We start from the raw sequence: 57,671 nt of genomic DNA, 5'->3' as shown, positions 1-57,671 counted from the left end.
TTGACGTATCCGGTTGGTCGCGGCGGAATGGGCCAGGTCTGGGCCGGCTTCGACGAACGACTCGACCGGCCCGTGGCGATCAAGTTCCTTCGGCAGGTGGAGGTGCCGGAGGACGAGCGGGAAACGGCCGGCAAGCGCTTCCGGCGGGAGGCGAGAGCGACCGCGAGACTCGATCACCCCGGCGTGCCGGCCGTCCACGACCTGGGCGTGCATGGTGAAGACCTTTTCCTCGTCATGCAGCTCGTGCCGGGGATGGTCCTCGCCGACCACATCGCCGAGCAGGAACGACTGCCGGTCGGCGAGGCGGCTTCCATCGCCGCGCAAGTCTGCTCGGTGCTCGTCGCCGCCCACGCCGCCTCCCTCGTACACCGAGACCTGAAGCCACAGAACCTCATGATCACCCCAACCGGGGTGGTCAAGGTGCTCGACTTCGGTGTGGCGGCGCTGCTCGGCCCGGCCGAAGCGTCCCGCCTCACCGCGACCGGACGTACGCTCGGCACCCCCGCCTACATCGCACCCGAGCAGGCCCAGGGCGGCCCTGTCGGGCCTGCCGCCGACCTGTACGCCTTGGGCTGCATTCTCTTCGAGATGCTCGCCGGGCACCCTCCCTACGAGGCAGCGAACGCTCCGGACATGATGCGCCGCCACCTGCATTCGCCGATCCCCATCATTGGTGAGTACCGCTCGGACGTGCCCGACGACCTGGCGCACCTCCTGTACTGCCTGCTGGCCAAGGATCCAGCGGAACGGCCAGCGTCGGCGGGCGAGGTTCGTCAGATCCTTACGCCGTTCCTCGAAAACGGTGAATCACCGGGGCTCGTTGTCGCACGAACTGACGACAAGGGTCCCGGCCCTGCCCCCGTCTCGGTTCCGCCGCAGAGGGCCCAGAGCGAGCTGGTGGAGTTGCGGGCGCAGGCGAGGGAACTGGCCGAGAACGAGCGTTTCGTGCAGGCCGCCGAGGTGTTGCAGCGGGCTCTTCGCTCGGTGCCGCAAGGCGATGAGCGGCTTGCCGCTGAGACTGTGGCGCTACGAGTTGATATCGCGAACCTCTTGATGCTCGCGGGCGACTTCCGGAAGGCACGTCGCGCCTTCGAGTCTCTGGCACGAGACCTGGAGCAGTCGGGCGGGGAGCAAGACCTTGTCGAGGAGTGTCGACAGCAGGCGGTGGCCTGCCAGCTTGAACTGGGCGAGTGCGCTGACGCCACCGCCCGGTAACTCGGGCACTTCGGCGCCTGCCGACGCTGATGGGCAGCGCAGATAACAGAAACTTTCCCGATTTCACCCGGTTGGCCAGGCGATCGATCCGACCGGGTTGATGATCTTCGCGCCAGTATTGTTGCTGGTCGGAGCCGTTGACGTGTCTTCAAGGTTGGCCGATGGTGTTGACCGTCGCTGCGACGCCATTTGCCCAGGAGGCACCTTAGTGTTTGACGTACGAGTTCGTGGATGGCGCCCTCTGGCCCTGTCCGTCACCGTCACGGCGGTCACCGTGCTGTTGGCCGGCTGCGGCCCGAATGCGCCTGCCACCGCTCTGCCGACGACGCCGGCCCAGTCCGACACGTCGGGTTTCGGTCAGTCCTCGGCCCCGGGCCAGGCGCCGACCTCGTCAGCCGTGCCGAGCGGCGCCCCGAGTGTGGATCCATCGGGTGCGCCGTCGGGTGCGCCGTCGGGTGCGCCGTCGGGTGCGCCGTCGTCCACGACGCCGGCTGCGCAGGGGGCCTGGATCAAGGCCGCCAACCCGGTCACCAACGTCAAGCCGTCGCACGCGGTCCCGCCGAACAAGGGCGGTTTCCACGAGTTCCAGGCGAACTGCTCGGTGAGCCGGACGAACATCGGTGACGACCCGATCGTCTTCCCGAAGCTGCCGGGTGCCTCGCACTCCCACACGTTCATGGGTAACACCACCACGAACGCGGCCTCGACGGTGACGTCGCTGAGCGCTGGCGCGACCACCTGCAAGGCCAAGGGTGACCGCTCCGCGTACTGGATGCCGACGTTGTTCAACGGCGACAAGGCCGTCAACCCGGAGGGTCTGCAGACCATCTACTACAAGGCCGGCGTGACCGACTACCGGAGCGTCCGGCCGTTCCCGAAGGGCCTGCGGTACGTCGTCGGCAGCGCCAAGAACACCGACGCGGACAAGTTCCTCGACGCCACCGAAGAGGGCTTCGAGTGCGGAGACAGCTACAAGAACAAGAACATCCCGTTGACCTGCCCGGCTGAGCGCAGCGTGAAGCTGAACATTCGCTACCAGGCGCCCAGTTGCTGGGATGGCCTGCACCTGGACTCGCCCGACCACCAGCGTCACATGGCGTACCCCGTCGACACGCACACCGCCTCTGGTTGGGTCTGCCCGGACTCCCACCCGGTGGCGGTGCCGAAGCTTGAGTTCAAGATGGCCTGGCCGGTGAACGGCAACATGTCGAAGGTGCGTTTCGCCAGTGGCGCCGGCCCGACGTTCCACTACGACTTCTTCAACGCGTGGGACGACCGGACCTTGGCTGCGATGGTCAAGGGTTGCATCGTCGCGGCCCGGCAGTGCGATGCCCAGGGCCACGACGGCCGGGACGACCAACAGCCCGCGCCGTACGTCCTGAACTCGGACTACGTGCTGCCCTGACGTATCACGTCCGTATGCACAAGGGGTGAGGCGAAAGCCTCACCCCTTGTTGTTGTGGGGACATCGGACGTAGTCGACCTGGTGGCGAAGGCTGCTCGGGTTCGGTTCGCCAAGCCGGCTTCCTTGCTGCTCGTGATCTTGGAGGGATGGGGGACGTGATCACGGCCGTCCGGGGGTTCCCGCCGACCGATCGTCTGGCTAGCTTTGGGCCTGCTCTGGGTTCCGGCTGCTGAGCGTCGACCAGTACGGGGGCTGGGGAGTAAATGGTGTCACCGGTGATGCCGCCGAATCTCACAGCGGCGAATGATCTGCTGCTGCAACGAGGTCCACTGCCGCTCGAGGAGGTTTCCACGCTTCTGCGAGCCGGCGGAATCGTCCTGACCGTAGCCCGGTTGGCCAAGCTGCCCGAACGATTTCCGCATGCGTTCGTCCTCGACCAGCAGGGCCGTCTTGCTGTCCCGTCGCAGGCCGTCGAGGCTCCAACGAAGCAGCCGCAGCAACCGGGTCAACCGCTGCGTCCGGGGCTGCCGGCGTGGCGGCGGACGACGCTTTCGCCGACCGTTTCGCTTGCTGACTGCCTCGTCATCGCCGTCGGCTCCTCCGACGGGGATGTGGCAGCTCTACGAACAAGTGATGGGCAGTGTCGACTCGTCCGGGCCGGCGCGGACTGGAGAGCCGAACTAACGGACTTCGCCGCGGGTGCCGCCTGTGTCGTGGGCCACGGCATCGACTGGTCGCAGTTGCCGCAGGGCGTCGTCGAATGCCTGCCGGATCTGAGGGTCGAGCTCGGCGTGCTCGCGCTGCTCCAGGACCCCACCCGACCCAGCGTCCGGCTTCCCGAGTTGTGCGGGGCGCTGGGCTTGCCGCCGGGCGACGGTGACGCCCTCAGCGAGGCACGGTCAACGGCGGACGCTCTGCGCGCGATCCTCGAACAGGTCGACGGGGGAGACCCCTCCTGGCAGCTCGCCCGGGCATGTCTCGCCGCGGCGGGCTCCGCGGTGGCCAACCTACTGCCGGACGGCCCACTGCCCGAGCGCGTCCGCGACGGCGTGCGGTGTGCCCAGGATCCGCTGCTGCAACCGTTGGACGATGGATACCGGTCAGCGGGCGAAGCGGTTCGTAACGTATTCAGGCAGCTCACCGACCGTGGCTACGCCTCGCGGCCGTCCCAGCACGAGATGTCGCAGGCGGTCGCCCAGGTTCTCGACCACGGCGGGCTGCTCGCCGTCGAGGCACCCACTGGCACCGGGAAGTCCCTCGCGTACCTGACGCCGGCCGCCGGCCGCGCCAGCGGTGAGCGTCGGCCCGTTGTGGTGGCCACCGCGACGAAGCTCCTGCAGCAGCAGCTGCGCCGTGACGTATCCCGACTGAGGGAGCAGGGGCTCTTCTCCGCTCCGCTACGCCAGATCTTCGGCGTCGCCAACTACATCTGCCCCCGGGAAATTGGCGCGGCGCTCGACGAATCGGGCGACGAGGCAGACCCGGAGCACTGGCTGGCGGTGGCGGTAGCCATCCGGGGCCTCGCGGTCAGCGAAACCGGCGTGTGGGATGACATTTCCGACACCGAGCTGGGCCTCCGGCCGGCCTACCGGGCGACGCGCGACACGCTACGAACGGACGCCCGCTCCTGCGAACGGCAACAGTGCGCCTGGCTTGCGAGCTGTCCGCTGTTCCAGCGGCTCGCCGGGTTGCAGGAACGCCCCGGTGTGCTGGCCGTCAACCACGCGCTGATCGCCACCTGGGCGCAGCTCGCCCAGCAGGGCGTGCGGAGCCCCGGTGATGTGCTCGCGGAGGGCGCCAGTGACCTGGTGTTCGACGAAGCTCACGACCTTGAGGATTCACTGACGAACGCGTGGACCGAGGCCGCCGGGCGGCGGGCACTGCTCGGGTTGGCCGCGGCGCTGGACGGGCGAACCGGACTCGACCGGCAGCTACGCCGCCTGCGCGCAACCGGTAGCGATCTGGGCAGCGGACGTCAGCTACCGGCGATCGCCCGGCAACTGCGCCGCGACTGCGAAAGCCTCACCACCGCCGTGCTGCGCTACCTGCACGAGTACGGCGGCGCGGCTCGCTCGACGGTGCCCAACAGCGGTGTCGTGCACGGCCGCATCGAATACCGGCAGCTCGTCGAGCAGGTCCGTCACTCCGTTCGCCTGCTGGGGGACCTGGCCGGCGAACTGGCCGCAGTGGAAACTGCGGCTCGCGCGCGCCTCGCGGAGACGGACGGTACCTCACATCCGCTGCTCCGCAGCGTGGTGTCCCGCCTCCTCGGGTTGACCCACTCCGCCACCGACCTCGCGCAGGTACTGGGGCGGCTGCGAGATCTGCCCGACGAACATCTTTGGGTGTACCGGCTCTCCGCCGAGGTCCCCACTGGCGACCCGTCGGTGGCGGGTGCCGACGTCCAGCCCGACTGGACGTTCGAGTGCATTCCCATCGATGTGGGTCCTGCCTTCGTTGGTGCGGTCGTGCGTCCGGCGCGAAGCGTGACCCTGACCAGCGCCACCCTGACAACCGGCGGCACCTTCGACTACGTCGCCGCTCGCCTGGGCATCCGCGTGGAGCCGGGCAGCAGCGCACCCGGCGTGTTCGACGGGCGTCAGCTGCGTAGCCCCTTCGACTACGCGGCGCAGTCCGCGGTGGTGCTGACCAGTCACCTCCCGGTTCCCGTGCCGACGCAGGAGCGGGAGTTCGTGGAGGAGTTCGCCCGCGACCAGGTGGGACTGCTGTCGCTGACCGGCGGCAGATCCATGACGTTGTTCGCCGCCCGGCGACGGATGGAAGCGGTGGCGCAGCTGGTGCGACAGCACGATGACGCCCTCGCCGATCGGAATGTGCGGTTACTGGTCCAGGGTGAGGCTGGCCGAACCGAGATCGCCGAGCAGTTCCGGACCGACCCCGGCAGTGTGGTGTACGGGCTGCGTTCCTACTGGCAGGGGTTCGACGCACCCGGGGACACCCTGAGCTACCTGGTCATCGAGAAACCGCCCTATCCGCACCCCGACGACGCCGTGGTCGGCGCTCGAATCCGCGCCATCGCCGACCGCGGCGGAGACCCCTTCCTCGATTATGTGGTGCCCAAGACGGCGGTGCTGCTGGCCCAGGGCTTCGGCCGGTTGATCCGCAGTGAAACCGACCGCGGCGTCGCGCTGATCGCCGATCGGCGCATGCAGTCCCCGAGCAGCGCGAACCGGCTGCTGTTGTCGACGCTGCCGGGGCCGGGGGTGCATCACGCCGCCGATCGGGACGACGCCTGGCGCTACGCGCTGCGCTTCGTCACCGGCGAGGAGCCGGATCTGAGCGCGGCGTTGGCCTTGGCGGGCAATGAGGTGGACGAGATTGTGCAGCGGCTGCGGCTGGTGCCCGGGGAGGACCCGGAGGCAAAGCTGCGCGAAGGTGCCCGGCTGCTGTTCGGGGTGCAGGAGTTGCGGGAGACCCAGCTGCAGCTGATGCTCGCGCACCTTGCCGGCACCGACACCGTCGGAGTCCTGCCCACCGGCACCGGCAAGTCGCTCTGTTTCCAACTGCCAGCCCTGCTCCGCGCGCAAGACCGCGCGACGGTCGTCGTCAGCCCCCTCATCGCGCTCATCAAGGACCAGGTGGACGACCTGCGCGGACTTCGCGGCCTGCGCGGTGTGCACGGCATCACCGGCAGCACCCCGGCCACCGTGCGCACCGAGATCCTGCGGGATCTGGCCGCCGGCAAGGTACGGCTGCTGTATGTGTCGCCGGAGCGGCTGGTCCGGGATCCGGTGCTGCGGGTGGCGCTGGAACGCCAGGACCTCGCCGGCCTCGTGGTCGACGAGGCACACTGCGTCAGCGCCTGGGGGCACGACTTCCGGCCCGAGTTCCGACAGGTGTCGCGGGCTGTGGCCCACCTCGACCGGGCGCCACGCATGGCGCTGACCGCGACCGCGACCCCGCCAGTGGTACAGGACATCATCGGCACTCTGGAACTGCGTCAGCCGGTGACGGTCAGTCGGCCGTCCGACCGTCCGAATCTCCGGTTCCAGGTCACCAAGGTTGCCGACGAGCGGCAACGCGCCCGGGAACTGCTCCGCATCGCCACCGCGATGGGTTCCACGCCGGGCATCATCTACACATCGAGGCGGGCCGCCGCCGAGGAGGTCGCCGCTCTGCTGCGACGGGCGGGGCTGGCCGCTCGCCACTATCACGCCGGCATGGTGCCCGAGCAGCGTGAGGCGGTCCAGGACGACTTCCTCGCCGGCACAACGCAGATCATCGTGGCGACCAAGGCCTTCGGCATGGGCGTCAACAAGCCCGACGTCGGCTGGGTGGTGCACTACGACCTGCCGGAGTCGTTGGACGCGTACGTGCAGGAGGCCGGGCGCGCCGCGCGCACGCCGCAGCTGCGTGGTGAGTGCGTGCTGCTGTACAGCGGCGGGGACATCGCCCGCCGGCGCGCGCAGGTGGCTGATGGCACGAACGTCGACCGGTACGCGCAGGCGCAGCGGGTGCTGCGCCTCCTCGGCGAGCAGCGCAGGCGCGGCGGCGACGTGGTGTTCGACCAGGAGGAGTTGGCCGAGGCCGCCGGCGTCGATCCGGACGAACTCAACGTGCTGCTGGGCTGGTTGGAGCGCGCCGGCGCGGTGGAGCAACTTCCGGACTGCTCGTCGCGCGGCACGGTGCATGTCGGCCTTCGGGAACCAGCGGACCAGCAGCAGCGGCGGCGGTTTCGGGAAATGTCGGTGCTGCTGCGCATGCGCCCGCAGGTCGGCAGCCGGATCGACTTCGACCGGCTCGAACAGGAGCACGGCATCGACCCCGATGAGCTGGAGCGCGATCTGGTCGCGTGGTCCCTCGACCGGTGGGTCACCTTCTCGTCGTCGCAGCGGTACCGCCGGCTGCGGCTGCGTGCCCGGCAGGTCGACGCGGAGCTGTTGGGGCGGGAGGTTCGACGGTGGAGCGCCTGGCAGCGCGAGCAACTCGACGCGGTCATCTCCTACGTCGGGCAGCCAGGGTGCCGCCGTGCCGCCATCGTCAGCTACTTCGGCTTTCCCGCCTATACCTGCGGCGAGCATCGGGAGGCGTGCGATTCGTGCGGCGGTAGACCGACGTGGCATGACCTTCCCGCCTCGGCGGTCCCAGACCCGGAACACCTGGTCAATGTGGATCTGACGGTCCTGCAGGCGGTGGCCTGGGCGTCAACGTTGCAGACCGGTCGCTACGGGGCGGTCGGCCTCAAAGCGGCCGTACTGGGAGCGGAAGTGCTGGCCGGCGGCCGTGCCATCGGTGCTGGCCTCCGTCGCTGTCCGCAGTTCGGCGCACTGCGGCACGTACGCGCGGCGGATCGGCGCTGGGACGAGGCAGCCGCCCGTCTTGTCGCCGAAGGCCTGCTCGCGCGTGACGAGGTCAGCCGGGACAACAGGAATTACCTGAGCCTGGCGATAACGGATGCTGGGCGGGAACGGTTGGGGGGCCGTCGTGGGTGAACTGGTCAGTGTGGAGCGCGTCATCACGGCACAGCTCCTCGAGGAGGGCATGATCTCCCTTGGGCCGATGGAACAGGCCCGGATCAGGCTGCCCACCCACTCCGCCGATCTCACTCTCGTGGCCGACGGCGAGTCGCTCCCGGTCGCCTGGATCGCCGGTCGGCGCTGCTTGCACAGTGAGGCGCTCGCCGACTACCTGCAGGACACCGCCCGGGTAGGGGGCCTGCTGCGGTTGGAGCGCCGCGGCGGCGACGCGTTGCGGTTGATCGTCTCCGCGCCGGGAGCACGGCTGTCGTCCGCTCCCCGGCTGCCGGGCGTGGCGATCACCGGCCCCCGCACCCCCACCGCGAGCGGCGCGGCCGCACGCTCTGCCGGGCCGGCGCAACGGCGAGCCAGCACCGGCGGTCGCTATCGCCTGCGCCAGCGTGACGAGTACGGCTGGCAAGGAAAGATCGGCTTTCTGAAGAGTGCCCGCAAGCATGTCATCGGTGCGCTGAAGAGCCGCGGCTGGGACCCGGCCGAGGCGGTGGAGATGCGGCTGGCGGGGGAGCGCCTGGCGACCCTGGACCAATTCGACGAACTGCTGGCTGTCGACGCGGCGCACATTGAGCACATGCCGCACCAGGAGGCGGCGGCCCGGACGGTGCTGGCGCGGATGGGCGGTCGAGGCATCCTCGCCGATGAGGTCGGCCTGGGCAAGACCGTCGAAGCAGGCCTGGTGATCAAGGAACTGATGCTGCGCGGTCTTGCGCAACGGATCCTCATCATCTGCCCCGCCCCGCTGCGCGACCAGTGGCGCGACGAGCTGCGTGACAAGTTCGACGAGGACTTCGCCGTGGTGGCCAGCGGCCAGGACACCAAGGCCTTCGAGCAGGACCGGGTCATCATGACCTTGCAACTGGTGCTGCGTAACGCAGAACGGCTCGGCCGGCGGTTCGACCTCGTCGTCGTCGACGAGGCCCACCGGCTCTCCGGCGCGGGTGCGAAACGCACTCGTGAAGTTGTCGGCGAAGTCGTCGCCGCGGCGCCGCGTGCCCTGTTCCTGTCCGCCACTCCGGTACAGAACAATCTGCTGGAGCTCTACCGCCTGGTCGAACTCCTGCGCCCCGGCACCTTCGAATCAGAGTCCGACTTCGCCTACCGTTTCGTCGACCGCGGCGATCCGCGCCGGCCGGTCAACGCCGTCGAGCTCCGCAAGCTGATCAGCAGCGTGGTGGTGCGCACCACCCGCCAGCAAGCGGGAGTCGACCGGGTGCACCGGATGCCGCCGCAGGACCACGGCGTCGTGCTCACCCCTCCGGAGCGTCAGCTGTACGACCTCCTGCTGCACACGCTGCGGCACCGGATGACCGGCCCGGCCGACACCATGCGTCGCCGGCAGCTCGCGCTACGGCTGACGGCCTCCCCGCAGGCGGTGTCGCGCAGCGCGCTGCGCATGGCCGAGCGCGAACCCGACCGGCAGTTGCAGCAGGTCCTCAGCGAGATCGGCCACCTCGCCGGGGATATCAGGCATACCTCCCGCGAGCAGACCGCGCTGAACGTCGTCGAACGCTGGCTCGATGAGCATGGACGGGTGCTCCTGTTCACCCAACACACCGACACCCTCACCGGAATCCTCCGCCTGCTCGACGGCGCGGGCATCAGCGCCGCACCGTTCCATGGCGGCATGACCCACGCCGCCCGCAGCTCTTCGGTGGCTGACTTCCGCGCCGGCCGCGCACGGGTGCTGGTCTCCACGGACGCCGGCGCCGAGGGGCAGAACCTCCAGGTGAGCAACTGCGTACTGAACTACGACCTGCCATGGAACCCGATGCGGGTCGAACAACGCATCGGACGCGTCCACCGACTCACCCAGACCCGGGACGTGCATATCGCGAACCTCTTCGCCCGGAACACCCTCGACGAGGCGGTCTACCGACTGCTGCACGACAAGCTGGCCATGTTCGAGCTGCTCTTCGGTCAGGTGGTGACGGTGCTCGGCGAGTTGGAGGGCACCCAGGACGCCAGCATGGAAAGCCGCGTTCTGGACGCCCTCTACGCCAAGAGTGACGCCACCATGCAGCACCGACTGGACGAGCTGGGCGTGCAGCTCGAGGACGCGCGCAGCCGAGCAATGACCATGATGACCGCGGACGCTGGGCTCAGCGACTGGCTCGCCCAACGGAAAGAGGAACGGCGAGAGCGTGCCGCGCAGCCGGAGGCCCGGGAACTCCTGCCGCAGCAGTCCAACCGACCACGCCGCAGGCAGCAGGACCTCCAACAGTTCGTCAGTCGATTCCTGACATCGGCGGGAGCGACGCTGACGCAGCCCGCCGAGGGGCTGATCGTGGCGACCCTGCCCGAGGACCTCGCCTCAGCGATGGGTGACCGTCGAGAGCTCTTTCTCGCCTTCACCAACGCCGCGCTGGATCACCACCCGGAGGCGCAGCTCTGCGTTGTGGGATCTGAACTCTTCGATGAGTTGCTGGAGGTGCTGCGCGAACGCGGAGACCTGGCCGGCACGGTGGCCGCGATTCCCGACCTGCACCAGAAGCCGGTGCTCGCGCACAGCCTGGACGTCCAGTTGGTCAAGCGTCACGCGGAGCCGGTGGACGAATGGGCCGCGCGGGCCACGTACCGCGTGCAGGAGGGAGCCACCAGCGGTAACCAACAGCTGGTGACCGTCTCCGTCGGGCCGGCCGTCGACCTCAGCCAGGGCCGGGTGGCTCTGCCCGACGGTGCCCTGATGCCGTCGACGTTGTCAGAGAAGGCTGTCCTTGACGTCGTCGACCGAGAGGCGGCAGTGCAGCTGGAGCAGAACCTGCGGAAGGCTCGCGAAGCCGAGCAGCACCGCCAACAGCAGGCGCAGCAGGCCCTTGTCGCCAACCTCGAAGCGCAGCTCGCATCCGTGCAGAACAACTGGCAGAAGCGGCGCAACACCGAAGCGTACATAGAGCTGTGGGAGCGCGAGCGTCAGCTGACCCGAGCCATCGAGGCAGCCCGGCGCCCCGCCAGCGAACGGGTGGACGCCGAGCTGCGCGCCGAACTGCTCGCCCTCGAGATGCACGGCTCGGGCGAGCTTGTCGTGGTAGAGCGCTGGGAGCACCGCGGTGGTGTCGTCCGGGAAGTGCGGTACCCGTGGACCGGCGACCTCGCCCGGCACGGGCTGACCTGCGAGGCGACCGGCAAGCCACTCAAGACGCTGAGCCTGTGCGGCAGCGGCCACGTCATCGATCAATCCGCGCTCTCAGCCTGCCAGACCTGCGAAACCGCCTGGTGCGAGGCCTGCGGCCCAGACCGGGCCGTGCGCGCCTGCCGAGGCTGCGGCCGGGCGGCCTGCGCCACCTGCCGCGCCGATGGACCGCTCTGCTCCGGCTGCGCCCGGCCCGAGCGCGCGCCGGAGCTGGACGCGGACTGGGAGATCGGCTGGCGCTTGGGCGGCCGGGCGCACCTGCTGGTCGGTGAACGCCATGCGGTGCTGGTCAACGCAGACGGTGAACGGCACACGCTGGTGCCGGCGCCCGATGTCAAGGAGCCGGCTCGGACGCGAGTGCGAGCGCTGGCGCACCGACTCGGGCTGCCCGCCGGCGCGGGCCTGACCGCGGCGGCGCCTCAGGTCGCGCCGGCCGACCTGACCGTCGGCAGCGTGTGGGCCACTGTGTCGTCGTCAGCCTGGTGGACCTGGCAGCCCGACAACGGGGCAACCATCGACCCGGACCTCGTCGAGACGCTGCCGGAGATCGCCGGCCCGCCGGTCACCGCGGAAAACGAGGCCGGCTTCGGTGCGCTCCTGCCCGACCTGCGTCGCCGCCACCCGGCTCCGCCGGCCCCAGCCGTCGCCGTGATGCCGTTCGCGATCGTGCGACGCGTCGACATCCACGACGGGCAGTTCGTCTACCGCGAGATGTGGCACGACGGCGACCGGGCACCCCAGCTCGCGCGGGCCGATCGCGAGCCGCTGGTGGCCAGCCAGCACGAGGCGGCGCCATTCTGCCGGCCGGTCGCCGAGACCGTCGTCGGCCCGGTCAGTGTCGAGGTCGACGCGCTGCACCGCTCATACCTCTGCCTACTCACCGACGGGTCGGTCAGCCGGACCGTCTTCGTGCCGGGACTTCCCGGCGCGACCGTGCAGGCGGAGGAGCACCTGGCGCGAGCGGTCCATGCCGCCGGCCTGCCGGCGAATCGAGTGGTCGTCCGACACCCCTGGACGGCGCCACCGGCGGCGGGGCTGCGCTACAGCGCGGCTGCGCCGGGGGTCGTGGTGAAGCGGAAGGTGGAAACCCTCCGTAGGCTGATGGAAGCGACGACCGGTGAGCCGGAGACGGGATTCCTCTTCTCCGACAAGACCCGCGGTGAGTTCGCGACCGCTTCGCCCACCGATGACGAGGCTCTGCGTACCGTGCTCAATGCGCTCACGGAGCCGGCCACGTCGGTCTCCGTCGGCGACTGCATCACGGTCGACGAGAACTGGCGCTCCCCGCACGGCAACGCGGTTCGGCGATATGTGATCGCCCCTGCCCCACCACTGGCCACGGGCCTGCGTAACGAGCGGACGTTGATCAACCCGGGCGAGACGATCGCGGCCACGCTCGCCGACGGGCACCGGGCGCTCGGTGCCGTGTACGTCGACAGCGGCGGCCACCTCGTCGATCAGGAACAGGTAGCTGGCTGTCCGGTCTGCGCGCGGGCCTATGGGCCCTGCTGCGGTGAGAGCGGCGCCATCGCCGGCTGCTCGTCCTGCGACCGAGCCGCGTGCGGCAGTTGCCGGTCAAACGACCCGTCAACAGTCGTGGAGAGCCGGTGTGAGCGTTGCGGGGACCACTCGTGCGGCGAGTGCTCGCGCCGCCTTCCCGTGCACGCCTGCCACCTCTGTGGTCGAGATGTATGCCGATCCTGCGCTCCTGGCCCCGTCTGCGGTACCTGTCGCCAACTGGCCTCGGCACGTCGCGAGCAGATCGCGGCTCTCCCGTCGGACCTGTGCGCCGACGGTCTGACCGTACTCATCGGTGAGGACGACGGCGGGGTCGTCGCAGTGCTGCACGGCGCAACTCGGACGGAGATCGCCGTCATCTCGTCATCCACCGTGCAGCGGTGGGAGACTCTTGCCAGCGACGAGGAGAACCTCCTTCGCGTACGACTGGGTGTGGCCCGTCTCGCGGGCAACGGCGACGTCGCGCTACGGGCCATCGCCGGGGAGAATCCTGCCCTGGACGCCGATTGGCTGGTGCTCGCCCGCAGCCACAGCACCACCTTCCACTGGCAGGTGGACGGCGCCGAGGGCCGGCAAGCCGGCAGTGCCGCCGAGTTGAGCCACCTGCTGAGCACGGGCGACCTGAACGACGACCTTGTCGCTGCCTTCGACGAGGCGCTGCACGCCCATTCGGCGCTGCCCGTGCCGGCACCGGTCCCCGCACCTGCGGCGCGGCGTCAGGCGGTGCAGCGGCTCACCGCGAAACTCAACGTGCCCAAGCCCCGTGCCGTCGCCCACGCCTGTCGGCAGCACACCGACGTCACGCTCGCCCTGACGCCGAACGGTTTGACGCGCCGCCGAGCCGACGGTGGTGCGGTGCACGAGGAGCGAGCCGACTGGCATGCACCCGACAACGTGCCGGCCTGGGCCGGCAGCGGCTGGCACCCCGAGCCGGAGATTGTCGCTGCCGCTGTCCTGGACGATTGGACCGCCGTCGTCGCCGCGGTCGGCGGTCACGCTCTGCTCGGCCTCAAGCAGGATGGCGCGACACCGATCTGGCACCAGCTCAGCGATGGCAGCGAGGCGGACCTCAGTCGAGCGGCACTGGGCCGGGAACTGCTCGGTGAGCGGGCGCTCGTCTCGGTTGTCGCGCACACCCCGAAAGAGCAGATCCACGGTCCCGTGATCACTCAAGGCCGACTGCTCGCCCGTCGTACCACCCCAAGGGTGACCCGGCAGCCGGCGCAACCTCGGCAGCCGGCGGTGCTTGCCCCCGCGGCGGCCGTGGCCGCGATCATTCCGCACACCAGGCCGAGCGCCCCCCTGGGGGCCACCGGCCTGCCGCAAAAGATCGCGCGGGCACTGCGAGCCCGAGTCGTGGCCCACCTCGCTGCTGAGGTCGATGTCACGGTCGGGCTGGCAGTCGAGGAGCATTGGAGTCTGCCCACCGGCGCGACGATCACGGTCGTCTACGAGGTGCCGGCTGGACAAACTGTCGGCTATCTGGTGGACGCAGCCACGGGTGAACCCCTGCAGGAGGCAGCAGCGTGCCGGCGCCACCACCTCGCCAAGCGGCTGGAGGTGTGCAGCACCTGTCTGACCGCGACGTGCGCCGCGTGCACCGATGCCGTTCGTCCCTGTGCGCTGTGCCGGGGACGGCTCTGCGGTAGCTGCCCGGCGACCCCGGACGGCCGTTGCCCAGCCTGTCGCGACCTCAAGAAGGCGGGTTTGCTGGAGCGCCGGAAGCTCGGCGTTTCACTCCGAGGAGCGGCCTGGCACAGCGAGGCGACGCACGCGCGGATCATCGTCCGCCGGGACAAGGAGCAGTGGACGCTGGAGCGGTGGGACAAGGACGGACAGTGGGCGGACACTCTGAAGGGCGAAGCCCTGCCAGCCGTGATGCGCATGCTCGGTGAGGGCGAATGACCGACGATGTCCAACCCTGAGGCGCCCCGGGGCGCCTCCACGACCTGCGCCGCTAGCCCTCGACGCACGCAGTGGCGAGACATCCCGTCCGGCCGATCGCGGCGTCCGGGGCAACGATTTGCGCTTGCAGACTGTAAGGTGCCCGGCATCTGTCCTACTAGGACACCGAGATGAGGGGGCGTTTATGAAGCGAAGAGCCATGGTCCTATTGGCGGCCCTGCTGCCGGGCATGCTCTCACTAATCGCGTTATCACCGTCGCCGGCAACTGCGGCGCCATGCTGGACGTCGTTCAACCCGCCAGCTCCACAAGGTGGGCCAATGGTCCAATACTATCGGAATTGCTCGCCGGTTGTCGTCACCGTGACGCCCTACTACAAGCCGAGCTGGGGAGGCATAAGCGTCTTCACAGACGAATGCCAGATCGCCGACCCCAACGAGACGGTTCTATGGAATTACCCATCGACGATAGAGAACGCTATGTACAGTACGGCTGTCTGTGCCGGTGGGCCAGGCTCCGTCGGTAAGTATGAGGTCTCCGCAGCCACCCCTTGCTACACCTCGTTCATGCCGGCGGCACCTCGTGGTGGCCCGATGACCCAGTCCTACACGTACTGCGGCAACGCATTCGAAGTGGTTACTTCTGCGTGGACAGACAACGGCAGTCTCTACGTTGGTACTTGGGCGTGCCAACACCTATTCTCGGGAGGCACTTCCTTCAAAGAGCAGGCGCGCTTTAATTATTGGAGCACGGTTCCTACCGCGAACTACACGACTGTGCGTTGCGACATGTCTCTCTGACCCGTCATCCTGATGCATGAAGGCCTGCCTCCTGGCTCCTCGTGAACTGGGAGGCGGCCGGGTGAATCCGAACTGTGCGGATGCTGTCGGGGACAACGACCACCACGACGTCGCGACCGCTATGACTGGCGTGCCTCCGATGTCGACCTGGCGGCGAAGCCGCTGCAGTCGGGGCAGGTCGACACCACCGGGTGGGCGCAGGCGAGTACGTGGTCAAGGAACTCCTGCGCGGCCTGCAATCGGCGCATCTGGTCGACGATCCGGTTCCGCCGGTCCCGTACCAACGCGGCGCGGCGCTGACCGTCGCCGCGGTATAGGTCTCCGATCTCGGCCAGTGACATGCCGGCCCGCTGGCAGAGCCGGATCAGACGCGCCCGCGTGATCGTCTCGTCGTCGTAGATCCGGTGTCCGTTGGCGCGCCGGGCCGGTTCGAGCACCCCGACGTCCTCCCAGTGCCGCAGCACATGCGTCGGGACGCCGACCAGCGCCGCCGCGTCTCCGATTCGCCACGTCGTCACGCAGGCTCCTTAAACATTGACTTCAGGTCGACCTGAACTTCTACGGTGCTCCCCCTGGCGCGTGGTGCGCCAGGGCAGGGGAGAAGATCATGATCGACGGGGTACGTCAGGCCGCGGTGGCGGCCGGTGCGTTGGCTGCGGTGCCGTACCGCATGATTCGGCCGCGCCCGATCGACCGGCACTTCCTGGCCGGGCTGTCCGACGCCGGTATCCCGCGCGGGGATGTCGAGGTCGAGCTGATCACATTGGACCAGACGGTGCGGTCGGTGCCGACGCCACTGATCGCCGAGGCCGTCCGGAAACCGCGCCGGGTCGGCAACGCCCTGACCACGTACGTGATCCGGCATCCGGAGGTCACCGTACTGCTCGACCCGTCGGTCTGTGTCGACGTCAACGACCGGGTGATCGGCGAACTGCCGTGGACGTTGCGGCCGGCGGTCCGGCCCCGCTCTCAGGTGTTGCCGACCACGACGGCGCTGGAACGGGCCGGCATTCCGGCCGACACGATCACCTTCGCGCTCCCCACCCATCTGCACTGGGACCACGTCTGCGGACTGCTCGACCTTCCCGGCCTGCCGGTCCTGGTGCGCGAGCGGGAACGGGACTGGATGATGTCCGGCGACGCCGCACCAGCGGGCGGCGTCCGCGCCGCACTGCGGGGCCGCCAGGTGGACAGCTACGAGCTCGAGGGGCCGCCGGTGCTCACCTTCGAGCGCAGTCACGACCTGCTCGGTGACGGGTCAGTGATCATGGTCGAGTTGGCCGGGCACACGCCGGGAAGTGCCGGCGTCCTGCTCCGTACCGCCAACGGGCCGGTGCTGGTCGCGGGTGACGCCGCCTGGCACGGGTTGCAGATCGAACACGTCCGGCAGAGGGCGCCGTACCCGGGGCGGCTCGTCGACGACGACCGCGACGGAGCCTTCCGTACGCTGCACCGACTGCACGCCGTCCGGAACCAGGTCCGCATCATCCCGACCCACGACCCGAGCGCCTGACCGCTGGTCCGAAGCAGCTGCTCAGCGGTGTTGCGCACCGTTCGTCAGCGCCGTGAGAAAGGCGGACCATCCGGTACGGCTGAACTGAAGGCGTGGGCCAGCGGGGTCCTTGGAATCGCGTACCGCCACCTGGGAAAGGTTGGTGGCGACCTCGACGCAGTCGCCGCCGTTGTCGCCGCTGCGGGTGCTCTTGCGCCACACGGCGCCGGTCAGGTCAGTCATGCCGCATCTCCCCAGCGATCTGCTTGATCATGTCAGTCGATTCTGCCTCGCCGAGGGCCAGCGCATCCAGCCCTCGCCAGACGCGCTGGTAGGCGGCCAACTCGTCGGGCTTGTCGAGGTACAGGGCACCGGTCAACGACTCGCTGTAAACCACGGACGGTTCCGGCGCGGTCCGGCCGCCCTTGGTCGCCGGGAAGTCGAGGATCACAAAGGATCCCGCAACCGCGCCGGGCTGCGGGCCTGCTGCCAGGGGTAGCACCCGGACGCTGACGTTCGGCAGCTCGGACAGCTTGGCGAGGTGAGCGAGCTGCTCGGTCATGACGGGCGAGCCGCCAACACCACGTCGAAGCACCGCCTCAGACAACACGGATTCAACCCTGGGAGCTGCCGGCAGACGGCGAAAGAGCAATGCCTGCCGTTGAAGCCGGACCTGCACCGCCCGCTCGCGTTCCTCCTCGTTCAGCATCCCGCCGAGGCGATAGAGCGCGCGGGCGTACTCCTTGGTCTGAAGGATCCCAGGGATCACCGACTCGTCATAACGGCGGAGGTGGGCGGCGGCGGATTCCAGGCCGACGTACAGCTCGAACCAGTTCGGCACCGCATCGCCGTACGCGTGCCACCAGCCCTTCGACTTCGTCTCCACGGCCAGCCCGCGCAGCGCTTCGGTCATCTCGGGCGACACCCCGTACAGCTCGCACATCGCCTTGACGTCGAGCACCCGGACGGAGCCCTGGCCGCATTCGAGGCGCCAGATCTTCTGCCGGCTGTATTCGAGGGCTTCGGCGGCGGCGTCGAGTGTCACCCCGGCCTCGTTGCGGAACTGTCGCAGCAGCCGGCCGAGTTGCCGGCGCGGGACTGTCGATCCAATCTCGTCGGGCATCCGCACACTCCCTGGTTCCAACACGCAACACTGCGTGACCTGCTCCTGCAACTCCTACGGGTTCCAGCAAAGAAAGTCAATGCACAACGGGGAAATCGCGGTATTGAACGTTGCGTTTCCGATGCGGACTGTCGCAGGCTGATCACAGCACGGCGGCCGGCCGGTCCCCCCGAACGGCCGCCGTGCATCCCCGAGCACTCCGCGCCCCTCCGCGTCAGGAAGGCAGGCAGACATGAACGCCAGAAACCAGCGACCGGAGCCGCCGCGGGGTGGCGCGACCTACCGCTCCGGCGCGTACACCGGTCTGTTGCCGTGGCAGGTGCGTGAGCGCCGCTTCGCGCCCGTCGGGCTCGGGCGTCGCGGCCTGAACCCCGACGACGTGTACGCCTTCCTCGACCGGGTCGCCGTCGACATGGCCGCCGTCTACGCCGCTCTCGCCGAGAGCCGCCGCGAGACCGCCCGGATCAAGGCCGGCCTGCGTCGCTGGCAGACCGACCAGGCCCGCGCCCGCAACGAGCGGGACCAGGCCCGATGAGTCAGCGGTACGTCATCCACCTGCCCGTCGTCGCCGCCGACCTGCCCGCCGCGCAACGCCTGGCCCGGGTCATCGGCCGTTGGATGCTGGTGCTGCCGATGACGGACCCGGGGGAGAGCACCGTCTCCGAAGAAGACCATCAGTTGCTCAGGCACCGGGTCTTCTGCGATCTGCGGATGCCCGGCGGCCGGCGCTGCCTCCTGCGCGACGGACACGACGGGGCATGCTCCCGCCGCCTGCGTCGCTGACCAGTCGACCGGGCCGCTCTAGTCTCGGTCTTTCATTTGAGGGCCAACTTGATCGTCGGCAGTGTCACCGACTGCGCCAGGTGCTCGGCAACACCACCTGGGGCTCGGCCGTTTGGATGATTTTAAAGGGCGCTCCTGTGTCAACCGGATCAAGGCGGACAGCCTACGATTTTTGCCGGCTTCCGCGAACCGGTGCACAGCGGGTGACCACTGCTAGGGTGCGAGCTGCGGGAACAACGATTGAGTGTCGAGGTGGGTCATGCCGTTTCCTGTGGTTCTCGTGGCCGTTGCTGCGGGAACAGCGGTCGCCAACTTTGTGGGCAACAAGGTTATCGAGAATCAGGCGAAGAAGAAGGTGGAAGACCTGCAGGCCCACCACGATGATGAGTACGCGAAGCACCGGGCCGCCGCTGACTCCACCTCTGCGAAGTTGAGAACGCTGGGTGAGCATCAGAAGTCCGCCCTCGACACTGTGATGCCCCGGATCAAAGCCTTTGCTGATCGCAACGAGCGTCAGTTGCGGATGCGTGAACGCCAGATCATCGAGGAGGGAGAGGCGCCCGAAAAACGGGAAATTGGCGCATCGCCCGACGTCTCGGGTCCTGGCGAAATCGCGGCCGCGATGAACGGTATTGTGTCCGCCGCCGCCGGAGGTGGCCTGAGTGGTGCCGCCTACGCAACGGTAGCGAAGGTAGCCACGGCATCTACCGGAACTGCGATCAGAACTTTGACCGGCGTGGCAGCAAAAAACGCAACCCTCGCGGCGATTGGAGGCGGTGCCAAGGCTGCGGGAGGCGGGGGTATCGCAGCAGGCGTACTCCGGCTCAACATCATCACCGCGGTCCCGGCGGTCGCGCTCAGCGTCGGTCTGATGATCAAGTCAAAGTCTGACGCCGACAAGGCAGTTGCTAAGCACGATGCAGACGTCAAAAAAGCAGTCGCCACATACAACCAACGGAACGAACTCCTTCGCGGCATCGACGAACGGGTCGGCGAGATCGAGGAAGTTTTGGCGGGGCTGGTGAGGTGCGCAGGCGAAACGGTCGACCGCCTGGAACAGGCTGAGCGCGAGCCCGGAGGATTCGACCTCGACAACGATGATCATGCGCACCGCCTCCAAGCGGCACTCCTCGTTGTGAAGGGTGTCGGCGAAGTCGCCGCCGCGCCCGTCGTGAATCCAGATCTGACGCTCGACCCGAATAGCGAGTTTCTGGTGGTTAAGTACCGCAACTACAGCCCGGAGCACGCCAATGCCTGACACCCGACCGGACACAATCTTTGACGCGGTGGGCCGGATGGCCACGACAGCAGACGCCGCTCAGTACCTCATGGCGATCGTCGATGTTGCTAAACGTATCGACGCCAACATGACAGAGCGCGCCCGGATCGCAGCTGAGCGCGACAAGGAGATCGCCAGAATCAGCGCTGCGAGTCAAGGGTTGCGGGACTACCTGGATCGCGTTTTTGAGGAGCGTCGCGAACTGCATCGAGCCTTCTTCGCGAGGCTCGACAAGGCCATCGAGGATCGCGATGCGGAAACCATCCACGCATGTGTCACCGGGATCGTCGAGGTCGCCAAGAGCTCTCCCCTCAACAACATCGTGGAACTGCGCAATGTCTGGGCGGACCCGAACGCAGTAATCGAGATATAGCCTGGCAGTCGCGCCCTTTCGACCGTGGCGCCGATGTGCTGCGGCCAATTCCGCGGCGCCGGCGAACGGTAGGGCCGCTAACGTGCGGCACGGGAGGTGGCAGGGATGGCCGGTCAGCGTTGGGACGCCCGATTTGAGGGCTGGGTCCGGACGGCGCGCTGACCGAGCCGTGGACGCGCACCCGACCGCGCCTGTGTCCTTAGTCAGCTCGGTCGGGAATCGCTGGGGCCCTCTCGATCCGTCGTCAGGGTCACGAGACGGTAGTCAGGAACGCGAGGGTTGCGTTCCTCGGCCGGCTTGTCCATCGGTCGGACGGTGACTCCGTCGGGAACAGGCGCCCGACACACATGGATCCCCTCCATGCAGGTGTCGCACCAGAACGCGACGTACCCGGCATTGGCCGCGGGCTGAGCGGTGAAGACGATCCGTAGGGTCCGCCACCCGCAGTTCGCGGACTGCGCAACGTCCACCGGCACCAGGTCTGCTTTGTTCAAGCGTCGCTCAATTTGATACCGCAGTTGCGGCCGGTCAACAAGGTTCGGGTCAATTCTCGGGTGTACGGCTGAACGTCAACGCCATCGCGTGTGCGTCGATCCGCGCCGCCTCTGTCGATCATGGAGTTGTGGTGGTCCACAAATCAGCCGTCATCATGCTGAAACGGGCACCACAACTCCATGATCGACGCGGCCAAGCCGGGCGACGCGGCCAAGCCGGTCGACGCGGTCAAGCCGGTCGACGCGGTCAAGCCGGTCGACGCGGTCAGGCCGGTCGACGCGGTCAGGCCGGGCGACGCGGTCAGGCCGGGCGACGCGGTCAAGCCGGGCCCGCGGTCAAGCCGGGTCGGGCCGGGGGAGGGGTGGCATTCGTTCGTATCATTTCGGGATGGGGCTGGGGCCGGGGGTGCGGTTCAGTCGGCGGGGGGTGTTGCTGGGCGCTGGTGGGCTGCTCGTTGGTTGTTCGCGGGGGCCCGAGGTGGGTGAGGTCCACCTGCGACTGGCGACTGGGCCGGCGGGGGCGGTCTACCGGCGGATCGGCGGTGCGCTGGCCGAGCACATCTCCGAGCGGGTGCCGGGTGCCACGGTGACCACGGTGCCGAGCGGGGCGTCCACCGACAACATCCGGATGCTGCGGGCCGGCGAGGTGCACCTCGGGCTGACCAGCCTGGATGCGCTGATCACCAGCGACGGGAGCGCGCCCGCGGGGCTCTCGGCGATCTGCCGACTGTACGACAGTCACCTGCATCTCGTGGTCATGGCGGATTCCGCGATCCGCGAGTTCCGTGATCTTGAGGGCAGGCGGGTGTCGCTCGGTGCGCACGATTCGGGCACCGAGTTCACGTCGCGGCGGGTTCTGCACCTCAACCCGGTGCACGCCGACGGCCGGAATCTCAGTCAGGCCGCGTCGGCGGCGGCGTTGCGCGACGGCACGATCGACGCCATGTTCTCCCTGACCGGCGTTCCGACGCCCGCCATCACCGAGTTGGCGCAGCGGCACCGGATCCGGCTGATCCCGTTGGAGGCGCAGGCCGATGCGCTCTTCACGGCCTACCCGGGTCCGTACGCCCCGGCGATGATCCCTGCGACCGCGTACGCCGGTGTGCCGGCGGCCCGCACCGTCGCCGTACCGAACGTGCTGCTCGCCCGTGACGACCTGCCCGCCGGCCTGGTCTATGCCATCACCGACACGGTCTTCCGGTACGCCGGTGCGATCACCTCCGCCGGCCGCGATGACGCCGAAGCCGTTCCGGAGGCGTGGCAGATCAACGTGCGTACCGGGATCTCCACCGCGTCGGTCCCGCTCCATCCCGGCGCGGTGGCCTGGTTCCGCGACCGCAAACGCTGACGCCGGCGCCGTCAGACCGGAGCGGGAGCCAGCGGTAGCGCCACCAGGGCGGCGAGCCCGTGCCCGGACCCGTCGGGGCGTGGCAGGCCCTCCTCCAACCGCAGCTCACCGCCGGCCGCCCCGACCAGGTCGGCGCAGATCGCCAGGCCGAGGCCGGTCCCGGGTACGTTCTGGTGCCGGGGCGAGCGCCAGAACCGTTGCAACGCCTGGGCCCGCTCGGACACGTCGATGCCCTGGCCGTCGTCGCGAACGGCGATGGTGACCACCGCACCACCGGGGACGACCTGTGCGCGCACCTCCACGACCTGCGCGCCGGACAGCCGTGAGGCGTTGCTGATCAGCTCGTCCAGGACGCTACCCAGGCCGCCTGGCGGCTCCAACAACCGCAACCCCGGCGGTACGTGGACAGCCAGCGTCTGCCTGGCCGTGGCGGTCAGCGCCCGCCAGGGGGCGACCCGGGTGGCCAGCACCTCGTCGAGGTCCACCGGCGACGCCGTCCGCATGCTCTCTATCCTGGCGCTGGCCTGCAGTGAGTTCAGCAGCTGCTGCATCGCCTTCAGCTCGTCGACGGCGACGTCGTACACCTGTTGCCCGTTGCCCTCCGGCCGCAGGTGTGGTGCCAGGCTCTCCACGGCGAGCCGGAGGCTGGTCAACGGGTTGCGCAACTGGTGCGACGCGTCGGCGACGAACGCGCGCTGACGCTGCGCGGCGTTCTCCACAGCGTCCATCATGGCGTTGAACGACTGGGCCAGCCGCCGCAGCTCGATGGGGCCGGCCTCGGCGTCGGCGCGGATGGTCAGGTCGCCCTCGGAGATCCGCGAGGTCGCCGCGTCGAGTTTCCGCACCGGCCGCAGCACCCACGCGGACACCGGCCAGGCGACGGCGGTCAGCGCCAGCAACGGCAGCAGCCCCAGCCCGGCCAGCCAGGCCCAGCGGACGAGGATGAGCTCGCGCGTCCTGGCCAGGTCGGAGATCGTCACGACGGCGCCGACAACCTCACTGTCGCGGCCGACCGGTTCCGCCACGACGAGTGCGGAGTCGTCCCACGGCGCCCACTCCCAGGACGGTTCGGATCGTGCGCCGGCAAGCGCCGCGGTCACGATCCGGGGCAGGGCCTTCTCGGCTCGCGCCGCCCTCTGGTACGCGTCGACCGGACCGAGCAGCACCACGCCCGACGTGTCGATCAGCGCGACCGGGATGCCGTAGAGCTCGTGGTACCGCGTCAGTTCCTGTTGTAACGCCTCGGTGCGGCCGGTCGACAGCGCGGTCTCGGCCAGCGAGGCGAACCGGCCGACGTCGTCGAGCCGGTTGACGTACGTCTCCTGCATCTCCCGTTCGGCCACGGTGACGCTGAGCGGCACCCCGAGCGCCGCGACGAGCAGCACCGCGAGGGGAACCAGGACGATGAGCAGCCGGCGGTGCACGGCCCGTCAGCCGTTCCGCTCCGGCCGGTCGGCCAGCAGCCGGTAGCCGACGCCGTGGACGGTCCGGATGACCACCTCCGACCCCAGCTTGTGCCGCAGCGCCGCGATGTGGGTGTCCAGGGTACGGCTCGCCGGCTCCCAGGCCACGCCCCAGATCTGGTCGAGGATGACGTCGCGGCTGACCACGTTGGGTGCCCGCCGCGCCAGGAGCAGCAGCAGTTCGAACTCCTTGCGGGTCAACGGCACGAGGGCGTCGTCGACGGTGACCTCGCGGGTGCCGACGCCGATCCGCATCGGGCCGAGGACGAGCGGCTCGTCCGTCTGGCCGAGGGCACGAGCGGCCCGGGTACGCCGCAGGACGGCGTCGATCCGGGCCAGCAACTCCGGAATGCCGAACGGTTTGACGATGTAGTCGTCGGCGCCGGCGCGTAGGCCACGGACCCGCTCGTGCTCCTCGGACCGGGCGGTCACCGCGATGACGGCGGTCTGTGGGCGGTCCCGCAGCTTGCGGATCACGTCGAGACCGTCGCCGTCGGGGAGACCCAGATCGACGAGGACCACGTCGGACGGCGCGGCGCACACGGCCTCCGTGGCGGTGGCGACGCGGTGGACCTCGAAACCCGCCTGGGTCAGGACGGTCACCAGACTCCTCGCCACGCGGTCGTCATCCTCGATGACGGTTATCCGCATACCAGCGGATTGTACGGACCGCATCGGCCCTCGCGCCGGCCCTGCTTCTTGGGATTTTTCTGACACCATCTGCCGTCCGACCAGCCCAGACTGGCAACCACCGGGACGCCGAGGAATATCCATGCGTTGATGGGGAGGCCGCCGTATGCCAACCACCAGCAGGTACCGGGCCACCACGCAGATGATCGCCGCGATCGGTGTCGTCTCACTCGCCGCCGCCTGTGGCGGCAACGGGGGCGGCGCCGGTGGTGACGCCGGGCGTTACCCGGACGAGAACATCACGATCGTCGTGCCGTTCAGCGCGGGCGGCCCGACGGACACGGTCACCCGCATGATCGCCGAGCCGATGGCCGCGAAGCTCGGTGGCAAGATCGTCGTCCAGAACGTCGAGGGTGCCGGCGGCACCGTCGGCGCTGGCGAGGTCGCGCGGGCCAGGCCGGACGGCTACACCGTGCTCATGCACCACATCGGCATGTCGACGGCCCCCGCCCTCTACAAGAGCCTGGGCTACCAGCCGTTGGAGGACTTCGAGACGGTCGGGCTCGTCACCGAGGTGCCGATGACGATCGTCGCCCGCAAGGACTTCGCGCCCGCGACACTCCCGGACCTGGTGACCCACGTGAAGGCGAACGCCGACAAGGTCACGCTCGCCAACGCCGGCATCGGCGCCGCGTCACACCTGTGCGGCCTGCTGTTCCAGACCACCACCGGTGTCAAGCTCCAGGAGGTCCCGTACCAGGGCACCGGGCCCGCGCTGACCGACCTCGTCGGCGGCCAGGTCGACTTCATGTGCGACCAGACGACCAACACCAGCGGTCAGATCGCCGCGGGGAAGGTGAAGGCGTACGCGGTCACCACGCCCGAGCGGGTGAAGAGTCTTCCCGACCTGCCCACCACGGCCGAGGCCGGGCTGCCGCAGCTCCAGGTCAGCGTGTGGCACGGTCTGTACGTCCCGGCCGACACGCCGCCGGAGATCGTCCAGAAGCTGTCCGAGGCGCTGAAGGTGGCGTTGGCCGACCAGGGGGTCATCGACCAGATGGCCAAGCTCGGTACCGCGCCGGTCCCGGCCCAGGACGCGACCCCGGAGGCGCACCGGGCGAAGCTCGACGAGCAGCTCGGCACGTGGGCGAAGATCATCGCCGACTCCGGGGTCAAGGTCTCCTGAGGTGGAGCGCCGTCGGTCGTTCCCGGACGTCCTCGCCGGTGGAATCTTCGTCCTGATCGGTGCCGCGTTCGTGGTGGGGGCGCTCGGCTACGAGCTGGGCACCCCGACCCGGATGGGCCCGGGCGCGTTCCCGCTGCTGGTCGGCGCGGCCGTGATCGCCCTGGGCCTGGCGATCGCCGGCAAGGGCCTCATCGCCGGTGAGGTGATCTCGTTCGGGCCGGTCCCATGGCGAGCGCTCGGCGTCATCGTGATCGCAGTCCTGTTCTTCGGGTTCACCGTCCGGCGCCTCGGCTTCGTGCCGACGACGGCGGTGACGGCGCTGCTCACCACACTGGCCAGCGCCCGCGTACGGCTGCTCACGGCGGTGGCGGTGGCCGCCGGGCTGACCGTGGCCAGCACGCTCATCTTCATCGTCGGACTTCAGCTGCGGATCCCGTTGTGGGGCCCGTGGCTGGGCCTCTGACGCGCCGACCGGGCTGAGGCATGGAGCTTCTCGACAACCTCGCGCTGGGCTTCTCGACGGCCCTGCTGGTCCAGAACGTCCTCTACTGTTTCGTGGGAGTGCTGCTCGGGACCGCGGTCGGCGTGCTGCCCGGCATCGGGCCGACGGCGACGGTGGCGATGCTGCTGCCGATCACGTTCAGCTTCGAGCCGGTCACGGCGCTGATCATGCTGGCCGGCATCTACTACGGGGCACAGTACGGCGGTTCCACGACCGCCATCCTGATCAACCTGCCCGGTGAGTCGTCGGCGGCGGTGACCGCGCTGGACGGGCACGAGATGGCCCGCCAGGGCCGGGCCGGGCCGGCCCTGGCGGCCGCGGCGATCGGGTCGTTCGTCGCGGGTACGGTCGCCACCGTGGCGCTGGCCGCGGCGGCCCCGCCGCTGGCCAGTGTCGCGTTGAAGTTCGGTCCGGCGGACTACTTCTCGCTCGTGCTGTTCGGCCTGATCGTGTCGATCGCGTTGGCACGGGGTACGGCGCTCAAGGCACTGGCGATGATCGCGCTCGGCGTGCTGCTCGGCACGGTCGGCCAGGACATCTACACCGGAACGCCCCGCTTCGTGTTCGAGCAGCGCGAACTCTACGGCGGCATCGACTTCGTGTCGGTCGCCGTGGGCCTGTTCGGGGTGGCCGAGATCCTGCGCAACCTGGAGAACGAGCAGACCCGTACAGCGATCGTCAGCCGGGTGACCAATCTCTGGCCGACCCGCGAGGACCGGCGTCGGATCGTCGCCCCGATCCTGCGGGGCACCGGTCTCGGCGCGGCGCTCGGCGTCCTGCCCGGGGGCGGCCATGTGCTGGCCTCGTTCACCTCGTACGCCGTGGAGAAGCGGGTCTCGAAGCGACCGCAGGAGTTCGGGCGGGGCGCGATCGAGGGTGTCGCCGGTCCCGAGTCGGCGAACAACGCCGCCGCGCAGACGTCGTTCATTCCGCTGCTCACCCTGGGTCTGCCCGCCCACCCGGTGATGGCGTTGATGATCGGTGCGTTCATCGTGCACGGCATCGCCCCGGGCCCGAACGTCATCAACGACGAGCCGGCCCTGTTCTGGGGCCTGATCGCGTCGATGTGGATCGGCAACGTGCTCCTGCTGCTGCTGAACCTGCCGCTGATCGGCCTCTGGGTGCGGATGCTGCGCATCCCGTACCAGGTGCTGTTCCCGATGATCATTCTGTTCGCCGCGATCGGCACCTACTCCCTGGGCTTCAACGCGTACGACGTCTACGCGATCGCGTTCTTCGGGATCCTGGGCTACGTCCTGATCAAGTGCGGGTGCGAGCCGGCGCCCCTGCTGCTCGGCTTCGTCCTCGGTCCGCTGCTGGAGGAGAACCTGCGCCGCGCGCTGATCATCTCGCGGGGCGACCCGTCGGTCTTCCTGACCCGACCGATCTCCGCGGCGCTGCTGGTGCTGGCCCTCGCCGCGCTCGTCGTCGCCGTCCTCCCGGCGATTCGCCAGCGCCGCGCGGTCGTGTTCGCCGAGGAGGACTAGCAATCCGAACCGCGTGCCGGTCAGGTCGACGAAGATTGTTCCCGTGACCAGCGAGAACACGCGCCGGGGTTGGACCAGCCGAACCGCCTGGGAAGGGCGGTTCAACGCTCCGCTGCGCGCCTTCCTGCGTACCGAGACCGGCGGCGCGCGGGTGATGCTGATCGCCGCGGTGGCGGCGCTCGTCTGGGCGAACCTCAGCGCATCGTCGTACGAGTCGGTCTGGGGCACCTCCTTCTCGGTCCAGCTCGGCGACTGGCACGTGTCGCACGACCTGCGTACCTGGGTCAACAGCGGTCTGATGACGTTCTTCTTCCTGGTCGTGGGTCTGGAGTTGCGCCGCGAGTTCGACATCGGCGAGTTGCGGGAGCGGCGTCGCCTGGCGTTGCCGATGCTGGCCGGGGTCGGCGGCATGCTCGTGCCGATCGCCATCTATCTCGCCATCAACGCCGGGCACCCCACCGCGGCGGGCTGGGGTGCGGTGATGGCCACCGACACGGCGCTCGCGCTCGGCGCGCTGGCCGTCTTCGGGCCGCGCTTCTCAGAGCGGCTGCGGGGCTTCCTGCTGACCGTCGCCGTCGTCGACGACGTGGTGGCCATCTTGGTGCTGGCCATCGCGTACCCCCATCACCCCTCGCTGACGGCGCTGGTCGTCGCGGCGGTGATCTTCGGCATTGTCCTGCTCGTCCGGGCGTGGGGTGTGCGGTTCGGGCCGGTCTACGCGCTGCTGGGGGTGGCGGCCTGGCTCGCCGTTTCGATGTCCGGTGTCGACCCGGTCGCGGTGGGCCTGGTGATGGGGTTGCTGAGCTACGCCTACGCCCCGGGCCGCAGCGAGTTGCAGCGGGCCAGCGACCAGTTCCGCCTGTTCCGGGAACAGCCCACCCCGCAACTCGCCCGGATGGCCCAGGCCGGGCTCACCTCGGCGTTGTCGCCGAACGAGCGGCTGCAGGCGCTCTACCACCCGTGGGCCAGTTACCTGGTGGTGCCCCTGTTCGCGCTGGCCAACGTCGGCATCGTGATCGACGGTGACCTGCTGGCCCGAGCCGTGACCTCCCCGGTCACGCTCGGTGTGGTGGTCGCGTACCTCGTCGGCAAGCCGGCCGGGATCGTGGTCACCGCCTGGCTGGTGGCCCGGTTGAGCGGCAACCGGTTCCGGCCGCCCGTCGGCTGGCTCGCGGTCGCGGGGGTCGGCACGATCTCCGGCATCGGGTTCACCGTCGCGCTCCTGATCGCCACCCATGCGCTGAGCGGCCCGGCGCTGGACGAGGCGAAGTTCGGCATCATCGTGGCGACGCTCGGCGCGTCCCTCATCACCTGGTTGGTGTTCCGTTCCGTCAAGTGGCTCTCGCCGGCGCGGCGGACACGCGCGTTGCTGGGCGTCGCCGAGGGGATCGTCGACCTGATGCTGCCGGTCGATCCGGGCCGCGACCATGTGCGCGGGTCGCTGGACGCACCGGTGACGGTCGTGGAGTACGGCGACTTCGAGTGCCCCTACTGCGGGCAGGCCGAGCCGGTGGTCCGGAAGCTGCTGGCCGACTTCGCCAACGTCCGGTACGTCTGGCGGCACCTGCCGCTCACCGATGTTCACCCGCATGCCCAGCTCGCCGCGGAAGCCGCCGAGGCGGCGGGGGAGCAGGGCGCGTTCTGGGAGATGCACGACCTGCTGCTCGCCCACCAGGACGCCCTCAACCCCACCGATCTGCTCGGTTACGCCGAACAACTCGGCCTGGACCTGGACGGGTTCCGGGAGCACATGGTCAAGCGAAAGGGTGTGGACCGGATCGCCGAGGACGTCGACTCCGCCGACCTCAGCGACGTCACCGGCACCCCGACCTTCTTCATCAAGGGCCGGCGACACCACGGCGCGTACGACATCGCCGCGCTCTCGGCAGCGGTGAAGGCGGCGTTCTCGAGCGCGCGGCTGCAACCCGAGTACCACGCTCGGGAACCCGGGCAGGGCGACGACGGCCCCACGAACTGACCGAGCGGGCGCTGCCTGACCGAGCGGGCGCTGCGTGTGGGCGGTGCCGGGCGGGTGCTGCCGCGCGGTGCTGCTGCGCGGGTGGGGGAGGTGGCGGTCGCTGCGGCATTACCGACACCGGGCGGGCGGCCTGATTCGTTTGTGGCATCAGCTCCAAAGGCAGCCCGCCAAGCCTGCCGCCCAGAGCCGCCAAGCCGCGCCAGCCGCCAAGCCGTGCCGAGCCGCCAAGCCGCGCCAGCCGCCAAGCCGTGCCGAGCCGCCAAGCCGCGCCAGCCGCCAAGCCGCGCGAAGCCGCGCCGAGCCGCGAAGCCCCGGGGCGGCAGCCTCGGCCGTGGGCCGGGACGGCCGGCTCCGGGTGACTGGGTCGGTGGGGCGTGCAGGGCCGCCGGGCTCGCGTTCTACGATCCCCGGCATGCCAACCGAGCCTCCCGGCGCGGCCTCCGCCCTCGACGTGGGATCGCTCCCAATCACGTCGGACGTCGCGGACGTCTACCGCGACCTGCTGCGGGTGGCACCCCTGCCGCAGCGGGAGTTCCTGTCCACCGCGTCACGACCGGCCGCTCGGGCGCTCGCCGCGTTGCTGAGCAGCGGGGTGGTGCACCGCGACGCCGCTGGCGTGCTGCACGTCCGGCCGCCGCGTACCGCCCTGGAGAACTGGGCCGCGCAGCGGGAGATGGAGGCCGCCCGTGCGCGCGCCGCGGCGGAGACGCTGTCCGGGCTCTACAGCGCGGTGCACGGCACCGGGGCCGCGTTCGTCGAGGTCATTGAGGGAAAGGGCGCCGTCCGCGAGCTGTTTCGCCAGTTGCAGGCCGGTGCCCGCACCGAGGTGCGGGGTCTGGAACGCGGGCCGTACCTGCGCGACACCGCCCGGGTCCCGGAGGAGGTGCAGTACGACGGGTTGCGCCGCGGCTTGCGCTACCGGTGCGTGTACGAGGGTGAACTGTTGCACGACGAGGCGATGTTGGCGGCGGTGCGCGCCGCGGTCGCTGCCGGCGAGCAGGCGCGGGTCTTCCCGGAGTTGCCCCTGAAGATGATGCTGGTCGACGCCGACCGTGGCCTCGTCGTCCTGCCGCGGGCCAGCGGTGACGACGCCGACGCGATGCTGGTGCACCGCTCCCGCCTGCTGGACGGGCTGTCGGAGCTGTTCGAGGTGTTCTGGCGGCTCGGTGCGCCGATCCACGCGACCGCCGCCACCGCCCATCCGGACGCGGAACCGACGGCCGCCACGCAGCGGCTGCTCGCGCTGCTCACCGCCGGGCTGACCGACGAGGCCATCGCCCGTGACCTCGGGATCAGCAACCGCACGGTGCACCGCCGGGTCAGTCGCCTGCAGGAGTTGCTCGGCGCGCGCAGCCGGTTCCAACTGGGCGTGCAGGCCACTCGCCGCGGCTGGCTGTGACTGGCTGTAGCGGCTGTGACTGGCCGGATCCTGCCATGGCCGGTCTTCGTCAGCGCGGGACCGTGGCGGCGAAACACTCCTGGGCCAGGGTGAAGGCCATTCGATCATCCGCTCCACGAGAGGACGGGCCGATGCCCCATCCCACGACCGGGTCGCGCCGCCCACGCCGCGGCCGCCGGCCGGCCGCCCTGCTCGCCGTGACTCTGGTCGCGGCGGTCCTGACCAGCGGCACGGCCGTCACCCCGGCCGCCGCAGCCCAGGCCGCCGAACCGGACACCGCCGCCCTGGCCGCGTCCCTGGCCACCCAGACGCTCTCCTGGGAGTCGTGTGGGTTGGCTGACGTCACCCCCGAGGACGAGGCTCAACTGCGGCTGACCTGCGCGACGGTCACGGTGCCGCGGGACTGGCACAACCCGCGCGACGGCAAGACGATCCAGGTGCGGATCAGCCGCACCGCCGCCTCCGGCAGCGACCGCAAGGGTGTCCTGCTGGTCAACCCGGGCGGCCCCGGCGGCAGTGGCCTGTCGCTGGCCCCGTACGTGGCGCGGTCCGCGCCCGCCCTCGCCGAGCACTACGACGTGATCGGCTTCGACCCGCGCGGTGTCGGGCAGAGCACCCCGTTGCTCTGCACGGTCACCTACCGCGACACCGACAACACCAATGACCTGATCACCCGGGCCAATGTGGCCGGCTGCCGCAGCACCGAGCTGACGAAGTTCATCACCACCGAGCAGACCACGTACGACATGGACTTCATCCGGGTGCTGCTGGGGGAGCGGACGCTCAACTACCTCGGCTACTCGTACGGCACCTGGCTGGGCACCTGGTACGCGGCGACGTTCCCGAGCCGTACCAACCGGATGGTGCTCGACTCGGTGGCCGCGGTCGGCTCATCCACCCTGCAGGAGACCTGGGATCTGCAACCGTTCACCCGCGACCGGGCGTTCCAGGAGCAGTTGCTGCCGTACATGGCCCGCCACGACGACCTGTACGGCCGGGGCACCGACCCGATGAAGATCCGGGAGATGTTCGAGCGGGCCGGCGGCACGCGCATCGGCATGGGGCCGTTCATGTTCGGCTGGTTCATCCTCGGCGCTCTCTACGACACCCAGAACTACCCGACCGCGGCGGCCGCGGTCAACACGGTGATCGAGTACTACGAGGAGTGGAACGGCTGGACGCCCGAGCAGATCCTCAGCGCCGCCACCGCGAAGCTGCTCGCCGCACCGGGGATCACCGCCGACGGCCGGGCGTACATCGAGCAGTCGCGGGTCAGCGCCCAGGCGGCGCTGAAGACGCAGCGTGACCGGTCACTGCTGGCCCAGGGCACGGACGAGTACACCTACGACATCGACTACGTCTTCGAGGTGATCCGCTGCCAGGACGGGCAGTGGAACGACAGCGTCGCCCACTGGAACGCGTTCAGCCGGCGGCTGACCCGCGACGCCCCGCTGGTCGCCCCGTACCTGCAGAACCCGCCGGCCTGCGCGTACTGGCCGACCAGCAACAAGATGCCGAAGTTCGACCGCAAGACGTTCCCCAGGGTGCTCATGTTGCAGGACGAGCTCGACGTCGCGACGGCGTACGAGGGCGCGCTGGCGGCGTCGAAGAAGCTTCCCGGCGCGTCGATGATCAGCGTCGACAACGAGGGTAGCCACGGTGTCTTCCCGTACTACACGTCGTGCGTGGACGACCCGGTGTACGCCTACCTGCTGGACGGACGCCTTCCCTCGGAGACGTACACCGGCTGCCAGGCGGTGCCGCTGCCGGGCGAGACGGCGGTGTTCGAGGTGGGTGGCAAGCTGACCGGCAAGGGGACGGTGCGGACCCAGCTGATCAGCGACGACATGCGGGCGGCGAACCGCATGCTCAAGCGGATGCTGCGCACCGAGCCGGGGCCGTCGTACCCGGAGTAGGTGGCCGTTGGGTGCGGGCGGTGACCGTCCGCCCGCACCCTCGACGGTGTTCATGTCCGCAGTGGAACAACGGAACGTACTGGCGGAATCACGGTGGACTCGGGCTCTTGACTCTGGTGAAACATCGGGCCACGATCGGACAACGTTGTCACTGATCTTCGCCAGTTGACAACGCTGCCATGTCTGGAGGCACGATGTCCGAGCCATCGCCGATTTCGCGGCGTACCTTCCTCTCCGCAGGCGCGACGCTGCTGGCGTCGATCGGGGTGACCGCGGCCCTACCGGACGCCCTCGCGTCCGCCGCCGCGCCGCCGCCACCCGCCACCCCGCCCGGCACGCCGGCCGCCACCGACCTCGCCCGGTACCGCCCGGTGGCGGTCTCCTCGACCGACTACGCGCCGACGTCCGCCACCTTCGCCGTGGACGGCCTGCCGCAGGTCGGCGTCCGGGGCAGCGGGTGGCGCGCCGCCGCCGGCGACCCACAGTGGATCTCGGTGGACCTCCAGGCGCTGTGCCGGGTCGAGGCCGTCACCCTGGTCTTCGAGGCCACGCTCGCCGACGGGCCGTTCGACGGCAACTACACCGACACCGACGGTGACGAGATCCTCTCCAGCGCCGCGACGGCGTACCGGATCGAGGTCTCCACCGACGGCCGGGCCTGGCGGTCGGTGTACGAGACCAGCGAGGGACAGGGCGGCGTGCAGGCCATCAAGCTGCCCGAGCCGGTCACCGCCCGGTGGATCCGGATGACCGCCACGAAGCGCTCGAACAGCAACCCGGTGGGTCTCAACGGCTTCCAGGTCTACGGCGTACCGCTCGCCGGCCGGCCGAAGGCCGAGGGTTGGACCAGTTGGGAGGGCGGCAACACCGGTCCGACCCCCGAGCTCAGGGTGGCCGCCGACGGTACGGTCCCGTTGGAGTCGGGCTGGTCGTTGACGATGGACGACTTCGCCGGCACCGCCGACGGCGCCGAACTCTCCCGTGCCGGCGTCGACGTCCGGTCCTGGCTGCCGGCGACGGTGCCCGGCACCGTGCTGGGCACCCTGGTCGAGCAGGGCCACCTGCCCGACCCGGTGGCCGGCTTCAACAACATGCGCATCCCGGAGGCGCTGTCCCGGCACACCTGGTGGTACCGGCGCGCGCTGCGGCTGCCGCGCGACCTGGACACCTCGGCTGGCCGACGGATCTGGCTGGAGTTCGACGGGATCAACCACGAGGCGACCGCCTGGGTCAACGGCGTGCAGGTCGGCAGCGTCAAGCACCCGTTCGCGCGGGCGGCCTTCGACATCACCGACGCGCTGGCCGATCACCGTGGCGAGCACGTCCTCGCCGTCCGGGTCATCCCGATGCCGCACCCGGGCACCCCCGGCGACAAGGGCCCCGACGGTCGTACCTTCCTCCAGTCGGCCCACCACTACCTGGACGCGCCCACCTACCTGGCGGTGTCCGGGTGGGACTGGATGCCCGCCGTCCGCGACCGGGTCACCGGCCTCTGGGACCACGTCCGGCTGCGCAGCACCGGCGCGGTGGTCATCGGCGACCCGCACGTGCAGACCACGCTGCCCGACCTGCCCGACACCGGCACCGCCGAGGTCACCATCCGGGTGCCGGTCCGCAACGCGGCGGCCAGCGCCACCACCGTCACCGTCCGCGCCGAGTTCGACAAGGTACGCGTGGAGTCCACCGTCACCGTCCCGGCCGGCGGGAACACCACCGTCACCTTCACGCCGGAGCGCTTCCGCGCGCTGCGGCTGCGCAACCCCCGGCTCTGGTGGCCCAACGGCTACGGCGACCCCCACCTGTACGACCTCACGCTCACCGCCAGCGTTCAGCGTTCGGTCAGCGACCGGCGGGCGCTTCGCTTCGGTGTCCGCGAGTTCGGCTACGACTGGCACCAGCCGGTCGTCATCTCGCCGCCCGGCAAGCCGGCGCTGGAATTCGTCGACGGCGCGGCGACCCAGACCGTCACGTTCGCCCGGCAGCACGCCCGGCACGTGCGGATCCAGGCCGGCCAGCGGGCCACCGGCTGGGGCATCTCGATGTTCTCGCTGTCGGTGGCCGACGGCACCGGCCCGGATCTCGCCCTGGGTCGCGACGCCACCGCGTCCTCCTCGGAGAACGACACCAACGTCCCCGGCAAGGCCGTCGACGGCGACCTGACCACCCGCTGGGCCTCACAGGCCGAGGACAACCAGTGGATCCGGGTCGACCTCGGCGCGGCGGTCGACTTCGACCGGGTCACCATCGTGTGGGAGCAGGCGTACGCGCTGGACTACCGCGTCCAGGTCTCCGCCGACGGGGACGCCTGGAGCGACGTGACGTCGGTCAGCAACGACACCCCGCTGGGCAGCCGGGCCGCCCAGGTCGAGACGTTCGCCAGCCAGACCGCGCAGCATCTGCGCATCCAGACCGGCGCGCGGGTGACCTCGTGGGGCGTGTCCATGTGGGCGCTCTCGGTGCAGCGGCAGGCCGAGCCGGACGTCGACCTGGCGCTGCGCCGGACCGCCACCGCGTCGTCGTCCGACAGCGACTCGAACGGCCCGGACCGGGCCGTCGACGGCAACCCCCGGACCCGATGGTCGTCGAAGTTCGAGGACAACCAGTGGATCCAGGTCGACCTGGGCGCCCCGGTCAGCTTCGACCAGGTCACCATCGTCTGGGAGCAGGCGTACGCCCGTGACTTCGTCATCCAGGTCTCCGAGGACGGGCAGCGGTGGACCGACGTGAAGTCGGTCAGCAACGCCGTCACCCAGCTCAAGATCAGCGTGAACGGTGTGCCGGTGTTCGCGCGCGGCGGCAACTGGGGCTGGGACGAGCTGCTGCGTCGGGTGCTGCCCGACCGGCTGGCCGACACGGTCGAGATGCACCGCGACATGAACTTCACGATGATCCGTAACTGGCTCGGCAGCAGCAACCGCGAGGAGCTGTACCAGGCCTGCGACGAGCAGGGCATCCTGGTGTGGAACGACTTCTGGCAGGCCGGCGCGTTCCTGCCCAACCCGCCCGGCTACGTCGACATCGCCGCCGACACGATCCGGCGGTTCCGCCACCATCCGAGCATCGTGGTGTGGTGTGGCGCGAACGAGGGTGACCCGCCGCCGATCGTGGACGCCGGGCTCAAGCAGGCCGCGGCCACCGAGCACCCGGAGATCCTCTACATCCCCAACTCGGCCGGCGGCATCGTCAGCGGCCACGGCCCGTACCACTGGGTGGAGCCGGCGTCGTACAACAACAGGAACACCTACGACACGGGTGCGTTCGGGTTCCACACCGAGATCGGCATGCCGGTGGTGTCGGTGGTCGAGAGCATGCGCAACCTCGTCGGTGACGCGCCGGGCTGGCCGATCGGTGAGGTGTGGAACTACCACGACTGGTCGAGCATCGGTAACCAGCGCGTCGACACGTACCAGGCGGCGATCGACGCGCGACTCGGTGAGTCCGACTCGCTCGACGAGTTCGCCACCCGGGCGCAGTTCGTCAACTACGAGAGCCACCGCGCCATGTTCGAGGCGTGGAACGCCAACCTGTGGCAGGACGCCACCGGTCTGCTGCTGTGGATGTCGCACCCGGCGTGGCACAGCACGGTCTGGCAGACGTACGACTACGACCTCGACGTGAACGGCGCCTACTACGGTGCCCGCAAGGGGTGCGAGCCGGTGCACGTCCAGGCCGACCCGGGCACCTGGCAGGTCCGGGTGGTCAACCACACCGCCGCGCCGCTCAGTGGGGTCACCGTGACCGCCCGACGGTACGACCTGAGTGGTCGGTCGCTGGGTGCGCCTCAACGTCAGCGGGTGGACGTGGCCCGCTCGGCCACGACGGCGGTCTTCCCGCTCGCCGCGCCGGACGGCGGCGGGTTGCACCTGGTGCGACTGGAGCTGCGGGACAGCCGCGACCGGCTGTTGGCGGAGAACACCTACTGGCGCTACGACAAGGCCGAGCAGGTGCGGGCGCTCAACAAGGTGCCGAGCACCCGGCTGTCGACGTCGTCGAGCACCGTACGCGTCGTGGACGGGCGCAACACGGTCACCACGACGGTCCGCAACCAGGGTCGTACGGTCGCCGCGTTGGTGCGGCTCGCGGTGCGCGACAAGGGCGGTCAGCGGGTCCTGCCGGCCCGCTACGACGACAACTACTTCTGGCTCCTGCCGGGGGAGACCCGCGAGGTGCGGGTCTCCTGGCCGGCGCGGCCGGGCCTCGCCCGTGAGGTCACGGTGACCGCGCAGGCCTACAACTCCTAGGAGTACGCGGTGGGAAGCGGCACCGGGCGGGCCGCTTCCCACCGTGACCCGGCGCCGGGTCACTTCTTCTTGAGCACGGCCTCGCGCCAGATCAGACCCGCGATGCTCGGCCTGACCTCGGTGGTGATCACCGCCATCGCCCGCCGGACGTACCGCTCGTCGGTCAGCTGCGCCACCATGCTCGCCGCCAGGTCCGCGCGTGCCGTGAACAGGCCGTCGGCGACGTTCTCGGCCACCTGGTAGGAGGTGACGGTCGGATGGTCGAACAGCCCGGACGGCCGGGTGATGGTCCAGTCCAGGTCGCTCTCGCGCACGAGGGACTCCATCCGCCGCATGTCCTCGTGGGCGGTGCGGCCCGCCCTGCGGTTGAACAGCGGGTCCAGGACGTTGTTGAAGAAGAACTCGCCGGTCGGTCGCCAGGTGGGGTCGAGCACGCTGGAACTGACGGTGATCAGGCGCTTGACCCCGTGGCGGTGCATGGCGGCCAGGATGTTCGCGTTGCCCGTCGAGTACACCGTGATCGGCTTCGGGGTGAGGGGGACGCCCAGGCTGGACAGGACGGCGTCGCCGCCGGCCACCGCCCGGTCGACGGCGTCCGGGTCCGCGACGTCGGCGCTGACCATCGTGAGGCCGGTGCGGGATGGCCCGGCGGGCGGTCGGCGGGTGACCGCGACGACCTCGTGGCCGGCGGCCAGGGCCTGCTCGGTGATCTGACGGCCGGTGGGGCCGGTGGCGCCGAAGACGACAATGCGCATGTGTTCGCTCCTCGCTGGGGTTGACGGCGTTGACCGTGCCAGCGGGGGAGAGCATTATTCAACCGTGTTGAATAAAACTCGGGGCCGGCCCCGCGGCAACCCCGACACCAAGGCCCGCATCACCGAAGCTGCCCGCGAGCTGTTCCTGAAGCACGGTTATCCGGGCACCACGGTCCGGGCCGTCGCCGCCGCCGCTGGCGTCGACTCGGCGCTGATCAGCTACCACTTCGGCTCCAAGCAGGGCCTCTTCAGCCAGTCACTGAACCTGCTCTGCGTTGATCCCAGCGCTCTCGACCAGGCGCTGCGGGGCAACCGGGAGCACTTGGCCGACCGTCTGCTCGACTCCGTCACCAGCATGTGGGACGCCGCCGGGCCCGCGCAGAACCGGATGGTGGTGCAGGATGACGCCACCATGCGCGCCCTGCGGGACTACCTGGACGGTGAGCTGCGCCTCCGCATCGCTGAATTTCTGGGTGGGCCGGACGCGACGCGACGGGCCACCGCGGCGGTCGGCGTGCTGGGTGGGCTGATCTTCACTCGGTACCTGAACCCGATCCGCTCGGTCGGTGTGCTGTCCCCGGTCGACGTTCGGCGGGTCTTCGGGCCGGCGTTGCGCGCGGCCCTGTACGGCCGGGCCCCGACCTGAGGGGTGCCCGGCAAGCCACTCACGGAGGTCTTGCGGCGGTCATCGTATACAACATACGCTCCCCGGCATCGCCCACTTGAGGAGCTCTCCATGACGAACCTCTCCGTCCGGGAAACGAACCTGCCCCGCCGCCGCGTGCTCCGGGCCGCCGTGGCGGCGGCCGCCGCCATCTGCACCGTCGCCGCCTGCTCACCGGTGTCGAACAACGGCGGCGGCGACCAGCCCGGCGACAACCAGTCGGCAGGTCAGGACTCTTTCGGTACGCCCGCAGACCCCGCCGCCGTGAAGCAGGGCGGCGAGCTCGTCATCGCCCTCTCCGCCGAGCCCGACGCGTTGGACCCGACGCTGTCGAGAAGCCTCTACTCCCGCTACGTCTTCCAGGCGATGTGCGAGAAGCTCTACGACGTCAACGAACAGGCGCAGGTCGTACCGCAGCTCGCGACGGCCCTGCCCACCACGAGCGACGACGGCCGGACGGTGACCATCCCGCTGCGGTCCGGCGTGCGCTTCGCGGACGGCACGGCGTTCGACTCGGCCGCGGTGAAGGCCACCCTGCAACGCCACCTCAGCAACGCACGGTCGGCCCGCAAGAGCGAACTCGGTCCGATCGACGGCGTCGACACCCCGGACGCGCAGACCGTCGTCCTGCGGCTGAAGCAGCCGTTCGCGCCGCTGCTCGGTGCCCTCGCCGACCGGGCCGGCATGATCATGAGCGCGCAGGCGCTGCGGACCCTGGGTGACGACTTCGCCTCGGCGCCGGTCTGCGTCGGCCCCTTCAAGTTCGCCAAGCGGGTGCCGCAGAACTCGATCGAGGTCGTTCGGGACCCGAACTACTACGACGCGAGCAAGGTGCACCTGGACGCCATCTCGTGGCGGATCCTCACCGACGCGAGCATCCGCGCCGCCAACCTGCGCTCCGGCGACGCGCAGGTGGCCGACTCCGTCTCCACCCAGGACGTCGCCTCGCTCCGGCAGGACGCGGCGGTCTCCGTCCTCCAGTCGCAGTCCCTCGGATACCAGGGCCTGACCATCAACGTCGGCAACGTCGACGGTGTCGGCACCGCCCCCAAGCCCATCAACCGTCCGCTCGCCCAGAACGCCAAGGTGCGGCAGGCCTTCGAGCACGCCATCGACCGCAAGGCCCTGGTCGACGCGGTCTTCAACGGTCTGCACGCCGCCGCCTGCTCCCCGATCTCGCCGGCGAGCACATTCTCGTCACCGGAGGCGCAGAACTGCCCGACGCACGACCCCGCCAAGGCCAAGCAGTTGCTGGCCGAGGCCGGCGTGCAGACGCCGTACACGGTGACCATGCTCGCCTCGAACACCCCCGACACGCTGCGCCTGGCGCAGGCGTTGCAGTCCATGGTCAAGGACGGCGGATTCGACCTGAAGATCAACCCGGTGGAGTACTCCTCGCTCCTCGACGAGCAGGACCGCGGCAACTTCGAGCTGCTGCAACTGGGCTGGAGTGGACGGATCGACCCGGACGCCAACATCACGAACTTCGTCGGCACCGGCGGCAGCCAGAACGTCTCCGGCTACAGCAACCCGCAGCTGGACACCCTGTTGACCCAGGCCCGCCAGGCCGGTGACGTCGAGGAGCGCCGCAAGCTGTACGGGCAGGCGGTCACCCTGCTCCAGCAGGACGACGCCCTCATCTACCTCTACCGGCAGCGCAACCTGACCGCCGTCAGCAAGCAGATCCAGGGCCTCCAGGTCTTTCCGGACGGCGTGATCCGGGCGGCCTTCGCCGGCTTCGGCAAGTAGGTCGTCGTGGCCCGGTATCTGCTCACCCGCGCCTGGCAGTCGGCGCTGACCCTGCTGCTGTCGACGATCGTGGTCTTCGTCGGTGTGCGCGCGCTCCCCGGCGACCCGGCTCTCGCGCTGGCCGGCGAGGACCGGTCGCCGGAGGCGCTGGAGGCCATCCGTCACCACTACGGGCTGGACCAGCCGCTGCTGGTGCAGTTCGCCCAGTACGTGGAGCGGATGGCGCAGGGCGACTTCGGGGTGTCGATCCGCACCGGTACGCCGGTCTCGTCGATGCTGACGACCGCCCTGCCGGTGACCGTCGAGTTGTCGATCCTGGCGATCCTCATCGCGGCGGCGCTCGGGGTCGGCGCGGGGGTGCTCGCGGCGGTCCGTCGGGGGCGCCCGGCGGAGTGGCTCGCCAACGGCCTGGCCCTGATCGGCCTGTCGGTGCCGCACTTCTGGCTCGGGCTGCTGGCGATCCTCTACCTGTCCGTGGCGACCGGGCTGTTTCCCGCCTCCGGCTTCGTGCCGATCCTGGAGGATCCGGTGGACAACCTGTACCACCTCGTCCTGCCGGCCGTGATCCTCGGCACCGGACTCGCCGCCATCATCATGCGGCAGACCCGCTCGGCGATGCTGGACTCGCTCTCCTCCGACTACGTGCGGACGGCGAAGGCGAAGGGTCTGCGACCGCGTGCCGTCATCACCCGGCACGCCCTGCGCAACAGCCTCATCGTGGTGGTCACCGTCGTGGGTCTCCAACTCGGCGGCCTGATCTCGGGCGCGGTCGTCACCGAACAGATCTTCGGGCTGCCGGGCTTCGGCAAGATGACCATCGACGCGGTCTTCCAACGGGACTACCCGGTGATCCAGGCCGTCGTCCTGCTCACCGCGACGGCCTACATCGTGATCAACTTTTTCGTGGACCTGCTCTACTCGGTCATCGATCCACGCATCCGGGTGACGGGAGATCCCGCATGACCGTCCTCACCGTACCGATGGCGGAGACCGGCTCCGCCAGCGTCACCCGGCGTGCCCGGGTGCTGCGGCGGCTGCGGCGCAACCCGCTCGCCGTGGTGAGCTTCGTCGTGCTCGCGCTGGCCGTCGTCATCGCGTTGCTCTCGCCCTGGCTCGCGCCCTACTCGGTCGACCAGACCGACTTCGCCCGCACGTTCGCACCGCCCGGCACCGCCGGGCACCTGCTGGGCACCGACGACCTCGGCCGGGACGTCCTGTCCCGCATCATGCTCGGTGCGCGGGCGTCGTTGCAGGTGGGGCTCCTGGCGGTAGCCACGTCGCTGGTCATCGGGGTGCCGCTCGGGCTGGCGGCCGGCTACTTCCGGGCCTGGGACGCGGTGATCTCACGCTTCACCGACCTGCTGCTGGCGTTCCCGTTCCTGATCATGGCGGTGGGGTTGGCGGCCATCCGGGGCGCCAGCCTCGGCAACGCCGCCGTGGCCATCGGCATCGCCCAGATCCCCGGCGTCATCCGGGTCGTCCGCTCGGACACGCTGCGCCTCAAGTCGCTGGACTTCGTCGCGGCGGCCGTGGTCGACGGCGCGAGCGACCTGTGGGTGCTGGCCCGGCACATCCTGCCCAACGCGACCTCGGTGATCCTGGTGCAGGCCACGGTCGCGATCCCGGCCGCGATCCTCGGCGAGGCGGTGCTCTCCTTCCTCGGCCTCGGCATCCAACCCCCGGCGCCGAGTCTGGGCACCATGCTGGCCACCGCCCAGCAGTTCGCCGCCCGCGCGCCGTGGGCCGCCGTCCTCCCCGGTGTCGTGATCATGGGCTTGGCCCTGGCGTTCAACGTCTTCGGAGATGCCCTGCGCGACGCGCTCGACCCGAAAGGAGACCGGCGATGACCACAGTCTCCGCGCCCGTGCTGGAGATCCGCGACCTGTCGGTGTCGTTCCCGACCGAGACCGGCACCGTCTCGGCGGTCGACGCTGTCAGCCTCGACCTCGCACCCGGAGAGATCGTCGGGATGGTGGGCGAGTCGGGGTGCGGAAAGAGCGTCACCGCGATGAGCATCGCCGGACTGCTGCCGGGCAGCGCCCGGGTCACCGGTTCGGTGCGACTGGCCGGCACCCAGCTGGTCGGGGCCCGCGAATCGGCGCTGCGTCGGGTCCGTGGCCGGGAGATCGCCTACATCTTCCAGGAGCCGATGACGTCGTTGAACCCGGTGCTCACCGTCGGGCGGCAGATCGGGGAGGTGCTCCAGGTCCACGAGCGGATGTCCCGACGGGCAGCGCGGGCGCGCGCCGTCGAACTGCTGACGCTCGTCGGGATCCCGTCCGCCGCCCAGCGGGTCGACAGCTATCCCCACCAGCTCTCCGGCGGCATGCGTCAACGCGTGATGATCGCGATGGCGGTGGCCTGCGGCCCGAAGGTGCTGGTGGCCGACGAGCCGACCACCGCACTGGACGTCACGGTCCAGGCCGGCATCCTCCAGGTGCTGCGCGACCTGCGCGACCGGCTCGGCACGAGCGTCCTCATCATCACCCACGACCTCGGCGTGATCGCCGACATCGCGGACCGCGTGGTCGTCATGTACGCCGGCCGGGTGGTGGAACGGGCGCCGGTGGACGACCTGTTCGCCACCCCACGGCACCGGTACACGGCCGGGCTCCTGTCGGCGTCACCGCAGCCGGGCCGGCACGCCGGCACGGACCGGTTGACCGAGATCCCCGGGCTGGTGCCCGTCCTGGCGAGCCAACCCGACGCCTGCACCTTCGCGGACCGGTGCCCGGCCGCCGATGAGCGGTGCCGGGCCGCCGCCCCGCCGCTGGAGGGTATCGGCGGCACCGACCATGTCGCGGCCTGTTGGCATCCGTGCCCGACGGCATCGACGGCACCGACGGCAGCTCAGGAGGTGAACCGATGACGGCACAGCCGAACGCCCTGGAGATCGCGGACCTGGTGATGCACTTCGGCCCGGTGCGCGCCGTGGACGGAGTGTCGCTGACCATCCCGCGCGGCCGGGTCACCGCCCTGGTGGGGGAGAGCGGTTCCGGGAAGTCGACGGTGGGCCGGTGCGTGGTGCGGCTCGTCGAGCCGACCGCGGGGACGGTCCGGATCGCGGGCACGGACGTCACCCACCTGTCCCGACGGCAACTGCGCCCCCACCGCGGCGCGGTGTCGATCGTCTTCCAGGACCCGGCCGCGTCCCTGGACCCGCGCATGCTGGTGGGCGAGATCGTGGCCGAGCCGCTGCGGCTGGCCGGTCAGCGGATGTCCCGGCGTGACCGCGACGCCCGCGTCGCTCCCCAACTCGAACGGGTGGGCCTGCGCGCCGAGGTGGCCCGTCGCTACCCCCATGAGTTGTCCGGCGGGCAACGCCAGCGGGTCAGCATCGCCCGAGCCCTGATCTCCGAGCCGATGCTGCTCATCGCCGACGAACCCACCAGCGCGCTCGACGTGTCGGTGCAGGCGTCGGTGCTCAACCTCCTCGCCGACCTGCAACGCGACATCGGGTTCGCCTGCCTCTTCATCACCCACGACCTCTCCGCGGTCGAGTACCTGGCCGACGACATCGCGGTCATGTACCTGGGTCAGCTCGTCGAGCAGGGCAGCCGCGAGCGGATCTTCGCCCGGCCCGCCCACCCGTACACGCAGGCTCTGCTGTCCGCCGCGCCGGTGGCCGATCCGGTCCGGCAGCGCCACCGTCAGCCGGTGCTGCTCGGCGACGATCTGCCGTCCGCGCTCGACCCGCCGTCCGGCTGCCGGTTCCGGACCCGGTGCCCGCTCGCCTTCGACCGGTGCGCGACGGAGGTGCCGGCGCAGACCGCGATCGGCGACGGCATGGCCGCCTGTCACCTGGTTCAACCGGACGGTACCGGTCCCGACGTTCGCACCGCAGATCCCAGTGAGGTGTTGTCATGACGTTCACCACCCGACCGACGTTGCAGGGCACCTTCGGCATGGTGTCCTCGACCCACTGGCTCGCCAGCCAGGCGGCGATGGGCATCCTGGAGCGCGGCGGCAACGCCTTCGACGCCGCGGTCACCGCCGGGTTCGTCCTGCACGTCGTCGAGCCGCACCTGAACGGGCCGGGCGGCGAGGTGCCGGCCATCGTGGTGACCGCACAGGACCCCCGGCCGAAGGTGCTGTGCGGGCAGGGGCCGGCCCCGGCCGGTGCCACCATCGCGCACTTCCGGTCCCTCGGGATGGACCTCATCCCGGGTGCCGGGCCGCTCGCGGCGGCCGTACCGGGCGCCGTGGACGCCTGGCTGCTGCTGCTGCGCGAGCACGGCACATTCACCCTCGCCGAGGTGCTGGAGCCGGCGATCGGCTACGCGGGCGCCGGGCACCCGCTGGTGGGCCGGGTCGGTGACACCGTGGCGGCCGTCCGGTCGTTGTTCGAGGAACACTGGCCCACCTCCGCCGCGCTCTGGCTGCGCGGCGGCCGACCGCCGGCCGCCGGGGAGATGGTCACCAACCCGGCGTACGCGGACACCCTGCGCCGGCTCGTCGCGGCGGGACAGTCGGCCGGCGGCGACCGGGAGGCCCAGATCGAGGCCGCGCGCCGGGCCTGGAGCACGGGTTTCGTCGCCGAGGCGATCGACGCGTTCAGCCGGCGACCGTTCCAGGACTCCAGCGGACGCCCCCACGCCGGGCTGGTCACCGGCGACGACCTGGCCGCGTACTCGGCGAGTTGGGAGACGCCCGCCACCCTCGACTGGCACGGCTACTCGGTGGCGAAGACCGGTTTCTGGGGTCAGGGCCCGGTGCTGCTGGAGTCACTGGCCACTCTGGACGCGCTCGACGACCCGGGCGCGTACGACCCGGGGACCGCGGCGGGCGTCCACGCCCAGGTCGAGGCGCTCAAGCTCGCCTTCGCCGACCGGGAGGCCTGGTACGGCGACGGTGACGGTGTCGACGTGCCCGCCAAGGCGTTGCTCTCCCCGCAGTACGCGCGGGAGCGGGCCGCCCTGATCGGTGATCGCGCGTCGGCGCAGTTGCGGCCGGGACGTCCGGACGGGGCGCAACCGCGCCTGCCGGCGCGCGTCCGACCCGGTGCCGCGCGGCCTGCCGGGCCGACGGATGCCGCCACGGGTGAGCCGACCGTGCAGTCGGACGGGGTGACCCGGGGCGACACCTGTCACGTGGACGTGGTCGACCGCTGGGGCAACATGATCTCCGCTACGCCCAGTGGTGGTTGGTTGCAGAGTTCCCCCACCATTCCCGAGCTCGGCTTCCCGCTGGGCAGCAGGTTGCAGATGTTCTGGCTGGAGGAGGGGCTCGCCTCGTCGTTGGCGCCGGGGCGTCGCCCGCGTACGACGTTGAGCCCGACCATGGTGCACCGCGACGGGGAGCCGGTGTTGGCGTGCGGCACCCCGGGCGGCGATCAGCAGGACCAGTGGCAGTTGCCGTTCCTGCTGCGGCACCTCGTCGGTGGTCAGAGCCTCCAGGAGGCGATCGACGCGCCGGCCTGGCACACGCTCAGCCTGCCGGGGTCGTTCTATCCCCGTGACATGGAGCCCGGTGTCCTGGTGGTGGAGGACCGGTACGACGACAGTGTGCTGGCGGCCCTGCGGGCGTACGGGCACGAGGTGCGGGTCGTCGACGGGTGGAGCCTCGGTCGGCTCTGCGCGGTGACCCGTGACCCGGCGACGGGCGTGCTCGCCGCCGGCGCGAACCCCCGGGGCATGCAGGGCTACGCGTGCGGCCGCTAGCGGGTGCCGTAGCCACCTTCGGCGTTCTCGTACGCCGCGGCGGATGCCGCGTCGAGGTGGTGGAGCGCGGCCTGCTCGGCGCGGTCACCGTCGCCTGACTCGATGGCGTCGACGAGTTGGATGTGCTCGGCCCACGAGTGGGGCGCGCGTTCGGCCGCGCCGAGCCGGAAGATCCACTGGACATGGAGGTAGAGCGACTTGGCGATCGACGACAGCCAGGGGTTTCCGCTGATCTGGAGGATGCGCAGGTGCAGCGCGCTGTTCAGTTCGGCGACCCGGGCCAGGTCCTGTCGCTGGGTTGCCTCGCGGCCCTGGTCGAGCAGCGCCCGCAGGGACGCCACGTCGGCCGCGCTCGCCCGCTCGGCGGCCAGCCGGGCGGCGAGCGCCTCCAGCCGCTCGCGCACGGCGAACATGTCGGCGATGGTCCCGCTGCTCGGTGAGGCGACGACCGCTCCCCGGCGGGGAAGGATCACGACGAAACCCTCTGCCTCGGCGACGCGCAGCGCCTCCCGGACGGGGTTGCGGGAGACGCCGAAGTCCTCGGCGAGCCGGTCCTCGGTGAGCCGTTCCCCGGGCAGGTAGTCGCCGTCGATGATGGCCGTCCGCAGCGCGGCGAGGACCTGATCGCGTAGCGGCAGGTGTTGCGCGCCGAGCTTGTCCCGCAGATCTTCAGCCACCCGGGTCGCCTCTCCGTGAACGTGTTCGGGCGAAGTGTATACGAAGAACAATTATTGGAAGGTGGCCGACAATGCCGAGCACAGTGCCCCGTGTGATCCAGCCCGACCTCGCAGCTCAGCAGGATCCGCGCCTGCTGCGACGACGGCACACGCTCGTCGTCGTGCTCACCTTCCTGACCGGGAGCGCCGACGCTCTCGGGTTCCTCTCCCTCGGCGGCGCCTTCGCCAGCGTGATGACCGGCAACATGGTCCTGCTCGGGCTCTCCACCGGCCGGGGCGAGGCCGACCTGGCCCTGACGTCGGGCTGCGCCATCGCCAGCTTCATCGTCGGTGTCCTCGCGGGGGCCCGCGTCGTCGGCTCGGCACAGCCACACGACCCGGTCTGGCCCCGGCGGGTCACCTGGGCGCTTGTGCTGGAGCTGTCGGTGTTCGTGGTCTTCGCCGTCGTCTGGGAGGTCACGCTGCACAACCCCGACGACCGCGTCCACCTGGCGCTGCTGATGCTGTCCGCGGTCGCGCTGGGGGTGCAGAGCAGCGCGATCCAACGCTTCGGCGTGCCCGGCCTGTCCTCCACGTACCTGACCGGCACCCTCACCAGCCTGATCGCCGGCGTCGCCGCCCGCAGCCCGTGGGCCGACCTGCGCCCCAAGGCCCAGGTGTTGCTGGCCCTCATGGTCGGCGCGGGGGTCGGCGCGCTGGTCGCCCTGCACCTGCCGGTCGTCGCCCCGGCCCTGCTGATCGGGCCACTGGGGCTCGTCATCGTGGCGTCCGCGCGGATGCGGGCCTGACCGTCCCGGCTGACGTGCGGGTGTCGTTCCGGCCAACCCGACATGGCGGAGATCTGCCATGTCCGTGCTCCGCCAGTGATCTTAATGTTCAACCCGGACCCCGCCGCCTGAGAATCGGCGACGGCGGGTCGGCCTTCCCCTGGCGACCGCCAGAGGGAGGACGTTCTTCATGCTCAGACCCAGACAGCGGACACGTCGAGCCATGGGCGCCGTCGGCGCGGCGCTGGCCATCGTGCTCGCGCTGCCGACCGGTGCCGCCGTGGCCGCGCCCGCGCCCAGCACCGGCGCCGCCGACCCGCTGCGCAAGGTGGACCCGCGCGTGCTCGGCTCGGCCCGTGTCGGCACCAACGCCAGCTTCTTCGTCGAGCTGACCGACGAGGCCAAGCTGGACCAGCGCGACCTGGACCGGGTCGAGCGGGCCGCCGGCGGCCGAGCCGGGCGGGTCGCCCGCACCACCCGGGTCTACGAGACCAAGGTGGCACACGCCGAGAACACCCAGCGCGGCCTGCGCACCCTGCTGCGCAACCGGCACGCCGACTTCACCCCGTACTGGATCGCGAACGTCATCGAGGTCACCGGCGACCTGAAGCTGGTCACCGAACTGGCCGGCCGGTCGGACGTCGCGCGGATCACCGCGATCGGGGGGACCAAGCTCGCCGAGCCGGTCCGCACCGCCGGCGCCGCCGCCGACAACCCGCAGCTGCCGTGGAACCTCACGTCGCTCGGCGCCGACAAGGTCTGGCGCGAGTACGGCACCCGCGGCGAGGGCATCGTCGTCGGCAGCGTCGACTCCGGCGTCCAGTACGACCACCCGGCGCTGGTGCGCCAGTACCGTGGCAACGACGGTGACGGCACCTTCACGCACGACTACAACTGGTACGACCCGACCGGGATCTGCCTGCCGTCGACGCCCTGCGACAACTTCGGCCACGGCACCCACACGGTCGGCACGATGGTCGGCGACGACGGCGACGGGCATGTCACGGGCGTGGCTCCCGGTGCCAGCTGGATCGCGGCCAAGGGGTGCGAGGCCAACTACTGCAGCAACAGCGCGCTGCTCGCCGCCGGTCAGTGGATGCTCGCGCCCACCGACCGCAACGGCGAGAACCCGCGCCCGGACCTCGCGCCGGACATCATCAACAACTCCTGGGGCGGCCACGACGGTGACCCCACCTTCTACGACACCATCATCGACTCCTGGGTCGCCGCCGGCATCTTCCCGATCTTCGCGGTCGGCAACGAGGCCAAGGAGCTGCCCGAGCCGTGCGGCTCGGCGGGCCACCCGGCCACCAACCCCCTCGCGTACGCGGTCGGCGCGACCGACTCCGCCGGTGCGATCGCCGACTTCTCCAGCCGTGGGCCGGGCCGGGAGGACGCGGTACGGCCGGACATCACCGCCCCCGGGGTGGGGATCCTCTCCTCCGTGCCGGGCAGTTCCTGGGCCATGAGCGACGGCACCTCCATGGCCGCTCCGCACGTCGCCGGCGCGGTCGCCCTGGCCTGGTCGGCAGTGCCGAACCTGCGCCGTGACCTGGCCGCCACCCGCGAGCTGCTGGACCGCACCGCGCACGACGTCAACGACCTGCAGTGTGGCGGCACCCCGGCCGACAACAACGTCTACGGCGAGGGTCGGCTCGACGCGTACGACCTGGTCACCCAGGCCTCGACGGCGCAACTCGGCGGCGTCGTGGTGCACGCGAACCTGAACGGCACGGCGCTGTCCGGTGCGAAGGTCACCCTGACGTCGGCCCTGGTCACCCGCACCGGCCGCACCGACGCGCGCGGCACGGTCCAGCTGGGTCGGGTCCCGGCCGGGGAGTACACGCTGACCGCGTCGTTCTTCGCGCGGCGGACCGTACGCCAGACCATCACCGTGTCGACCAGCGGCACGACCAACCTGACGCTGGACCTGTCCGAGGCCGCACCGTGGCAGGCGATCGAGGGTCGGGTCACCGACCCGGCGGGCAAGCCGGTCGTGGGCGCCCGGTTGGCGCTGGCCGGGGAGACGTTCCCGGCTTTCGTCACCGACGCCGACGGCCACTACACCGGGATGCTGCCCGAGGCCGACTACGACCTGCTGGTCGAGTACGGCCGCTGGCTGGCACCGAAGACGGTCGCGCTGACCGTCGACGGGCCGGAGACGGTGGACGTGGCGCTCGCCGCGAAGACCGACCGGCACGGCTACCAGGCCGGGACGACCACCGTGGAGTGGATCACCGGCGGCAGCGTCCTGCCGCTCACCGGCGACACGGCGAGCCGCGGGGTCGACCTGCCGTTCCCGGTGACGTTCTACGGCGTCACCTACCGTCAGCTCACCGTGCACACCGATGGTTACCTGACCGTCGGCGCTGACGCGACCACCTCGGTCGGCGAGAACGGGCCGCTGCCCGCCCCGGCGGTCTCCGCACCGGCCGTCTACGCGTTCTGGGACGACCTGGTCCTGGACCACGCCTCGACGGTGCGTACCAAGGTGTCCGGCTCCGGCACGGCCCGACAGTTCGTGGTCACCTGGAACCGAGCCGCGCTCAAGAGCGCGCCGAAGAACCGGGTCGACGTGCAGGTGCGTCTCGGAGAGAACGGCACCGTCACCATCCAGTACCGCAAGCTCGCCGCCACGGCGGAGGGGGCCGGCGGTTCGGCGACGGTCGGCATCGAGGACGCCACCGGCCGCGACGCGCTGACGTACTCGCGTGACGAGCGGGTGCTCGACGCCGGCGACGCGATCACCTTCCGGGTGGCCGGTCGTGGCCTGCTGCGGGGCACGGTGCGCGACGCGAACGACCGTCAGCCGCTGGCCGGCGCGACCGTGCGCGTCGAGTCACCGGACGCCCGGCAACCGATCACCGCGACCACCGACGCCGACGGCTTCTACCAGCTGGAGGCTCCGGCCGGGCCGGCCACGGTGACCGCTCTGCAACCGGGGTACGACCTGCCGGCGAGCACCGTCGACCTGGTCGAGTCAGCGGTCGTCACGCACGATCTGGCGCTGCGTACGCCGCTGCTGCTGGCCAACAAGAACGCGGTCTCGGTGACCGCGCGGGCCGGGGCGACCCGGACCGCGACGCTGAACCTCACCAACCGGGGTGACGTGCCCGCCAGCTGGCTGGCCCGGGAGATCAATTCGCCGACCCCGCCGACCGGCATCCCCGGCCGGCAGCTCAGCTCGTTCCCGCTCAACGAGCTCTACAACGCCTACGGCGTCGGCTACCGCAACGGCGAGTTGATCGTCTCCGACTCGTACCTGTTCGGGCAGATGCAGCGCTTCAGCACCGACGGCCGGTCACTGGCCAAGGGTGTGCTGTCGATCGGCGGTTGGCCCTCGGACATGGCGTACGTGCCGAGCCGGGACCTGATGTGCGCGCCGAAGATGGCGCTCAGCGGGGACATGCCGATCGTCTGCTTCGACCCGGACACCCTGGAGGTGCAGGAGAACATCACCGGGCCGTGGGCCGGCAAGCTCTACTACGGGCTGGCCTACCGCGCCTCGGACGACACCTTCTACCTCAGCGGCGACAACAAGATCCGGCACCTCGCCGGGCTGTCGCACCCGCAGCCCGGATCGGTGCTGGGGGAGTGCACCCCGCCCATCCCGTGGATCACCGGCCTGGCCCTCAACGAGGAACACAACGTGTTGTGGGGCATCAACCAGGACGCCAAGGAGTCGATCTGGGCGTTCGACCCGGCCACCTGCCAGCCGCTCGCCTCGATCCCCGACCCCGACCCGAACCCGCTCAGCGGCGCCGGGCTCGACCTGGACGAGCAGGGCAACCTGTGGGTGCTCGCCAACGCGACCCGCCGACCGTACGGCGCCAAGGTCTACCACGTCGACGGGTCGCTTCCGGCGTACAGCGAGGTGCCGTGGCTGTCCGCCGGAACCTCCGGTGAGGTGCAGCCGGGGGCGAAGGAAGCCCTGACCATCACCGTGGACACCACCGGCCTGGCGCCCGGCACGTACGTCGCCACGCTGCTGGTCACCAACAACGGTGCGAAGGGCGCGTCCACCCCGGTCACCGTGTCGGTGACGGTCACGAAGTGAACACCGGGGCCCGCCGACACCGCCAGTGTCGGCGGGCCCCGTCGGGGTTCAGAGCCAGTTGTTGCGGCCGATGAACCAGCCGAGCTGCATCCGGGTGGCGCTGCCGGTCGCGTCCATCAACTGCCGCAACCGTCGCTGCACCGTCCGCAGCGAGATGCCCAACTGGGAGGCGACCGCCTTGTCCGGCAATCCGGTCATCAGCAGCGACAGGATCTGCCGGTCGACAGGGGTGGGCAGGCTCTGCCGCTCGACGCCGTCGGCCACCTCGCCGGCCGGGGCGAGCCGCAGCGGGGTGGCCCGGTCCCACACCTCGGTGAAGAGCGCCACGAGCACCTCCACCCAGGTGGTGCCACGGACCACGAGCGCCCAGGGCTCGATGCTCTCGGTGCGGGCGGCAAAGGAGATCAGGGCGACCCGGCGATCGGCGACGGCGAGCTTACCGGGCACGTTCGCGGCGACCCGTGCCTGTTCACCGGCGGCGACGAACCGCCCGATGTGGGCGGCAGCCCCCGGCCGTTCCAGCCCTCGCCGGTCGTACACGACGCGGAAGGCGACACCCCGTCCGAGCATGTCGATCTCGGTCGGGTTGTCCTGTAACACGGCCGCGTACGGCGGGCGGTCGAAGCCGAGCACCTCCTCCTGCGCCCCGCGCAGGAACTGGTCGAACGCCTGCATGATCGCGGGCACGCCGACGACCAACTGGACGTCCTGGTCCATCGGGTCCGCTGGGCGTTGCTGCCGCAGCCAGTCCCACAGGCCGACCCGCGCCTCCTGAAGCTCGCGCATCCGCTGGTTCAGCAGCGATTCGATGGCCAGGTCGGGCGGGGCGGCACCGGCGCGGCCGGCGATCAGGCGAATCAGCCCGGCCCGGGAGAGGGCGTCGAGTGCGCGCTGCACCTCGTCCACACTCGCGGCGACCCGCTCGGACAGCTCACCCGCGCTGCCCGGCCGGCCGCGCACCAGCTCCAGGTAGATCGTCTCCTCAAGCTCGGTCAGACCGAATGCGCCCAGCAACCGCCCACCCCGCACCCCCGCCAGGCGTCCCGCCGCCGACGCGGTCCGCTGTGTCGATCTTGGAGCGCTCCCACCGGGTCGTCAAGACCAACTTCCCTGAGCGACCAGGTCGTCGACGCAGCGCAGCACCGGTCCACCTCCACCGACGTCCGCACCCGGTGCTCGCCACTCAGGCTCGGCCCTGTCGCGGTGGGGCTGTGGTTTCGTCGAGGGTGTGCGTACACGGGAGCAGGATCTGCCGTTCGTGCTCGCCGGCGGGATCGGTCAGTTGGGCGGTCAGCAGTCGGACCGCCCGCCGGCCCATGGCGTTGCGGGGGGTGTGCAGCGACGCCCAGGACCGACCGCCGACGTCACCCCCGGGATCGTCGACCAGCAGGACGACGGAGAGATCGTGCGGGACGGTCAGACCCCGAAGGGCGATCATCGCGGCGAGGACCCGCAGCAGGCTGACCGACTCGACCAGCACGGCGGTGGTGCCGGCGGAGAGTGCCTCGTCGAGCCACTGGGCGGTCAACTCCTCCGGCCGGGCGAAGGCGGGCGCGGGCACCGGCAGGCCGAACCGTTCCAGTGCGGCGGCGAAACCCTCCCACCGGTCCACCTGCGGTTCGTACCGGACGATCTCGCCCAGGTACCCGAAACGACGGTGCCCCATGGCGACGAGGTCGTCCACCATTCGGCCGGTCGCGGCACGGTAGTCGCCGCCCACGTAACAGATCTCCGCGCCGGGCACCTCGCGGTGACCGATGTAGACGAACGGATGGTCGTCGGTGGCGAGCCGGGCCAGGTCGTCGCGGTGCGCGTGGTGACCGAGGAGCAGGCTGCCGGCGGCCTGGCGCAGCCCGTTGAACCCGCCCCGGTAGATCCGGCGCACACCGGCCTCGTCCTGGGCGGCGGTGAACAGCACCAGGTTGCATCCGTCGACGGCCGCCTGCTCCTCGATGCCCTGGAGGAACTCGAAGTAGTAGTCCCGGGCGCTGGTCGGGAAGATCGGCTCGAAGGTGTGCACCCCGAGCAGCAGGGGGGCCTGTCTGCCACCCGGGGCGGGCCGCTGCGTGCCGCTGGGGGTGTAACGCAGGCGGCGGGCGGCGCTGAGCACCCGGCGCTGGGTGTCGGCGGAGATCCTGCCGAGGTCGCCGGCGCCGCTGAGGACCATCGAGACCGTGGACTGGGACACCCCGGCCTCACGGGCGATGTCCGCCTGGCGTGAGCCGCGGCTGCGTTGCTTCGTCACGCGTCATCCTCCTTGGACGGATGGTGGCCAGGTCAGGATCGCACCTGCGCGGAGCAGATCCTTGCGGAGCGACTCGTACTCGACGTCCTGCACCCCGACCTTGTCCGCCGCGGCCTGGGCGGCGGCCGCGCCGACCGCCTCGCCCACCATCATCAGGACCGGTTCCATGCGGACCGAGGCGAACGCGACGTGCGAGGCCGAGATGGCCGAGGCGACCAGGAGGTTCGCGCATTCGGCTGCCCGGGGGACCACCGACCGGTACGGGATGCCCAACGGCACGGTGAGCGGATGCTGCACGTTTCCCTCGTTGCGGACGACCCCGTCGAGCAGCACCCGCTTGGCGTTGTGCGAGTCCATCACGTACGACGCCAGGGCGATCGGGTCGTCCGCTCTCGTCCGCCCGCTGCCGTCGTGCTGGGTGATGACGTAGTCGGAGACCATCCGGCGAGCCTCGCGGATGTAGAGCTGGTGCGGCCAGTGCGCGGTGTCGCTGAACTCGGCCGGGGCGAGACCGTACTCGCGGGTGGCGTCCCGAACGGCGGCTGGCAGCCGGGGGTCGTTGGCCAGGAAGTGCAGCAGCCCGGCCTGGTAGCGCACGTGGTCCTGGAAGATCTCCTCGCGGCGCGCGTGGTCCGCCTCCGGCCACTCGTAGTTGGCGCCGATGTGGTCCGAGGAGAAGGCGCCGTGGTTGTTCATGTCGAACACGTCGCCGCGCACCCGGGTGGTACGCCCGTACAGCTCGAAGACCCCGGCGTCGATGTAGCGGCGCAGCAACTCGTAGCGGCCGGGGTCGTAGCCGTCGGGGCGGGGGAACGGTATCCGGCGGGGTGACGTCGTCACGTGCAGCCGGAAGTTGTACGCCTGCACCCGCCGGTCACCGTCACCGACGGCGCCGTACGGGTCGGGTGCGATGCCGGGCAGCAGGCCACTGGCCGGTTGGCCGGGAACGACGTACGGGTCGACCGGCCGATCGAACTGATGGTTCACGCTGTGCTGCACTCCCGCCAACGGCTCGCCGTAGGTGCTGGCGGCCTCACGCCCGACGGTGTAGCTGACACCCGCGCCGGCCATCAGGTCACCCTCGTACGACGCGTCGACGTAGACGGCCGCCCGGTAGCGGGTTCCGTCGTCGGTGCCCAGCTCGACGATCCGGCCGGTTTCGCATCGGACGGAGGTCAGCCGTTGCCGTCGGTGTACGCGGACCCCGGCGGCGGCCAACCAGCTGTCGAAGATCTCCTCGGCCACCCGTGCCTCGACGTCCCAGTGTGGGGGCGGCGCGTGGTAGGCGGCGGCGACCCGGTCATAGAAGCGTCGGGCCAGACCACCCACGGTCTCCGCCCGGCCCACGTCGGTGGTGCCGAGCCCGGACGCGCTCATGCCGCCGATGTGGTCGCCGTGGACGAGCAGCACCACGGTCACCCCGGCGCGGGCGGCCCGCACCGCTGCTGTCACACCACCGGACGTCGCGCCGTAGACGACGACGTCGGCCTCGTGGACCTGCGGCGTGACCGCTACGGGCGGGGTGGGCGGGCAGTGGTGCAGGCCGGGGAGCGCGGGTGTTGAGGTCATGACTTCTGGTTCTAGCATCGGCGTCTGGCGCTGTACAGGTGCTGATAATTGCTAATTCAATCCACCCTGGACACTGCGCCAAAGATTGCCGTAACAGACGTCTTGACATCCCTCTGGCGAACGGATGTAACGTAGCCGCAATCCGGAGACGAGCAATATCCGCAAATACATTAGCAATCCATGGAGTGATGGGTGGCGATGAGCGTGCAGAGGAATTCGTCCTGGGTCGACGGCCGGACGGGCCGTTCGGCGGCCGGGGTCGAGCGGGGAGCGCGACGATGACCGGGGCAGCGGAACGGACGACCGACCTGCTGGTTGTCGGTGGGGGGCTCGGCGGTGTCGCCGCCGCGCTGACCGCCGCACGCCTCGGCCGACAGGTCATCCTCAGCGAGGAGACGAACTGGCTGGGCGGTCAGCTCACCGCCCAGGCCGTGCCCTCCGACGAACACCCCTGGATCGAGACCCGGCACATCTCGCCCGGCTACCGCGAGCTTCGCGACCGAATCCGCGACTACTACCGGCGTAACTATCCCCTGCGGGACACCGCAGCCGCCGACCCCACCCTCAACCCCGGGTTGGGCAATGTCAGCAGGCTCTGCCATGAGCCCCGCGTCGGCGTCGCGGTCATCGACGAGATGCTGATGCGGTACGTCTCCGCCGGCCGGATCACCGTGCTGTACCACCACGTCCCGGTGGCGGCGGCCACCGACGGGGACCGGATCACCGCCGTGACACTGGAGAACCGGCGCACCGGGCACCGGCTCACCGTCACGGCCGCGCTGGTCGCCGACGCCACGGAGCTCGGTGACCTGCTGGAGTTGGCCGGCGTCGAACACGTCGTCGGAGCCGAATCCCAGGACGACACCGGCGAGCGGTACGCCGCCCCGGTCGCCGACCCGACCGACCAGCAGGCCGTCACCTGGTGCTTCCCCCTGGAGTACCGGCCCGGTGAAGAGCACGTGGTGGATCGGCCCGCTTCGTACGACCACTGGAAGAACCACGTGGACCCGTTCTGGCCCGGCCCCCAACTCTCCTGGGAAAAGATCGACATCCACACCATGGCGGGCAAGGTGAACCGCATCTTCGAGGGCGACATGGATGCGGTGCGGCTGCCCGACCTCTGGCACTTTCGGCGCATCCGCGCGCGCACCCAGTTCCAACCCGACCTGGTGGACACCGACATCACCCTGGTCAACTGGCCCAACATCGACTACTGGGAGGCCCCACTCGTCGGTCCCGGCATCGACGAAGCGGCGCGCCAGCGCGCCCTGCTGCGCTGCCGGGAGCTCTCCCTGTCGTACCTGCACTGGATGCAGACCGAAGCCCCGCGTCCCGACGGTGGCCACGGCTACCCCGGCCTGCGGCTGCGCCCCGACCTGACCGACACCGACGACGGCCTCGCCAAGAGCGTGTACGTGCGCGAATCACGGCGCATCCGGGCCCGGTTCACCGTGTTGGAGCACCATGTGGCGGTCACCGACCGGCCGGAGGGCGCCGGGTCGCAGGTGTTCACCGACGCGGTCGGCGTCGGGCACTACAACATCGACCTGCACCCGAGCACCGCCGGCATCAACTACGTCAACCTCGAGTGCTACCCGTTCCAGATCCCGCTCGGCGCGCTGATCCCGATCCGGGTACGCAATCTGCTGCCGGCCAACAAGAACATCGGCACCACCCACATCACCAACGGCTGCTACCGGCTGCACCCGGTCGAGTGGAGCATCGGTGAGGCGGTCGGCGCGCTGGCCGCGTACTGCCTCAGTGGCGGACACGAACCCGCGGCCGTGGCCGACTCCGCCGCCCTGACCAGCGACTTCCAGGGCTTGCTCGCCGGGACCCTCGGCATCCCCCTGGCCTGGCCGGACGAGATCCGGCGCACCCGACCGTCCCAGGCCGCCAAGGGTGCCACCCCGCTGCTGGCGCCGCCGCTGCCGCGCACCCCCCGCCCACAGATCGCCCGCCCGGCCTGACCCCCAGGAGGAACGACCGATGGACGCACAGCACACTGGTGCGCAGACCGCTCCGGCCGATCTCGACGACCGGTACGACGTGGTCATCTACGGCGCCACCCTCGCCGGCATCATGGCCGCGGTGCGGCTGCGACTGCGGGGCCTGCGCAGCCTCATCCTGGAGCCGACCGGTCACGTCGGCGGCATCGTGGCCGGTGGCCTGGTCAAATCCGACGGCCCCAACGTCGACGAGGCCCACGCCGGGCTGACCCGAAGCCGGTTCTTCGGCGGGATCGCCGCGGAGTACGGCCCCGACGGCGCCCCGTTCCAGCTCAACGGCGCGCAGTACCTGTTCGAGCCCAGGGTCGCCGAGCGCGTCGCCAGCCGGCTGCTCACCGAGGCACAGGCCACCGTCCTG

40 protein-coding genes (2 of these 40 running past the window's edge) are annotated in these 57,671 nt (G+C 70.3%); 28 read left to right on the top strand and 12 right to left on the bottom strand.

The window, feature by feature from the left end; all coding sequences use genetic code 11:
* Both EV382_RS11100 and EV382_RS11095 read left to right on the top strand, forming a co-directional pair.
* Positions 1-1,215 carry the 3' portion of a serine/threonine-protein kinase gene (locus EV382_RS11100; RefSeq protein ID WP_130401484.1) on the top strand. Its footprint begins 36 nt before the window's first position, so 1,215 of the gene's 1,251 nt are visible here — the last part of the coding sequence; its start codon lies off the left edge, out of view; it ends in the stop codon at positions 1,213-1,215.
* 208 nt (positions 1,216-1,423) lie between these two features.
* Positions 1,424-2,620 (top strand): DUF1996 domain-containing protein, encoded by a 1,197-nt coding sequence (locus EV382_RS11095; protein ID WP_244236626.1) that lies wholly within the window; start codon positions 1,424-1,426, stop codon positions 2,618-2,620.
* A 269-nt stretch (positions 2,621-2,889) separates the two neighbouring features.
* Here the strand turns inward: EV382_RS11095 and EV382_RS33085 are convergent, their stop codons facing one another.
* Positions 2,890-3,129 (bottom strand): hypothetical protein, encoded by a 240-nt coding sequence (locus tag EV382_RS33085; protein WP_208758370.1) that lies wholly within the window; start codon positions 3,127-3,129, stop codon positions 2,890-2,892.
* 204 nt (positions 3,130-3,333) lie between these two features.
* Here EV382_RS33085 and EV382_RS11090 point away from each other — a divergent pair, with 204 nt between their 5' ends.
* Positions 3,334-8,073, top strand: coding sequence for a RecQ family ATP-dependent DNA helicase (locus EV382_RS11090; RefSeq protein WP_208758369.1), 4,740 nt, complete (start codon positions 3,334-3,336; stop codon positions 8,071-8,073).
* Complete coding sequence (locus EV382_RS11085) at positions 8,066-14,668, top strand: SNF2-related protein (protein ID WP_165435764.1); 6,603 nt, start codon at positions 8,066-8,068, stop codon at positions 14,666-14,668. The genes EV382_RS11090 and EV382_RS11085 overlap by 8 nt, the downstream gene beginning before the upstream one ends.
* 918 nt (positions 14,669-15,586) lie before the next feature.
* On the opposite strand, the gene EV382_RS11080 is transcribed toward EV382_RS11085, so the two are convergent.
* The gene (locus EV382_RS11080) at positions 15,587-15,985 is read right to left on the bottom strand and encodes a MerR family transcriptional regulator (protein ID WP_130401481.1); all 399 of its coding nucleotides are present in this window, start codon (positions 15,983-15,985) and stop codon (positions 15,587-15,589) included.
* Between the two features lie 89 nt (positions 15,986-16,074).
* On the opposite strand from EV382_RS11080, the gene EV382_RS11075 reads away from it, so the two are divergent.
* Complete coding sequence (locus EV382_RS11075; protein WP_130401480.1) at positions 16,075-16,980, top strand: MBL fold metallo-hydrolase; 906 nt, start codon at positions 16,075-16,077, stop codon at positions 16,978-16,980.
* Positions 16,981-17,001: 21 nt separating this feature from the next.
* Here EV382_RS11075 and EV382_RS11070 read toward each other — a convergent pair whose 3' ends face one another.
* Entirely contained in the window at positions 17,002-17,202 is a 201-nt protein-coding gene (locus EV382_RS11070) for a DUF397 domain-containing protein (protein ID WP_130401479.1), read from the bottom strand.
* On the bottom strand, positions 17,195-18,082 hold the full coding sequence (locus tag EV382_RS11065) for a helix-turn-helix domain-containing protein (protein ID WP_130401478.1): 888 nt from the start codon (positions 18,080-18,082) through the stop codon (positions 17,195-17,197). The genes EV382_RS11070 and EV382_RS11065 overlap by 8 nt, the downstream gene beginning before the upstream one ends.
* 232 nt (positions 18,083-18,314) lie before the next feature.
* Here EV382_RS11065 and EV382_RS11060 point away from each other — a divergent pair, with 232 nt between their 5' ends.
* From EV382_RS11060 to EV382_RS11045, 4 genes are all read left to right on the top strand, one after another.
* A complete protein-coding gene (locus EV382_RS11060) occupies positions 18,315-18,617 on the top strand; it encodes a DivIVA domain-containing protein (RefSeq protein WP_130401477.1) in 303 nt (100 codons plus the stop codon).
* Positions 18,614-18,865 (top strand): hypothetical protein, encoded by a 252-nt coding sequence (locus tag EV382_RS11055; protein ID WP_130401476.1) that lies wholly within the window; start codon positions 18,614-18,616, stop codon positions 18,863-18,865. Before EV382_RS11060 ends, EV382_RS11055 begins: the two co-directional genes overlap by 4 nt.
* 259 nt (positions 18,866-19,124) lie before the next feature.
* The gene (locus EV382_RS11050) at positions 19,125-20,123 is read left to right on the top strand and encodes a hypothetical protein (protein WP_130401475.1); all 999 of its coding nucleotides are present in this window, start codon (positions 19,125-19,127) and stop codon (positions 20,121-20,123) included.
* The gene (locus EV382_RS11045; protein WP_130401474.1) at positions 20,116-20,517 is read left to right on the top strand and encodes a hypothetical protein; all 402 of its coding nucleotides are present in this window, start codon (positions 20,116-20,118) and stop codon (positions 20,515-20,517) included. The genes EV382_RS11050 and EV382_RS11045 overlap by 8 nt, the downstream gene beginning before the upstream one ends.
* A gap of 637 nt (positions 20,518-21,154) precedes the next feature.
* Here EV382_RS11045 and EV382_RS33380 read toward each other — a convergent pair.
* Positions 21,155-21,334 carry a hypothetical protein gene (locus EV382_RS33380; protein ID WP_130401473.1) on the bottom strand — a complete coding sequence of 60 codons (180 nt, stop codon included), beginning with the start codon at positions 21,332-21,334 and terminating at the stop codon, positions 21,155-21,157.
* Between the two features lie 65 nt (positions 21,335-21,399).
* On the opposite strand from EV382_RS33380, the gene EV382_RS11035 reads away from it, so the two are divergent.
* Positions 21,400-22,359 carry a TAXI family TRAP transporter solute-binding subunit gene (locus tag EV382_RS11035; protein ID WP_130401472.1) on the top strand — a complete coding sequence of 320 codons (960 nt, stop codon included), beginning with the start codon at positions 21,400-21,402 and terminating at the stop codon, positions 22,357-22,359.
* An 11-nt stretch (positions 22,360-22,370) separates the two neighbouring features.
* On the opposite strand, the gene EV382_RS11030 is transcribed toward EV382_RS11035, so the two are convergent.
* Entirely contained in the window at positions 22,371-23,783 is a 1,413-nt protein-coding gene (locus tag EV382_RS11030) for a sensor histidine kinase (RefSeq protein WP_130401471.1), read from the bottom strand.
* 6 nt (positions 23,784-23,789) lie between these two features.
* On the bottom strand, positions 23,790-24,473 hold the full coding sequence (locus EV382_RS11025; RefSeq protein ID WP_130401470.1) for a response regulator transcription factor: 684 nt from the start codon (positions 24,471-24,473) through the stop codon (positions 23,790-23,792).
* 145 nt (positions 24,474-24,618) lie between these two features.
* On the opposite strand from EV382_RS11025, the gene EV382_RS11020 reads away from it, so the two are divergent.
* The 7 genes from EV382_RS11020 to EV382_RS10990 all read left to right on the top strand — a co-directional run bounded on the left by EV382_RS11020 (position 24,619) and on the right by EV382_RS10990 (position 37,161).
* Positions 24,619-25,638, top strand: a complete 1,020-nt coding sequence (locus tag EV382_RS11020) for a tripartite tricarboxylate transporter substrate-binding protein (protein WP_208758366.1) — start codon at positions 24,619-24,621, stop codon at positions 25,636-25,638.
* A gap of 1 nt (position 25,639) precedes the next feature.
* Positions 25,640-26,101, top strand: coding sequence for a tripartite tricarboxylate transporter TctB family protein (locus EV382_RS11015; RefSeq protein WP_130401469.1), 462 nt, complete (start codon positions 25,640-25,642; stop codon positions 26,099-26,101).
* A gap of 20 nt (positions 26,102-26,121) precedes the next feature.
* Positions 26,122-27,627, top strand: a complete 1,506-nt coding sequence (locus tag EV382_RS11010; protein ID WP_130401468.1) for a tripartite tricarboxylate transporter permease — start codon at positions 26,122-26,124, stop codon at positions 27,625-27,627.
* 43 nt (positions 27,628-27,670) lie between these two features.
* Positions 27,671-29,605 carry a Na+/H+ antiporter NhaA gene (nhaA, locus tag EV382_RS11005; protein WP_130401467.1) on the top strand — a complete coding sequence of 645 codons (1,935 nt, stop codon included), beginning with the start codon at positions 27,671-27,673 and terminating at the stop codon, positions 29,603-29,605.
* A 412-nt stretch (positions 29,606-30,017) separates the two neighbouring features.
* Positions 30,018-31,004, top strand: coding sequence for a helix-turn-helix transcriptional regulator (locus EV382_RS11000; protein ID WP_130401466.1), 987 nt, complete (start codon positions 30,018-30,020; stop codon positions 31,002-31,004).
* Positions 31,005-31,135: 131 nt separating this feature from the next.
* On the top strand, positions 31,136-32,920 hold the full coding sequence (locus EV382_RS10995; protein WP_130401465.1) for an alpha/beta hydrolase: 1,785 nt from the start codon (positions 31,136-31,138) through the stop codon (positions 32,918-32,920).
* Between the two features lie 194 nt (positions 32,921-33,114).
* On the top strand, positions 33,115-37,161 hold the full coding sequence (locus EV382_RS10990) for a discoidin domain-containing protein (protein ID WP_130401464.1): 4,047 nt from the start codon (positions 33,115-33,117) through the stop codon (positions 37,159-37,161).
* 59 nt (positions 37,162-37,220) lie between these two features.
* Here EV382_RS10990 and EV382_RS10985 read toward each other — a convergent pair whose 3' ends face one another.
* Entirely contained in the window at positions 37,221-37,916 is a 696-nt protein-coding gene (locus tag EV382_RS10985; RefSeq protein ID WP_130401463.1) for an NAD(P)-dependent oxidoreductase, read from the bottom strand.
* Between the two features lie 64 nt (positions 37,917-37,980).
* On the opposite strand from EV382_RS10985, the gene EV382_RS33785 reads away from it, so the two are divergent.
* The 7 genes from EV382_RS33785 to EV382_RS10950 all read left to right on the top strand — a co-directional run bounded on the left by EV382_RS33785 (position 37,981) and on the right by EV382_RS10950 (position 45,989).
* Positions 37,981-38,562, top strand: coding sequence for a TetR/AcrR family transcriptional regulator (locus EV382_RS33785; RefSeq protein WP_208758365.1), 582 nt, complete (start codon positions 37,981-37,983; stop codon positions 38,560-38,562).
* 90 nt (positions 38,563-38,652) lie between these two features.
* Entirely contained in the window at positions 38,653-40,329 is a 1,677-nt protein-coding gene (locus EV382_RS10975) for an ABC transporter substrate-binding protein (RefSeq protein ID WP_130401462.1), read from the top strand.
* Between the two features lie 6 nt (positions 40,330-40,335).
* On the top strand, positions 40,336-41,292 hold the full coding sequence (locus tag EV382_RS10970; protein ID WP_130401461.1) for an ABC transporter permease: 957 nt from the start codon (positions 40,336-40,338) through the stop codon (positions 41,290-41,292).
* Positions 41,289-42,176, top strand: a complete 888-nt coding sequence (locus EV382_RS10965) for an ABC transporter permease (protein ID WP_130401460.1) — start codon at positions 41,289-41,291, stop codon at positions 42,174-42,176. Before EV382_RS10970 ends, EV382_RS10965 begins: the two co-directional genes overlap by 4 nt.
* The gene (locus tag EV382_RS10960) at positions 42,173-43,198 is read left to right on the top strand and encodes an ABC transporter ATP-binding protein (RefSeq protein ID WP_130401459.1); all 1,026 of its coding nucleotides are present in this window, start codon (positions 42,173-42,175) and stop codon (positions 43,196-43,198) included. The genes EV382_RS10965 and EV382_RS10960 overlap by 4 nt, the downstream gene beginning before the upstream one ends.
* A complete protein-coding gene (locus EV382_RS10955) occupies positions 43,195-44,196 on the top strand; it encodes an ABC transporter ATP-binding protein (RefSeq protein ID WP_130401458.1) in 1,002 nt (333 codons plus the stop codon). The genes EV382_RS10960 and EV382_RS10955 overlap by 4 nt, the downstream gene beginning before the upstream one ends.
* Positions 44,193-45,989, top strand: coding sequence for a gamma-glutamyltransferase family protein (locus EV382_RS10950; RefSeq protein WP_130401457.1), 1,797 nt, complete (start codon positions 44,193-44,195; stop codon positions 45,987-45,989). Before EV382_RS10955 ends, EV382_RS10950 begins: the two co-directional genes overlap by 4 nt.
* Here the strand turns inward: EV382_RS10950 and EV382_RS10945 are convergent.
* Positions 45,986-46,666, bottom strand: coding sequence for a GntR family transcriptional regulator (locus EV382_RS10945; RefSeq protein ID WP_165435763.1), 681 nt, complete (start codon positions 46,664-46,666; stop codon positions 45,986-45,988). The genes EV382_RS10950 and EV382_RS10945 overlap by 4 nt on opposite strands.
* Positions 46,667-46,758: 92 nt before the next feature.
* Here EV382_RS10945 and EV382_RS10940 point away from each other — a divergent pair, with 92 nt between their 5' ends.
* Both EV382_RS10940 and EV382_RS10935 read left to right on the top strand, forming a co-directional pair.
* The gene (locus EV382_RS10940) at positions 46,759-47,454 is read left to right on the top strand and encodes a YoaK family protein (RefSeq protein ID WP_165435762.1); all 696 of its coding nucleotides are present in this window, start codon (positions 46,759-46,761) and stop codon (positions 47,452-47,454) included.
* A 169-nt stretch (positions 47,455-47,623) separates the two neighbouring features.
* Positions 47,624-51,490, top strand: a complete 3,867-nt coding sequence (locus tag EV382_RS10935) for a S8 family serine peptidase (protein WP_130401454.1) — start codon at positions 47,624-47,626, stop codon at positions 51,488-51,490.
* 48 nt (positions 51,491-51,538) lie between these two features.
* Here EV382_RS10935 and EV382_RS10930 read toward each other — a convergent pair whose 3' ends face one another.
* From EV382_RS10930 to EV382_RS10920, 3 genes are all read right to left on the bottom strand, one after another.
* Positions 51,539-52,504 (bottom strand): helix-turn-helix transcriptional regulator, encoded by a 966-nt coding sequence (locus EV382_RS10930; protein ID WP_130401453.1) that lies wholly within the window; start codon positions 52,502-52,504, stop codon positions 51,539-51,541.
* Between the two features lie 169 nt (positions 52,505-52,673).
* Positions 52,674-53,735: a LacI family DNA-binding transcriptional regulator gene (locus EV382_RS10925; protein ID WP_130401452.1), complete on the bottom strand. Its 1,062-nt coding sequence runs from the start codon at positions 53,733-53,735 to the stop codon at positions 52,674-52,676.
* Between the two features lie 3 nt (positions 53,736-53,738).
* Positions 53,739-55,304, bottom strand: coding sequence for an FAD-dependent oxidoreductase (locus EV382_RS10920; protein WP_165435761.1), 1,566 nt, complete (start codon positions 55,302-55,304; stop codon positions 53,739-53,741).
* A 278-nt stretch (positions 55,305-55,582) separates the two neighbouring features.
* On the opposite strand from EV382_RS10920, the gene EV382_RS10915 reads away from it, so the two are divergent.
* A complete protein-coding gene (locus EV382_RS10915; protein ID WP_130401450.1) occupies positions 55,583-57,274 on the top strand; it encodes an FAD-dependent oxidoreductase in 1,692 nt (563 codons plus the stop codon).
* A gap of 19 nt (positions 57,275-57,293) precedes the next feature.
* Positions 57,294-57,671, top strand: the beginning of a protein-coding gene (locus tag EV382_RS10910; RefSeq protein WP_130401449.1) for an FAD-dependent oxidoreductase. The gene runs 1,194 nt beyond the window's last position; 378 of the gene's 1,572 nt are visible here — the first part of the coding sequence; its start codon is at positions 57,294-57,296; its stop codon lies off the right edge, out of view.

The organism is Micromonospora violae (genome assembly GCF_004217135.1).
Lineage (GTDB): Bacteria > Actinomycetota > Actinomycetes > Mycobacteriales > Micromonosporaceae > Micromonospora > Micromonospora violae.
The sequence above is the reverse complement of the archived record's forward strand: the minus strand, read 5'-3'. Positions and strand labels throughout refer to the sequence as shown.

Bases quoted from the DNA above. Each gene is read 5' to 3' on its own strand.
- EV382_RS11075 (WP_130401480.1), top strand. From the start codon at position 16,075: ATGATCGACGGGGTACGTCAGGCCGCGGTGGCGGCCGGTGCGTTGGCT.
- EV382_RS11070 (WP_130401479.1), bottom strand. From the start codon at position 17,202: ATGACTGACCTGACCGGCGCCGTGTGGCGCAAGAGCACCCGCAGCGGC.
- EV382_RS11065 (WP_130401478.1), bottom strand. From the start codon at position 18,082: ATGCCCGACGAGATTGGATCGACAGTCCCGCGCCGGCAACTCGGCCGG.
- EV382_RS11060 (WP_130401477.1), top strand. From the start codon at position 18,315: ATGAACGCCAGAAACCAGCGACCGGAGCCGCCGCGGGGTGGCGCGACC.
- EV382_RS11055 (WP_130401476.1), top strand. From the start codon at position 18,614: ATGAGTCAGCGGTACGTCATCCACCTGCCCGTCGTCGCCGCCGACCTG.
- EV382_RS11050 (WP_130401475.1), top strand. From the start codon at position 19,125: ATGCCGTTTCCTGTGGTTCTCGTGGCCGTTGCTGCGGGAACAGCGGTC.
- EV382_RS11045 (WP_130401474.1), top strand. From the start codon at position 20,116: ATGCCTGACACCCGACCGGACACAATCTTTGACGCGGTGGGCCGGATG.
- EV382_RS11035 (WP_130401472.1), top strand. From the start codon at position 21,400: ATGGGGCTGGGGCCGGGGGTGCGGTTCAGTCGGCGGGGGGTGTTGCTG.
- EV382_RS11025 (WP_130401470.1), bottom strand. From the start codon at position 24,473: ATGCGGATAACCGTCATCGAGGATGACGACCGCGTGGCGAGGAGTCTG.
- EV382_RS11020 (WP_208758366.1), top strand. From the start codon at position 24,619: ATGCCAACCACCAGCAGGTACCGGGCCACCACGCAGATGATCGCCGCG.
- EV382_RS11010 (WP_130401468.1), top strand. From the start codon at position 26,122: ATGGAGCTTCTCGACAACCTCGCGCTGGGCTTCTCGACGGCCCTGCTG.
- EV382_RS11000 (WP_130401466.1), top strand. From the start codon at position 30,018: ATGCCAACCGAGCCTCCCGGCGCGGCCTCCGCCCTCGACGTGGGATCG.
- EV382_RS10995 (WP_130401465.1), top strand. From the start codon at position 31,136: ATGCCCCATCCCACGACCGGGTCGCGCCGCCCACGCCGCGGCCGCCGG.
- EV382_RS10990 (WP_130401464.1), top strand. From the start codon at position 33,115: ATGTCCGAGCCATCGCCGATTTCGCGGCGTACCTTCCTCTCCGCAGGC.
- EV382_RS10985 (WP_130401463.1), bottom strand. From the start codon at position 37,916: ATGCGCATTGTCGTCTTCGGCGCCACCGGCCCCACCGGCCGTCAGATC.
- EV382_RS10975 (WP_130401462.1), top strand. From the start codon at position 38,653: ATGACGAACCTCTCCGTCCGGGAAACGAACCTGCCCCGCCGCCGCGTG.
- EV382_RS10965 (WP_130401460.1), top strand. From the start codon at position 41,289: ATGACCGTCCTCACCGTACCGATGGCGGAGACCGGCTCCGCCAGCGTC.
- EV382_RS10960 (WP_130401459.1), top strand. From the start codon at position 42,173: ATGACCACAGTCTCCGCGCCCGTGCTGGAGATCCGCGACCTGTCGGTG.
- EV382_RS10955 (WP_130401458.1), top strand. From the start codon at position 43,195: ATGACGGCACAGCCGAACGCCCTGGAGATCGCGGACCTGGTGATGCAC.
- EV382_RS10950 (WP_130401457.1), top strand. From the start codon at position 44,193: ATGACGTTCACCACCCGACCGACGTTGCAGGGCACCTTCGGCATGGTG.
- EV382_RS10935 (WP_130401454.1), top strand. From the start codon at position 47,624: ATGCTCAGACCCAGACAGCGGACACGTCGAGCCATGGGCGCCGTCGGC.
- EV382_RS10920 (WP_165435761.1), bottom strand. From the start codon at position 55,304: ATGACCTCAACACCCGCGCTCCCCGGCCTGCACCACTGCCCGCCCACC.
- EV382_RS10915 (WP_130401450.1), top strand. From the start codon at position 55,583: ATGACCGGGGCAGCGGAACGGACGACCGACCTGCTGGTTGTCGGTGGG.